A 57,671-nucleotide genomic window follows, 5' to 3' on the forward strand; every position below is an offset into this window, starting at 1 on the left:
GAACTAGGAGGTTGTTAGGGTTTGCAGGCATTCAATGCCGAATTATAGGCACCTTCTATTTTGAAGAAGATCAGAGAAATTCCGAAGCACCTTTGAGTTTAAAATTTGGCAGTGATATTTCTAATTACTATCCTAATCAAGGTTTGAAAGTATACAAGCCAAACAGTAAAGCCCTTGAAGAGATAATTAATTATTGTGATTCATCTACCCTTCGTTCACATATTGAAAAATATAAAAACTCAGAGAGGGTAAGACTAGGACAGGTAAGATATGCTTCAACGAATAGAAAATATCAAAAAATTGATGATGTACCTGTATACATTTATCCTGCTGACTTATTATCTCAAAAATCAGCTCTTTTTGGTATGACTCGTACAGGTAAATCCAATACAACCAAAATCATTGCAAAATCAGTTTTCGAACTAAGGAAAACTAGTAACTCTGAAGATAAACCATTAAGGATTGGGCAAATTATATTTGATCCTAATGGGGAGTATGCTAATGAAAACTCACAGGATTCTGATGGTAACGATAATCCAAATGCCCTGAAAAATATTTGGGAACAATTACCTAATTCAACAAAATCTGATGAAGTAGTAACCTACGGTATCACACCTCATCCAAATGATCCTGATAGAAATTTAATGCTCTTGAACTTCTTTACTGATGATAATCTACAAACAGGGAAGTCCATAATTGGTAGCGTTCTCAGTGATGATTCTGCAACTTATATCAAAAATTTTTTACAGGTCATTTTTGAAAAACCTGATGTAAATGATAGAAGAGCTCTGACTCGTTATAATAGGCGAGTTCTTGCCTATCGTTCAGTCCTTGCTAGGGCAGGTTTCGCAATCCCTCAAAATATTAGACCAAATACTACCCGTCTTTTTAATGCAAATCTGATTGCTGCTTTGCAAAATTACCAAGGAGATAATGCCGCTGAATACCAATCTGCGGCTCAAACATTTGGAAATACTAGTCCAACCTGGGGGCAACTCGCTAATGCATTTGAGGCATTAGATAAATTCATGAGGGAACGTAATTCAGGGTATAATGATTTTGAAACAACTTATGTAAATCGCCCAAATGGTTCTGGTGAAAGATGGGCTGATGATAACTTTAAAAAGATAATTGGTGTGTTTCAGTATCCCAATGGAACAAGAAAAATAGGAAAGGCGGCAGAGCAACATAGTGCAGATACCAGACTTGATTATTCAGAAGAAATATATAAACACTTGGTCAAAGGTAAACTAGTCATCATTGACCAGTCAAGTGGAGAACCCGATTTAAACAAATCCTCTGCCGAACGTATAATGTGGTACATTTTTAGAGAAAATCAAAAAGCTTTCAGAAATGGTGATAACCCACCTGAGATTTTAGTATATGTAGAAGAAGCACATAATATTTTGCCAGCAGGAAGTGATTTAGATACTTCTGATGTTTGGGTAAGAACGGCGAAGGAAGGAGCGAAATATAAAATAGGGATGGTGTATGCGACTCAAGAGGTAAGTAGTATTCAAAAAAATATTTTAAAAAATACAGCTAACTGGTTTATAAGTCACCTCAATAATACCGATGAAACGAAAGAACTCTGTAAGTATTATGACTTTGCTGATTTTGAACCATCAATTAGAAGAGCACAAGACAAAGGTTTTTTAAGAGTGAAAACCTTGAGTAATCTATTCGTAATACCCGTTCAAGTAAAATTGTTTCAAGTAAATCAAAGAAAGTCATGAGTTTTGAGGGAGAATTTGCTAGTTACGAACCTTTACGTAGAATACTTGAATCAAATAAAGTAAAAGAATTACAAGAACGATTTAAGATAAGAGAAAAAGTAGAGGAAGATGATGATTTCAATGAGAAAATAATACATATAAATGAGGTAAGAAAGAATAATCTCAAGCCAGATTTAGTAATTGCCTTCGATGGCAGCAATTTAACTGCCAAAGCAATGAATGGTTATCCAGGAGCTGAGTTTGGGTATATCACTGTGGCATCTGTAATAATTTTCTTAAGTAAAATAGCCAAACTAGAAAAAGAAAAGTTCATTGACCCGAAAAAATTCAGAGAAACCGAAGAAGCAGCTACTATTGATACTGTCTTCCCTGGTTGTAATGTTATTCTGGATAATGAAAAAAGTGCCAAAGCATCATTGAGAAAGGCTTTATTTGAATCATTGGCAAATACTGGTTTTGATGGAGGAGAATCTTTACTAGAAACATACGAATATTTATTCAGTATTAAAAGAGCTAATTTTAGTACTACAAAATTACCCAAGTCCCCAATAGAGGATTATGCTGATCAAGACATGACTTATGGTATGGGAGAATATACTTGCCCACATTCAGGTGAATCTTTGTACTCAACTGATGCTTTGAGACTCCATGAGTTGATGAACCCAGGTGGGAGTAATGGAGAAATGTTTGGTCAAATTATGGCTACCATTGAAAAATTAGTATTTGTCAATTTTTTAAGGACTTTTGAAAAAGTAGACGGTTGGTTATCTACACTTCGACGAGTAGCATTTATTCTGGATGGCCCTCTTGCTGTATTCAGTACATCTTCCTGGCTTGCCAAGGTTATTTCTTATGAAATAAAAAGGATCAATCATTTACAGAAAAAAATAAATGATACTGATCTGTTAATCGTAGGCATTGAAAAATCTGGAAACTTTTTTAATCACTTTCTAGAAATAGATACTACAAAGGATGGAATTACGGATAAATTTCCAGAGCAATCTGTATTACTATTGGATGATGATTATATTAAGAATAATATCATTTTCTCTGAAAGCAAAAAGCCTTATGGTTTAGATACCTATTTTGGTAGAAAGTTCTTTTATAAAACTGCATCTGGACAAAAGATCGTTCCAGTCATAGCCAGTTACAATGATTATGAACATGATCTCAGAACTGCTAACCCAAATCAGTTTGCTAGGCTTGGTGATGTAATGGAATTATTAGATAAACTGGTTTCGAATCAATACCCAAACTCGATATCACCATTAATTTCCGCACACGCGGAGGCTGCCCTGCCTTTAAACTTAGGTAAAAGAATTTTTGAAGACATTGCCAGAGAAATAAGAGAAACAACAAATGGTTAAAACCAAAATTAAAAATATCATCAAAGGTTTTAAAACCCCAGAAGCAAGGTGGGCGAGGTTTGGCCCTTATTATGCCATGTTTCCAGTGGATTTTGCTTTTGATGTAATCAATAAGTATTCAAAACGAGGTGATCACATACTCGATCCTTTTGCTGGTAGAAGCACTAGTATTTATGCCGGAGGAGCTTTGGGAAGACATGGGTTAGGAATAGAAATTAATCCAGTGGGTTGGCTTTATGGTAAGGTAAAATTAAACCCAGCTCCAAAACAGGATGTTGTAGATCGCCTATATGAAATATATGATAAGAGAAATTACTATAATAGGGCAATTAAAAAACTTCCAGAATTTTATAGAATATGCTATTGTGATGATGTTTTGAAGTTCCTTCTCTTTGCACGAAAAAATCTTGATTGGAAAAATGATGATGTAGATTCCACACTAATGTCTATCATTTTGGTATTTTTACACGCAAAGCTTGGGGAAGGTTTATCAAACCAAATGAGAATGACCAAGTCTATGGGTATGAACTATTCGGTAGAATGGTGGAAAGCTAATAATATGAGTAGTCCTCCTGATGTTAACCCTCTGAAACTGATGCTAAAAAAAATAAATTGGCGTTATGAGAAGGGAATGCCCAAAATAGCTGATAGCTCAGTACTTTATGGAGATAGTACTATTGAACTAGAAAATATTAATGCTGAGAAAAAGTTTTCTTTACTTTTTACTTCTCCTCCCTATTATTCTATTACAGATTATCATGCTGATCAGTGGCTTAGATTATGGATGCTAGGCGAAGAGGATAAGCCAAAGATTAGTAGTGTAAAACATAAAGGTAGGTTTTTTAATAAAAAAAACTATTATGATTTGTTAGATAATGTCTTTGGTAGTAGCTCGAAACTTATGAAACAAGATAGTGTCATTTACATTAGAACCGATAAGAGAGAGTTTACCTTAAATACTACACGTGAGATACTAAAAAAACACTTTCCTCATCATAAAGAAAGAATTTTATATAAGCCAATAACGAAGTCTACCAAAACTCAAACAAAGCTTTTTGGAGATAAATCTTTAAAACCTGGGGAAGTAGATATTATATTAAAAAGGTGAACTCTCTTTATAATGATTTTAGAGTTTATAGAGTAGTAGCAAGGTTGTGTAACTTCTTCGAGAGCGTTCATTAAACTGTACTTTTTCAAAAAATGATCATTGATTATCAGTACTTTATATTTTTTTGACACAGTTATCTGAATGGACTCACTTCTTCTTGAGTATCAAAAAAAACTTGCAATACCTCAAAAAATCTCTACAATCAAATCACGTTCATGAGGAGGGTCCGATCGTTCAGGTGTTAGTGCCTGTTCATGCGCCTCCATTTTTTTATTTTCTGAATAATCTGCTTTGTGCAGTTGATAAGTCAAATCTTTCACTTTTGTTAGTGATATTTTTCAGAAGCTTTGAGGTAGTACGACTGTCAGGCACGATTAGCCTCCCAAACACTCCTTTCTCCTTCCAAAACTTCACCAGCACATCAAAATCTCCATCACTACTTACCAAGATAAAGTGTTTGTGATCTTGCTCATAGTAATGCTGGGCAGCACTGAGAACTAGGTGGGTATCTACGTTTCACTTGATGGAATGCTTATTTCTAGTAATGGTTTTGAAGTATAGGGTATAGCCTAATGCTTTTAATCTATTGTAAAATCACTCGTATTCTGACAAGTAGCCCAAAAACATACACACTTTATCGGCTTTGAACTTATCTTTCAACAAGGTCATAAACTTTGCCCAATCCAGCAACCAACCACAAGATTGAATACCAAGGTGTACATTTTGGGTGTCTATAAAAACAACTGTGTGGAATGGGCTCATCTAGGTACTCGGTCATAAGTAAAATTTGAACTAGAAGTTCGCTAAGTTATGTAAATCACTTACTTGTAGGTTTGCGGTATTTTGAGTGGCTTTTTGTGGTATGTATAAATTAGTGATAGATCAAGCAAGGTTCTGCCAGTTGTTACCAAATTCAATTGGATTGCTCATTACTTTATCCAATGTTTTGAATAGGAAATAGCTTTTAACATGTGTAAATATGGTATCATCTTGTATCCTCTTAACCGTAGCTTTCATCAACGACTCTTTTTCAAAAACGCACAGTACTTGATGTCCATAAGATACACCATAAGCATCACTAATGCTTCATAGTTCGATAGCTTCTACGTGTTTTTTTAGTTGCTCCAAGGTTCTAAGCGTGTTCTTACCATTGTACATTTCAAGTGTATATAGACTCGCTTTCTTTCCTGTTGTATCAATTGTCTGGAATACCATATCAGGCACTAAAAAAGCTTTGTTTTTGATAGCAAATTTATTTCTGGAGCGAAGATTTTTATCACGGCGATTGTTTCATAGTGTATCAAAATAACGACTACAATAATGAACTTCTAGGTTGTTTTGTGCTGCCCGTAGGTTCATCGCTATTTCACAGTTTACGGTGTTTTTGCGATGGAAATAGTCTTGGTAAAACAGCGTAGCTGTTCATGCTGGTAGTTTAACTTCGTTAGGTAGTAACCCCAGGTGATGAATCAACGCTTGTTTACCGTATTTGGTCAAGTAATGAATATTTTCAAGCTTACCTAGTTGAGGAATCGCCCCAAACGTTTGATGTGCTACCAGTGGCTGGTTTTTTTTCAATCCTTGCCTCAACTCACGCAATGCTTCGTTGATGTTTTTGGTTTTACTCATAATTCCTAAATCTACCATTTGCGAGGCGGTCAGGAATTTGTATTTGGCAAGCGCCGACAAAATATTAGATTGGGCAAAAGTAACGGTGCGAAAGGCGGGCGTTTTGGCTGTAGGCATATTTGTTTGATAATGTAAATGATTATGCATTACTATCAATGCCATATTTAGGTTTAGGGGCTGCGTTTTGTTGCCTTAGCTCTTCATAATCTTGTGGTGGTTTTTTAGCGATATAAGAGCCAGCCTCTCAAGTAAGATGTTTTTTGAGGTCTTTTTTATCAGCCGCTTTTAGATGATATTTTTTCTTTTGGCGAAGCAAAAAGGCTGGTGGTTTAAACATACGTGGGGCAGCCCCTCCTGCACGTAAGAAGAACCCGTGTTTTTTTAAGTTGTCAAACTCCTTGGTTTTGATCCCTAGTTCTTTTGCCATGTGCTGTAAGGTGGTAGGAGAGTTAGCCCCTACAAACTTTACACTGGTATTAGAAAGAATCGTTTCTTTGAGTTTTTTACTGGTGATCTGGGCGAGATTTTGGTTTGCTAATATCAAGTGTAATCCATATTTTCTGGATTCAGCAAGAATACGCTCAATGCTGGTGGCTGATAAATAGTTTTGGCATTCATCGATAAATAAAAAGGTTGGTTTCCTTTTGGCTTTGCTCTGATACACCCTCCTTAATGCAATACTTTGCAACAATGAAATAATAAGCCTACCAAAGAGTTGAGATGTTTCGGTACCCATTTTTCATTGTGCCAGGTTAAATATGATCACTTTCCCCGAATCCACGGCTTCTTCCAAGTTAATTGTGCTTTTACCTTCAGTTAGATGATAAAAGGTTTGGGAGTTGAGTAGACTTTGTAATTTGGTATAGATAGATTGCTTCGTGATACGGTAAGTAGAATTAGTCGTAAAGGCTGATTTAAAAAACTCCTGATGCCTTGGGTGAGGGCTTTGCTGTCAAAGTTGTACTAAATCAGTGTTTAACTCATCATCCATAAAACGCTGAAGCTCACTGAGACTACTGTTTCACTTTCTGAGTAGTACTGCAATACAAGGCACAAGCAATGCTTCCATTTGCAAAGACAGCGTGCTACCTACAATCATTTCTTGAAAGATGCCAGCCAGCTCTTGGCTAAGTAAGTCAATCATCGCATCTCTTTCTTCAGGGTTTTTGATATTATTTGGTAACTCCAATGGGTTAATCACTGGGGTATACCCTGACTCCATATAAGGGTCAATGTAAAGAACTCTTTCTCTACCGCCTTCTTTCTGACCATTGAGCTGGAAACTAAACATTTCTTCTGCCAAGTCTCCGTGTGGGTCTAGTAAGAGTAAGCTATATTGATGGTTTTTATGGCTCTGCTTTTGGAGTGTGTAGAAAAGCACCTTCATTAACTCACTTTTTCCGCTACCACTTCTTCCAGTGATATACGTATGTTTTTTAAGCGCCGTTAACGGAATACCTAATGCTTTGGGGGTAGAAGGGATTCCTACTATTTTTTTTAACCAGGCAATTATTAGAAAGAATGGCATCGTATAGGTGGAGGTAATGAAACAGCAAAAGCCAGATATTTACAGCAGGTATATAAGTTGTTTTACTCTGGACTGTTTCATCAGGTATTAGACAAGGGGAGCTTAGAGTCCACCAAGTGGTATTTATCTGTTTTTTTGTTAGGCGGTCATTGTCTAAGCAAAAGTGAGGTTTCACCTATAATATCTCCTTACTTCGTTATTCAACAATCATAGCCCCTAGCTATTTTTACTTGTAAACGGCAAGTCACTCTGTAGAATACTTTTGTATTTAGGTACCAATGGTTTACGTACTTGTACCCTTATTGTTGCTTACTGCCGTCAGTTTACGTAATAGCTGATTTCTGTAAGAGTGTGGGTTGGTTATTTCCAGAGAAGGCAAAGTAGCGTGCTTTGTCTTTTTTGATTCCTTAACATCAACAGATATGCTTTGTTTAGGGCGAACTTTACGAAGCACTATTTTTTTGTAATCGTCTTTGATTCGCTTCTCCAGTATTTGCTCCACACTATCGCCATAAAAGCAATTGATGTGGGTAAGGAACTCTCCAAGATCAAAGGACACAAGGGTTGGATTGGTTAAATAACGAGTAAGCTGATGTTTTTCGCAGAGCTGTTTTACCTGCTGGTAAATTTCTACTCTTAATCTAAATTTATCTAAAGAAACCGCCCTTATCAAGTCGAATAACCCTTGTTTGACATTCTTTTGCATTCGGTCATCTCTGCCAGTGATTTGGTTCCGAATCTGAACAAATTGTTGTCCCTGAGTTTCTACCTGTTGCATTCTTTCGCTGTATGAACTTCCCCCTTTCAGACTATCCCCCTTATTAAAATGTGTAGGGGGAACACCTTCTTCTTTCTTTACTCTTGTTTCTGTTATTCTATTATCTTTTTTCTGGTATCTTATTACTGTGGTCGCTTGGTTGTCGTGTGATGTTTGGTTGCTTCTTGCTTGCTCCCTGTTAGCAGGTCATTTGATGCCTGTTTCCTGTCCGTTTGGTAGTCACTCGTACAAATAAGGAGCAATGATTTCGTTGGTTTGCAGGCGGTAAACATTGATTCATTTCATTCCCGCCTGTTTGTCGGATTTGATCAGCATACCATACTTGATTAGTCCTTGAATGGCTCTGCTGAGTTTCTTTTTTTCTGCTTCAGGCAGTCCAAAAACAGGGTAATCATTATGCGATAATTTGAATTCCCCTTGTACCAAACCCTCAGGACTTGGCTGAGGGAGTTGCCAGGTTCTTTGGGCACCTAGTAGCAGAATTGCCAACCATAATGGTTTCTCTAAAAGTAACCTAAACACAGGATGGTGATCCTGATGAATAACTTTGATAAAGTGGTGCATTATTAGGTTTGTTATCAAGTAAAGTAGGTGGTGATGTATTTATTTTATTTACTCATATATCACTATACAGTGAGGCAACATTGCTTCAATACGGGCTATTTCTTCCTTTGAGATAGGGTTCATAAAAAGATTCAAAATTTTGAGTTCAGTGAGTGCCTCTATCTCTGATGGTAGTTGTGTAAATTCGTTATTACCAAGATCAAGGTACCTAAGTTGAGAGAGCTTGCTTATCTCAGGCGGAATGCTGTCCATAAGGTTCTCAAATAAATCAAGGGCTTGTAATCTTTTAAGTTGTAAAATCTCCATAGGGAACGATTTGAACTGATTGTATCAAATACCAAGGGTATGTAGTTTGGTAAGTTGTGTTATTTCGGATGGTAAACTGCTTATATTATTACCAAATAGTTCCAGACTTTGAATTTGGGTAAGCTGAGCTACTTCACTGGGTAAGCTTGTCAGATTTTTAAGTGACAGGTCTATCTCTGGTGAGTTGAATTGGGCAATGTGCCTGACGGTAACTTCTTCAATACTAACCTCAGTATCTTGCAAGCTTGATAATAAGGAAGCTACTACCTCTTTTTTTGAGTTTACTAACTTTTGGTTGAGTCATTCTGTTATTGTCAGAGCTTCTGCTACTTTTACTGGATTGGTGCTATCCAAGAGTTGTTGGATATTTGACGGCAATTCTTCATCATCTACTATGGGTATTTCTATCATAGGTCAGTTGGTTAAGCAATTAAAAAGTTATCCATCCTTTAAAATGAGGAGTTGATCAAGTTCTTCATTCAATCAAATGAGAGGCGTTTTTGTTCTTGTTTTCACCCGAAAGAGTAGAGAGTACCTGGGGTTATTGCAAGACTTTTTTGGCGGTTCGAAGTTTTTTTTCAGTTTCGCAAAGTTTGATTAAAAAAAGAATAATAGCAGGTAAATCCTGCTATTATTCTGGTTCGAACACCTTTCTATTGTTTCTTTAAACATCAGGTGAAGCCTTTAAATAAGCTTCTCGCTTTTTGCCAAACTCTTCAAGAGCAAGTAAATGGTTTTCAATAGATTTAGTAGTAGGTAACTCAGGTTTGGTTAAGTTGAGTAGTTCACAAAGCGGTTCGGGAGACTTGTGTAGTTTGCGGATACTAAGGAAACTGTTGCCAAAAACAACTGAAACATCAGTAGTGAATTGCTCAAAAGCGGTTCGGTCAAGCTTCTTTTTTTTGTTTTTGACTATTCTAAAAAAGAGGGGTTGTGTGGGGTGTTAAACATTAGGTCATATAAGGCGTTTCAGGCGGTTCGGAAAGATTGTTGGGGAGTATAAAATATTTGTCCTCAAAAAAACACTTGAACAAACATTTTTTTGATTTCGGGATTTGATAGGTGCCAGATATTTTTGACTGAAGTGAATATTTTTTTGGTAATTGTAAGCAACCCAATCAAACTTTTGGCAGAATGAGTTCACACATTGGTAATTTCTTGTTGGTATTTTAATTTTTTCTGATTGAGCTCTTCCCGTTCTTTTTCCAGTTTTTCTATCAAATGAAAACTAGACGAATTGACTAATATTTGTTGTATTCTATCCATCTTGCATTTGATGCTATTGATTTGTTTTTCTTTATCTTTGATCCAATCAGCCTGAATTTGACCTTTTTGTTCTCGAAATGTTTGTAAAATAATTGAAAATATTTCTCGGACTTGTTCTGGTACTGTAATTCTTTCAAGGAACTCTTGAAACTCAGCAGTAAGTTTTTTACGACCTCTTTGGAATCTGTCTTTATCTTTCTTGTTTGGGCATCCATAGTAAGGGTATTTAGCATTACGCCCCTTTGACCAGTAACCTGTAAATTGCCTTTTACAATAACCACAATGCAAATAGTTTCTTAAGGGGAAATCTGGGTTAAACTTGATATGAGATTTCCCTATTAGAGTAGATTGATTAATTCTGTCAAGTATTTTTTGAGCAGTTTCCAATGAAATAATTGGTTGGTGTTTGGCACGAAATGGTTCTTTAAATCATCGTGATGGTCTATAAAAATACCCTGCATAAAAGTAGATTGTTCTGGGTTTAAATAATATACTAACTATTGTATAGTGAATACGCCCTGTTGTGTTACGTGGGCTATTTGATGTTATGTTTTTCTCTTTAAGGTACCTGTATACATCACTATGGTTACTTAATATCCCATTTGCATACATTTCCAATGCTTCTTTAATATAAGTTGCTCTAGGTTCTGTTGGGATCAAAATCGTGCTTTTGCCTTCTTTCTGTTTTTTATAGCCTTTCGGTACGCCAGCAAAAATCCAATATCCCTCTTTAAACCTTGTGCGTTTACCATTCATAAATTTGAGTCTAAGGTTTCTTTTTTCAAAAGCAGTAAAGGTGTATAAAATGTTTTCTTGTAGCATTCCAGCACTGGTATTGGGGTCTACTGGATACATTACATAAACAATCTCGACACCAGATTCTCTGATTTTTTGTGTAACAATGAGTGATTCAGCTAAATTATCGTTTCTGGATAGTCTGGAATTATCTACGCACACAAAATGAGTAATCCACGGGGTATCTCATATTTTTTTTGGAATTGGTTCAACGTTTTTGCGCCTAGCATTTTTCTTTAAGAATTTTTGTTGTTTTTTTAGTATATCCATTGCTTCATCCAAGCCTTCACGGTCAAATGTCCCCCCTGATACTCATTTATCTTTAATGATTTTAAAAATAGATACATTGTTTCTTTCGCATCGTTCTACACACATTTTTTCCTGGCTCTCCAGTCCAAAGTTTTCTGTTGCTTGGCGCATGGTACTTACACGACAGTAAATTAAAGCTGCCTGGTGTTTAGGATGGTTGTTTTTTAATTGATTCATCTTATAGATGAGTTATCAAAATAAATGAAGAACGGGCAATGATGCTTTACTAGTGCTTGAAAGATAGTTTACATAAACTATCTCAACACCTTCCTGCTTGATTTGCTAGATTAGACTCACTTGTGTTAGCAAATCATTTCTGGATAATCTAGCTGCATCTACGCAAACCAAATGAGTAATCCAAGGCTAACCATTCAAAGTTAGTAGCATATTTTGTTGGGTATTTCTTTGTAAAGACTGCTGCTGTTGGTTGAGCATCTTGAGTACTTGTCCAAGTCATTTACGATGGAGAGTGGCTCAGGCAATACCTATGTCTTTAATGACTTTGGCTACGGGAATTTGTCGCTGATGACACCAGTCTAAACACTTGTTTTCCTGCCACTCCGTACCATACAGTTGATCTGGTTTGCCACGACAATATACCAAGGCAGCCTGATTTTTTTTAGCTTGAATCATTAGAGTGTTATAATAGAATAAATTCATATGGGATGCTTTAAAGGGTGTTTAAAAGTTCCCTTAAAGCTTGTCACGGAGTCTATCAAATCATAGGTCTCAACTCAAGTATTTTTCGATCACCGTTTGAGCTAGGTACTCCAATAAGGTACGTAAATGAAGTATCTCTTCTTTGGTGAGATGCGAAAACCTGGCTCATAATAGCTCCTTGATTTCAGCTAAAGAAATCACTTGACTTTCTTGTGTTTTCATCATATAAATCTATTTACTTACAAAATAATTATTTGGCGCACGATTGACTCTTGTAAGATTATGGGTTTTAGGGTCAAGCCAACTTGTAAAAAATGTGTGGTGGAAGCTAGGGGTATGCGAAAAATTAGCACAGTCTGAAAAGTAGACGATAAATAATATAGAGGGAATAGGTGAAAATTTATATAACTCGCTCCCAAGCCAGACTTTTCAGCAAAGCATCATAATGTTTCGTAAATGCCGTATAACTTACTTTTTTCATTTCCAGCGCAATATCCTGAATGGTGCGGTACTCTCCAGTATAAAAATATTCCTGCATCAGATAATAATAAGCACGAATGGGTTGGTCGGTCAAGATCATTGTTTGGTTGTAAATTTGGGTTTGTAAATGCTGAAAATCTTGTTTATGCTTGTAAAACCTGTGTTGAATTAAATCCCGCAGGACATCAGAAGAAGCCTTGGTATAAAAACTTAAGCCCATTTGCTGGGCATAGGGCATAAATCTATGGGTGACATTGAGGTCATAATCCGATTTTTCAATGTAGCGTACATACTCAAACCAGGTTTCTCTGAAAAAATCCAAAACCAGTTGATTGAGAATACGGGCTGAGGTGCTCTGAACAGCTTCCTGATGGGCAAAAAACAGTTTAAGCAGACGAGGCGCTTTGGATAAGGCTGGAAAAGAAGGGCGCTGAGGCATATACTCCTTACAATGTGTAGGCTGTAGGTTGGCAAAAGCAGTCAGTGAAGTGGGAGTAGTCTTTGCATCAAATTTTTCCTGCAACCATTGTTGGGCTTGTTGTACAGGCAGATTGTTACTATCAGCGTGAATAATCACCAGAGTTTTTTGAGATTGAATGATTTGCTTGTGACACCTCAGTATACTTTTTAAGTTAATACCACTTGTTTTTTTTGTATCAATGGAATCTTTCAAATAGTACTTTTCAATCCCTTGAATATCAAAACCGTAAGCTTCTTTTTGAAAGATTTCTTCCTGTTGAAAAATGTAGAGTTCCTGACTTCGCTCTTCAGGGGTAATCACCAAGGGGGTATGCAAAGCTTCCCACAATACTTGTAATATTGTAAGGGCGTGTGGTTTATGAACCTCAATATTAAAACTGATAAAAGCTCCCCCCGTAAATCCGTTTAACTCCCCAATCCCAGCCAATGCCTCTTTGATGGTTTTTCCCATTTGAGGTAGCCTTCTGTCAGGGTTTAACAGCAGGTGCTCCAAAAGATGCACCTGATGAAATTGAAAATTGGTATTGTAATAAAAGATGATATGTGCATAAAAAGTCTCTATTGATTTGTCAATAGTAATGATGTCTCATTTTGGAAAAGTGTATAACATTTTGATGAATCTATACGCATTAAAATAATCTGGTTTACATATTGGTATCTTACTCATCGCTTTTTAAATTTCAAACACCCCTTGAAATGAAAACTCCGCTCAACCTTTGAACTAATTTGGAAACAAAACTTCAAACTGATCATCCCCAACTGGCTCATTTACTAAGGAAAATTCAAGCCACTCACTTTCAGCTATTAAGTAGCCTTCAACCTACTACTACTCAACAAATTGTGGAACTCATCAGCCAATACTCTTACCTGGATCAAAAAAGTAATGATGATATTTTACGCATTGATGAGGAGGGTAAAAAAGCAGGGTTAGCCCTTCCTCAATTAAGTGTAAGGTATAAACAACAGGTGGTCGGTTATGCGACTTTGAAAGCCATTGCTTTGCCCTTGAAAGCGCCAAGCTCTATTCCTGCCTATATTTTTGAGAAAACCACGGTGACAGACACTCTTTCCCCCATCGGACAAACTGCCAGAGGTTTGTTTAAGGAGACAACTGGGTATTCCTTAGGCACATTCCTCTCAGAAAATATCATCAAGCTCAATGAAATACTCACTAATACAACCTTGCCTACCATTGCCTGGGTAACCACCCAATTAGATAAAAAACATCTTTCCCCAGTGCTTACTTATTCGTTGAATCAACAAAATAAAATTATTTCGGTGCAACAATTTGCCATCCAGTACCCTAATTTGTTGGATGTATTATATCCTCAGTATGGAGGTGAGATAGCTACCCAAAACACTCCCCAAAGAGAACACTGGATGGTATACAATGAAGCTACCGTGAAACTATTGGCAAATTTTCAGACCAACCCTTAGTTGTCAAAACGAGGGAAGGTATTTTTACTTACACAACATCCACTTAGAGTTTCCTCTGTAGGTGACCTGTGGGGTAATCCAGATGAGGTTGCCCTTATATATTTCTTCACCATCTATGGTTCCATTGTACTGGCTTTCTAATATTTTGACTTTGATTCGGCTTCTATCTGCATTAAAAAACTCGATCACCGCTCTTATTGGCTGCTTTTGGTTAACTACTCCAAACCCAAAAACAGAGCCTATCACTCTGAGACATACTCGGTCTCCTTGCCTCCAATTTTTTGGGTCAGCATTATGGGCATCTATTTTGGCTTGTTCTGCCGCCCTTTTTCTCTTTTTTTCTGCTTCTATAGCCTTTATTCTTTTTCTTCTTGCTACGTCTTTTTTTAGTGGTCTTACATCCACTGCAAGCCCTGGATTAAAATACTGTCTATATTGTACCTTTTTTCGCTCCAAGACGGCATAGGATATTTTGTCTATTTTGATGAAATCTGTTGTGTGGTTACTTATGGGGATGCTCACACTACCGTTTTTCATCCTGTAACTTTTTTTATTGATGTATATCCACTCTGGGCTACCTGATTTGTGCCATTTGTGTTTTTGGGACGACTTCTGAGATATTTCAATGTGGAGGTTTCCACTGGAAGGGTAGTAGCCAAAACGAAGATAAATATCTTTTCCATCATATTTATCCCATTTGTAATCTGACCCTGGAAAGGAACCAAGCTTGTGTTTGGGCATCGCAGCATCATTGATATTTGTGGTGTATGTTTTATAAAACTCCTGCAAATCACCTTCGCCATAGGTAGTTATTTTTTTACACCTTTTTATGCGGTCATTGTATTTTGCAGGTATGGGGCCTTTAGTGAATAACGAAAGCATACCAGAACGGATTTTTAGACCTACTTTTTTTTCTAAATAAGCTTTGCTCAATCCTTTATCAATAATACGTGCGATATTTACTTTTGAGCCATTTTTTGCATAAAGTGAGGCATTAAGTTTTCCAGCACCTGAATAAAAATAAGCTATTTCTGCCGCTGATTCTACAATTATTGTAACATAACCCTCAATACCTGAAATATCAAATTTCCCTGCCCATAACCTTATATAGGTAGGGTTGTCTTTTGTACCCTTCGGTACCATTCTTTGATCTATTTTTCCGTCCCCTTTGACTACTCCCCAAGCTAAAGCAGAGGGAATTCTCACCCAACGCACAACCTAATGGTTCACGTTAACGGATGGAGGCAAAAGCCCTTGCCTCAATATTTTTTGCAGCATTGACATCTGCGTTTAGTTTTGTGCCACAAGATGTACACACAAATTTAGCTTGTGTTTTCCTGCTTTCTTTGTCTTTGTGCCCACACTCAGAGCATACCTGGGAAGTATGCTTTGGGTTTACCTTGACAAAAGTTCGCCCGTGCCATTTCGATTTGTACTCCAACTTATCCAAAAACATAGAAGGCGCAGCATCCAGAATGGAGCGATTAAGACCTGATTTGGCTTTGACGTTCTTTCCAGGTGCTTCGGTGGTTCCTTTGGCTCTACCAGTCATATTGCGAACTTGGAGGTTTTCAACCGCAATAGAGCCGTATTTGAGAATTAAGCCTGTGCTGACTTTGTGTTGAAAATCGTTGCGAATACGGGCAATTTTAGCCTGAAGTTTGGCAAGTTTTCGGGCTTGCTTCTTGAAGTTGCTCCCGCCTTTCTTTTTGCGGGAAAGGCTTCGTTGTTCAATCCTGAGTTTGTTTTGGTAGTGCTGAAAAAGACGCGGATTGGCAATGTGTTCGCCACCTGAAGTGGTTATAAAATGTTCTATCCCCCAATCCAGTCCCACAGTTTGGTTATTGCTGGGAAGTGGTTGGGTGGTCGTTGAAAACATAATAGAAATATAGAAACCATCCGATTCTTTGATGATGGTTGCTCGCTTAAGTTTGGCTTTCTTAGGGATTTCTCGTGAGTAGAAGGTTTTGACCTCACCCAACTTTGGAAGAACAAAACGACCAGCCTCACAGTTGTCACGGGTGACTGACTTTAGAGTGATGGAGTTGTATTTGCCTTTTTTCGCCCATTTGGGAAAGCCACCACCTTTAAAGAAAGATTGATAGGCTTTCTCAAGCCTTTGAAGCACATCCTGGAGGCTTTGAGAAGGGACATCTTTGATCCATTCAACATCCTTGAGGGTTTTGAGCTCCTTATCCAAATCAAAGCGAGACAAGTTAACCCCATAAGCTTTGTAGGCGTATTGTTTGGTCTCCAAAGCAAGGTTGTACACAAACCGACAAGCACCTACCCAACTACTCAGTTGCCTGGTTTGGGTAGCTGATAAATTTCGGAGCTTGTATTTGTATGTCTTAACTACTTGGAGCATAATGCAATATACAAAGAAAATATTATTTATCTGACAAATAAATACTATATTTAAGCTATGGAAAAACGCTGGAAAAGCTCTAAAAATAGTGTCTACAACCTTGGCTATCATATCATTTGGTGTCCAAAATACCGCAGGAAAGTCCTGACTCAGGAAATACAAAAAAGGCTCAAAGAGCTTTTGCTTTCAAAGGCTAAAGATTTGGGCATTGAAATAGAAACAATGGAGGTTATGAAAGACCATGTACATCTTTTCATCAAAGCGAAGCCAATAGATGCTCCTCATTTCATTATTGGGCAACTTAAGGGCTACACTAGTCGCCATTTGAGGCAAGAATTTCCCCAACTAAAAAGTAGACTTCCAACACTTTGGACTAGATCATATTATGTGGAATCGGTAGGGCATATTTCAGAAAAAAACATCAAAAAATATATTGAAAACCAAAAAATGGTTTGACACCAAATCTGCCCCTTTCACGGGCAATTATTTTTCATCCCACTACTAAAGACAGTGGGCTTTCAAATAATAGTTATCGTAAAATTTTTAACCGACTTTGGTACGTAAATTCTTTTTGTTTGCTGGGGTGAGTTGGTCGTTTTGGTGGCTACTTGCGCATTTATCAAACCACAAAAGGACGATAAAATAATGGATACAGTTGCTAGTACAATTTTCATTTTTTAGAAGTTTTTGTTGTCTGTGTATTTATGTTCTACAGTGGCTGAAAGCATCAGCCCATACCGTAAAGTTTTCATAGTCTTTGGGTTTTGCGGTTGAATTGTTTTATTTACAATTCAATCATAAAGGGCACTGGCAAATCGTGAAGAAAAGATGGCTACACTCAACTTGTAAGTGCCCAGATGATAGTGTAAATTCAGAACAAGTATAACTCATTGTAAGACAATACCTTACCTGTATGCTTGGTATTTTATCAGTCCGACTTGTAAATTACAGTTGATGAAAATTGGAGAAAAAGTAAAGAAGTTAAGAGAGCTCAGAAACTATACTCAAGAGTATATGGCGGAGCAATTGGAGATGTCTCAGCAAAATTATAGTTTGATAGAGAATGATGAGGACGAAGACATTAGCCTCAAACGACTAAAGAAAATAGCGGAAACTCTGGAAATTAGCTTGAATGATTTACTCAACTTTGAAGACAAGCAAATTTTTAATAATTACGGTAATTATTCTTGCGCTGAGAATAACCAGAATACAATCAACAACCATTATGATGCTGAGAAAAAGTTGCTGGAACAACAAATCGAAAGCCAAAGATCGGAAATTGAATATCTAAGAAAGATGCTGGAAAGAGCATTAGGAACTACTCCAAACGAGTCTAATGATAAATAATGAAAGCCTTTATTGAGCTTTTCCACGCACATATTCATTTTATCAACAAAATAGACTGATGGTAAATCTTAAACAGACAAGGTTAAGCATTCAAGGCAGGAAGCTGTTCTATTTGGCTCATCATTGCTTCTAACTCTATATTTTCCTGTTTTCTATCTTCTTTCTCGTAACGTTCTCTAAAATTTCTTTGGGTCATTGCCTCGGTTTTAGCCCAAGGTGAACCAAAAAAAGAGGCTTGATCGGGACTTTTAACTCGTTGTGAAAAATGTTGGATGGCCAGGGGATTAAACCTTGCCTGGGGCGTTTGAAAAGTGGCATCGGTAAGAAAAGACCCAAAAGTAGCGATGATTGGCGATTCTTGGTGAGGCGTTAGAGAGGAAGAGGGTTGTAAAATATTTTTGAGTAGTGGATCATTGATATGATTTACCAAATGTGGTTGCTGATGATAAGTGAGTAATGCCTGATGTAAAGTATCAATGGACTTGTTCAAAATTTTGATCTCTTCTACGGAACTATACATCAAGGTATAGTGAAAATGCTTCATTAAGGTATGTAAAGCTGGATGTTCCTGAGGGGTAATTTCTCTCCCTGCGCCAAAAAATAATTGCTGGTAGTGGCTGGTATCTTGCAAACTCTGCCCACCTGAATCTTGTAAAGCCTGCATCGTTGCCATCAGTTTACTTTGGGTCATTTGCCCCTGAAAACGTACTAAAGCTTGTTGTAACTCGGTTTGTAATGGCAATGGATCAGGTAAACTCTGGGCGATATGTTGTTGTCCTGTTTGAGTTTCATAAGCTTTCAATTGTTCTCGTGGACGTTGGTTGCTTTTAAAAGAAGTCTTACGAAAAAAAGCTTTTCTATTGATATGACTTGTTTGTTTCATTAATTGAGGCAAGGTGGGCAGTTTGGCGGACTTAAGATAGTTTACTGCTTTTTGATAACCGACAATGACCTCTCCTTGCAAACCTCCCTGTGTATGATTGGTCAGCGAAGGTCCACGAACTTCTCCCGTATATAAATTGATGCGTACTGGATCGTATACCTGTCCAGTGGAATCTTGAAAAGCAATACAAAGTTCTTCTCCTTCTACTTTGGTGCGATTCAATTGAAACTCAAAATCCTGACTGACTTTACCCAAAACCTCCTTTGTAAGATAAGTCATATACATTTGCTTGGCGGTTTCCAGCGTTGTTTCTTTGCTGCTTTCATATAACTGTTGGTTGAGCAGTCCAGCGATTTTTTGTTGGACTGCACGTTGTTTTGCAAACTGAGGAGCCACACGTTGTAACAGTTTACTCTGACCATTTTTACGTCGGGTTTGTTCTAACTGAAAGGCATACAAAGATGTTCTGAAAGCCTCCAAAATGGTCGTATCTTTAATATTGCCAAACCAATGTTTTTGTATTTGCTCCCAAACCTCCCTATTTAACTGAGGCTTTGAGGGGTCATTAGATTCAAAGAAAATAATAGAAGGAAACATCGCCAGATAATCCATTGGTTGCTCTACATTCATCTGTTGGTATTCTTGGGCTGAACCCAAACTGATATTTGCCAGTTGATCATCGTGGGCATTGATTCCTGGGATGGACTTCCATACCTGAGGGCTACTAAGTTGAGCTAATGTTACCGAGGTTTCCCCAGAAAACTCCTGCATAGTAGCTTGGTGTATTTCTAATGAAGGGCGGGTAAGCCCTAGTTGTTTTTCGTAGTGTTGGAATCATTCGGTAACCCTCAGCAAATCATTTTGTAGTTGCACTGGCAAACCTGTTAAAACATCTACTTGATTACTTTCTTGAAGGCTTATTACAAAAGAAAGTTTTGCGTAAGCTTCTACGCTCATCCCTTGGGTCGTCAGCTTGCTTTCAATACTTGGGTTTTGTTGGATCATAGCTGCACGATACTGTTGGAATCTTTCGTCGAACACCTGGGGATAGGTTTCGGGCGAAAGTTGTTGTGCTAAACGATGAAACTCTTTTGTCATTTGCTGATCTTGTGTCTGTTCTATATTTTTCATTTGTTGCATTTGTTCGGAGTTGCCTTGGCTTGTTTCGATCTGAGGAATAATTTGAGCAGTTTTTCACTTCAATATCTGTTTGTTTTGGTCTTGTAGTTGTTGCTTTTGGGAGCGTTTTAAGGAGATTTTTACTTTATCTAAAAACTCACCAGGAGACACATATTTATTCTCAGGGTTTTGAAAAAAATCATCTATAAGCTGAGGCAGTAGGGCAAGGCTACTGCCAGGCAACGCTTTATTTTTAGCAAGCTTACTAAGCAAGTTTGTTAAAAACTCTTTACTAAGGATTCCGTTATCTTTCCGATGCTCTTTCGCCAACAATATCCCTTGCCTAATACTTGTTTGCAAATGCTGAACTTCTTGGGTACTCATTTTTTTGCTTTGTACAAAGTGCAACAACTGTTTTCATAAACCTTTGTCCAGGGTGTGGTCGATTCAATAGTTTGTAGAGTCTTGGTGTTGCTTCAATAATACATCCTTTCCTTGTTCGTTGGTATCCTTTACAGAGGAAGAATGAAACATCTCTCCTTGATTCATCAGAAAGTCTTAAAAAAAGATAAACATCGTGGCTCAACTATATTTTATACCATTAGAAGATTTTATACAAAATGAAAAATGGTGGCAATTATTATTGCCACCATTTTGTACAAAAATGTTTCTGGTAAATACACAAGGCACTACTATTTTTTCTTATTCAAAGACTCATAATAATTCCGAAGCTTTGTAGTTACAAATCCTTTTTTGAGAAGTGACTTGTAAAGGGTTTTAACCTGAGTACTCCACCCGTTCCATCCACCGCCATTTATTCGGGCAGCTTTCATTTCTTGGGTCATCAACTGCTTGATCTCAATCAAATGTACTAATTTATCCATTTGTTTCAGCTCAGCTGCTTCCTTATCTAGCTTTTCGTTCTCGATTTTTTGTTTAAACTTACCTACTTTAACCACCCACTTCCTAATCAAGCGACCCTCTGGTAACACTCGTCGTTCTTTGAGCGTGAGCTTTTTGTATTTTTTATCCACTAGCCCTACCAGTTTTAGAATTTTTTGATCTACTTGTTTAATATTACCTTTATTGATTTGAAGGGCTGGATTTTGCAAGAACCGAATCAAGTCCTTAAGAGTTTGTTGCTCAGTGTAAGTAATACCTTGATAACCTGTTTTAAGGTTTTGGTTTTGCTGGGCAACACTATTAGAGGTTACGCCTAACAAAAGGCTACTAATTACTACTAAATAATGGATAATTCTCATAATGTTTAAGTTTTGTTGTTATTGAATTATTTATTTATGAAAGAATCATAATGAAAAATTGAAGGATGTAAAGCCCAATTACACCACATAACTCATACAGATTGCGTATTTTTGGTACATCTTCTCCCAGTTTGTAAATACACAAGAGAAGACATAGATTTAGTGCAAGTATAAGTAATTGTTTTATAGGTGGTTACTCATCAAATTTGTGCATTACCACCCCAACCTGTAAATTACCATCAATGAAAATTGGAGAGAAAGTTCGGAAGCTGAGAGAGCTCAGAGATTTTAGCCAGGAATATATGGCGGAGCAATTGGGGATGTCTCAGCAAAATTATAGTGCCATAGAAAATAATCAGGATGAAGATATAAGCCTTAAACGATTGAAAAGGATAGCCCAAATCCTGGAAATACAAATGAATGACTTACTGAGTTTTGATGAAAAAAATATCTTCAACAATTACTCTCAAGCCGAACAATTTGGTATTATTAACAACCAGTACTTTGAAGCAGAACGTAAATTATTTCAACAACAAATTGAGCAATATAAGACAGAGGTTGCTTATTTACGCAAAATGTTAGATAAGGCTTTAGGGAACTCAAATAATAAGTAATAGCCTACCTCTTTTTTTCTTCATACTTCTACTCATGAACTTACCAAACAAAGCCCTTCCGAAAATAACGGAAAGGCTTTTTTACTTTTTAGATACTTTTTTTAAATAAGGCGTAGAAGCAGTTTTGAGCGGTACAGGTGAGATTAACTCGCCTGTTTTTTCGTCTAACCATTCCTTGCCTTCATCTACTGCTTTTTTGAGCAGGGTTTTACGGGCTTTCAATGCTGCATCGTGTATCTGGTACTCACTGTCCTGGGCATAATCCCATTTTTCAGGTGAGTTACCTCGTTCTAGTCCAAAGCCTTCCTGAAGTTCCTCAGATGTATATTGTTGCGCCTGAGTAAGGGCTAACAATTGTACTTTGGGCGTGACGCTTTCCAGTATTGATTGCATTGCTTTAAGCATCGTAAACACTTCCAATGGACATTCAAAACCTTCTTCGATAGCAGATAACACTGCGGGAAGATAATCTTTCATTCGCCTAGTAAGTACTTGCAAGCTTTTGACTTCTATGGGTATTTCCTGATGGATAATCTTATAACCAACAACAGGTTTAGAAGACAAAAGAGGGGAAACGGGGACGTTTTCGTCCACCGTTGCCAGTTTTTTACCCCGTGTTCGCAGGGCGTTTTTTTGTGCCATAGATTTACTTCGTGTCTTGTGCTTCTACCAGATAAATCTCATATATCTTGGTAGACCCTTCAGAGTGCTTGTTAGGTTCTTCACGGGCAAACTCTATTTCAATCTCCGTGTTTCGGGGTAGGTTCAAACTTTCAAGCGTACGGATAAGCTGGGCACCATATTGCAGGTATAAACCGTCGGCATTGCTCAACAACACCGCCTTACGGCTATCAGTTTGAGTAATTCCCTGAAAGAAGAAACGCTCCCAAGTCATTTGAAGGTTGGCATTACACAAATCATTGACTTTCTTTTTCTCGTCTTTGGTTTTGGCTTTCTTCAACATATCTTCACGTTGCTCTTCTACCATTGCCACCGACATTTTGAACTCGTAATATTTGGGTACAATAGACACCGACCGTTTACGGTTTTTGAGTTCAGCTCCTTTGGCAAGCAGTTCCTGATATTCGTCAGGGTTAAACTCTACTGGAGTAGGTGCTAAACTGGTTTCTTCACCCAGTTGGTTGGTTACTACGATTTCTTCAGTAGCAGTACTGTTTTCTACGTGTTCGTTCATTTTTGATAATATTTAGAGGTTTGATAATAAGGGGAAACTACCAAGCCGTTTCCCCATCAGGCTACAATTCGTAAGGTGTTTTGGGAATAAAGGTATAGGTGTCCAATTCAGAGAGTGACATTTCCTGTTCGGGGAAGTCTATTTCTGGCAGTTCTTCACGAGGAATATCTACCGATGCTTCTTCGACATAAATGTCAGTGATAAGTTCTGTAGTGGATGAGCTCGGAATAGTGAGCCTACGTGGTTCAAAAAAATCAGAAGGTGGGTTGGGTAACAAAAACAATAATGCCCATTCAAGGGGTATTCCCTGAGCGAGTAGTTCAGCTAGGCTTCGCATCGTGCTGAAACTAATAAGCGCAAGTAAGTGGTTACTTGCCAAGTGGCAGAAGCTACAAACGATGATTGTACTTCTAATTCACGCAGTTGCGTTATTTGCTGTCTATGAAGACGACAAACGTTGAGGAACATCACAAATGAAAGTGCGTTGAATGGTTTCTGTATCATAAGAACAAGTGTTTAAGAGTGTTTCAACCGTTCCAATGTTATCCTGAACCTTTTCGACTGTTTTTCCAAGCTGTATATCTACCTATAAAATCCCCTTACAATGATGATATGGGTAGATACACAAAAGTGATTGTAGCAGTAATGCAGGCGATTTCAAGCCTAAAAGAGCCCTTGTACTCTTATGCTAAATGTCTACACTTTGGGCTATGGGAATAAAGGATAGTTGGTTTTAGTCATCTTTTGGGTATGTCAATGATTGCAACCACCACTCCTTTGAAAGCTTTGATGAAACCTCCACTTACCTATTATGGAGGTAAGCAACACATGATTAAACATATTTTGCCGCTTATGCCAGCCCACCAACTCTATTGTGAACCATTTGTAGGTGGTTGAGCTGTATTTTGGGCAAAGCCTCCTTCTTCGGTAGAGGTATTGAATGACTTGAATGGAGAAGTGATTAACTTTTATCAAACCGCAAAAACTCAGTTTGAGGCATTACAAGCACGTATAAAAGCAAGTTTGCATAGTAAAAAGCTCTACGACGATGCCTTGGTGATCTATAAACATCCTCATTTGTTTAGTGAGGTAGATAGGGCTTGGGCTTTTTGGCTTACAACAAATCAATCATTTACCTCTAATATTGGGGCTGGTTGGTCTTATTCCAAAAAAAGGAATCAATCAGCTAAAACCAGTTTTTACAAGAGAGAAAGGTTTGCTCATTGTTATACTGAGAGGCTTGAGTTTGTGTCTTTAGATTGCAGAAATGCTTTGGAGGTCATTCAAAAACGTGATACTAAAGAGAGTTTTTTCTATGTTGATCCGCCTTATTTTAATGCCAATCAATGACATTACAAAGGCTATACTGAAGCTGATTTTCAAGAGCTATTAGAGGTGCTTTCGGATATAAAAGGAAATTTCCTTTTATCAAGTTACCCTAGCAATATATTGAGTCAATATCAACAAAGGTATGGTTGGGAGCAAAAGAGCCTTGACACTACTATTCGTATCAAGCAACACACTAAACCCAAAACGGAAGTCCTCACGGCAAACTATCCTTTGGAGTAGCTCTTTTACGGGCTACTTTTTTTATTTCTAAATATTCACCAAAACATAAATTTAAATGCCTTATGAGCAATCCAGAAGCAAAAACCAAGAAGTTTAGAAAAAGCCTGAAACTGGTCGTAGATACCAGCGGTGAAGTAACTTTGTATGGGCTCAATATTACTGATCTTCTGACAGAGCATAACTATCCGATGTGGTTCAGAATGTATGCGGATACTTTGGCAGAATATGCCAGAGATGAGGAGGAAGAAGATGTTGAAAATAAAGACGAAGGCACCATCGCATCAGATGATAATGAGACCAATTTCTATAAGGTATTTGGTGTAAAGCCAAGTGATTTTTTCTAAGCATAACCAAAGTATGTCAGTTTTTACTGATGTGCTTTTTTGATTTGAATTGCTTATACTATACGCCTTTTATTCTCCCTTATAAAATCAATCACCTCATCTAAGTTTTTAATACTTTTCTTTTGTCTGGAAAGTGCTGCATAGACGCTACTGGGCTTGAGGTTAAAAAGTCTGCTGAGTATTTCCATTGCGGTTTTTTCTGGTGGGGTAGCTCCGTGAATTCTGTGTTGGTTTTCCAAAATATAGGTAACTACATCGTCCAGATTGGAAAGCTTCTTTTGTTGCTTGTAGAAAATCATTTTCAGGCTTTGAGGGCTTGATCAAGTGATTTTGTGGAGCAGGGCTTTGCATACGCTGGCAGTTATTCAAGGTTTGCTGGCTTTCATAGGTGTGATGTTATTTGCTAAAATTTTACTGTCTCTCTTTCCATTATCTTTATACAAATTCACTTACTCATTGCAAGTCAAAGTTATATTAAATAATGAAAAAAAGTATAACATCGACTTGCAATCGACTATGCTAAAGCTATTAATTTACTGTTGTCATAGAGAAAGATGGCAACAGAACTGATCATTAACAATTTAGCTTTTATTCTTTGCACAAGACACTTGATGAAAGAAAAGTTTTTGGATATGCTACAAAACGATTTTTTAGAAGGTTTTATAGGCTTGGTAAAAGGCGAAATACTGCACCGTTATATCATAATGTGCACAGCTAATTACCCGTTGCTATACGAATACCTTGAACCAGAATTTGGATTTGGACACTTTTACAAAAAAATCCCGTTTGAGAATATTGCAATGGGTGGGTTGAAAGATTTCCAAACAGGATACATTTATTTTTGGTTTGGTACAAGCACCAAATCCTTGGCTAAGGCTACGGAAGTAGCCACAAAATACAAGCAAATTGCTATACGGGACAACGTAGAAAAAAAGGAGATCAGGCTCAAGTAGCCCCTCCTTTTTTGTTATTTACTCGTTATAACTTTTCGTCTATGCCCTTTGATTTTTTTGAATTGACGGAAAGTGTATGTTTTTCCGTTGGTGAGTGATAGGAACATATAGTTCATTTTTATTATATCAAAGATTAAATCTACCTTGACGATAAGTTAACCTTTGCCACTTACAAGTTATTTTTCGATGCCCCATAATGCTTCACACTCCTGAATAAGCTGATCCAATTTATCTCTTTTATCACGAAGCATTGCGATAATTTTTTTCTGGCTTTTGGCTTGTCTGGGTGCTTTGATACCTATATCTCGCTCCCTTACTTGCTCAGGGCTACTAATGTCCATTTCTTTAGCAAGCGTTGCATAACTGTTGAGCAAAGGTGCAAAGTATATCCTTTCCATCTTGTTTCTTATGATTGAATAAATAGGGTGAAAGCAAGAAGGGACAATCAACGCTCAATTGTTTTTGTCCTTTCTTGCTTAGAGTTTAGTGGAGGATTTGCTTAATTGCTCAGATTTGCTCGTCTGCCTCCCTGAGCTTTCTTTTTTTGAACTCTTCATAAGTTTCCACGGTAAGGTTGAACGCCTTGAAAGCACTTTTCAAAAACTCGTATCTTCCCTTGAGTGATTTGGTAACCATCATCATCTTGATGTTATACAAATGCACACTAAATTGTTTTTTCTCAGAGAGTGGCATTTGCTCAAAGTGTTTTTGCTCTTTTGGTGTGGCTTTACGAAAAGTGACTTCAATTTTTTCTTTATGATCTATGGTAATGATACGCACCCGTGAAGGAATTGTAGACAATGTTTGCTTTGTCATTGGTTATCTTGTCAAAGAATAAATATTTATCGTTGCTTTTTGTCTACCGAATGATTACAAGGGAGAGTGGAAAGAGCAACATTGTTGCTCCTTCCAGAGGTTACACTATCTGAGAAGTTGCTTAATTTCTGAGATGTGTGCCTTTGCCCTTTGTAAAGTATCTTTCTTAAATACCTTGTAGCTTTCAGTATTGACTCCCATCTGCTGATAGCTTTTTTTCTTTTGTTTGTATAAGCGAGCTAATCTGCAACCATTCATTTGTCTGAGTTGGTGGAGATAATAGTTTATTTTTTGTTTCTCCTGCTTATCCAGTTTTTCGTAGAAGGTTTTTTTCTCTTTTTTGGAAGCAAAGCAATAATTAATCGTAAGTCTTTTACTCCGAAACCCCACAATGCTTGCCTTACGTGGGATTGTGCTAAACTTTTTAAAACGCATTGGTCTAAACCAGTAATAAATAAAGCAATTTATCCATAGAAGAAGTCAGCCATTTTTCTTCTCCCTTGGATAACTTTATAATACAGGTACAACCTTTAGTCTCAAGCCTAAGTAGGTTGTTTATTAAGGCAGATTGCAAAAAGATGATATAATATTTTTAGCTAGTTTTCCTTCCTGAAAATCAAAATTAAAAACGAAGAAAAGTTATATATTTTACCAAAGTTTTTACCTCAAAAATACTTATCTTATTGCAACACTTCCCTGGTACCCAACGAGATAAAAAAAGAAAGGAAAAATAAATTATATGAAGTAATAAGAACGAATGAGCGAAATGTAACGAAGTGAAATGTAGTAAATGAGTAAGTATTACTTCATATAATTATTGAATAAAGAAAAGAGTTGTAACTCTCTGATAATCATAGACTATGTAAGGGCACTAAGGGATAGTCAAAAACATAGGGTAAAGAGTAGTCAAAACATCATTAAAACATATTCAAAAACATACAGACTTATGAATACTAATAAAGTAAATACAGATGCTCCTGAGCACATCTTTTTTCAGCAAATACTTTCACAGCGATGGGAATGGATGCTTTCTTTAGATACTACTATTCGGTTAGGGTATACCAAAGCCGAATTTCTGAGCAATTTTATCTTCGAATGGATGGAAAAATGGGTGAGTTATATTGAGGCACAACGTGATCAAGTAGAGCGTTATTCTACTGAGTATGCTGTGTGGATGGAAAAGCGAGGCTTTACCTTCAAGGAGTATTTGAGTTTGTTCAGTGCTCGCATCGCCGCTGATGCCCACGACTGGTATCCTATTTTTGAAGTGTTGATGATCGATCAAGAGGAACATCGTAAAGCTCTTACACAAGGTTTTGATCCTACGGAAAAAGATTACCTGTTGCTGTTGTCACAACTAAATAATTGCCCACCTACTCATTTTTTTAACCGAGAGTTTCCCGCAGAAATTCCCCTAAATGAACTAGCAAAACATGCATATGTAGTAGGAAATACTGGTAGCGGAAAAAGTGAACTGATGAAATCACTCTTCTATCATTTGCAAAAACAAACCTACACTACGGGAAACAAAGCCAGTTTGATTTTGATGGAACCACATGGAGAGTTGGCTCAAGATATGCGCGATTTTTACCTCAACAAAGAGCAACGCCATCGTTTGATTTATATTGATCCATTTTATGAAGAAGGCTTTACCCCTGTGCTCAATCCTTTTGATATACCCAATGAGGAACGGCAAAATGAACCACTCATCGATTTGTATAGTCAGAATATTGCCAAGGCATTTTCGGAACTGATTGAAGGCAGTAGCCTGTCTCCCCAAATGGAAGCGGTACTCATTCCTTGTATTGCCACCTTATTGCGTAAAGAAGGGAGCAGCCTTGCGGAGTTGCAACGGTTTATGAACGATGAAGAAAACGATGATTTGATCAAACTTGGCTTGCAAAGCCCTAATCCTATACACAAAAATTTATTCAAATCAGCTTTCAGAAAAGGATCGGGCTATCAAACTACCAAACAGTCTATTTATACAAAGCTGTTGAAGCTATTAGGCACTACCACATTTTTTGAGTTTACCTGTGGGCGAAGTACTTTGGACCTAGCAAAAGCGACTGACGAGGGGAAAATTATCTTGTTCAATCTGTCGCAGGGTAAAATTGGGGAAGATAGCTCACAAGCTATTGGACGATTACTGATTGCCATGATTAAAAACGTAGCTCTACGAAGAGAGTATCAAGCCAAAAACGAACGAATCCCTACCTTTGTTTTTATCGACGAGTGCCAAAATTATCTCTCCCCTAGTATTGAAAAAATACTGACCGAAGCCCGAAAGTATAAGGTGTTCTTGTTGATGGCCAATCAGAACTTAGCCCAAATTGAAGATAGCCGTTTAAAAGATGCTATTTTTTCTAATACCAAAGTAAAAATAGCAGGAAGTAACTCTCCTAAAACCTTAAAAGTGATGGCGCAAGAAATGCAAACCTCCTTAGACATATTACAAGACATGCGTAAATATCATTTCTGTGCTAAGGTGGATGACTCTCCTGCATTTGTGTTTCGTTCACCCAGTTTTTTGGCTACCAATGAAGCCAAATTTTCATTGTCACACGCTGATCAAATGGGCTTGAAACAATACTTGCTTGACCAAGGGTATTATCGTACCAAGGTATTATTGAAAAAAGAGGATGCGACAACAGAAGCTGCAAATAGTTCTGAAACCCCTACAAATAGCCAAGAACAACCTCCTCTACCCAAGTATTCGTTAAGAAAGAAAACAACAAATGGTGAAGGCAATGATCCTAATCCAGCCCCTAAATACTCATTCCGAAAATCAAAAAACTAACAGCAATGAACAACATCAAAATAAAGAAGACGAAAAGTAATTACTACAAGGCTCTGACAGTATCGCAAACCAAGATTTTGGAATCACTGGCGATTTACAAGTTTCTGACCAGTTCGCAAATGGTGACCCTGGAGGTGATGACTCACGAAAAAAACATTAATACCCAAATTCGGTTTTTGCGGGGCTTGCCCAAACCACTAATGGACAGCGAAAATTTTGGCTCGATCCCCAAAATTGGGAGGTTAGAAAGCATTCATTTTTTGACCAAAAAAGGCAAACAGTTGTTGATTGAAGAGTTGGGTTACTCCCCAGAAGATATACGACTACCTACTAACAACAATTCGTTGTTTTATCAAGACTACTTCCACCGAAAATATACCATCGACTGCCATATCAGGGCAAGTAATTGGGCAAAGGAAAGTGGGATAGAAGTACTGTTTTTTGATCGCTATTTTGATAAGGTAGGCAACAACCGAATAGATAAAAATATGCGTGCTAAAACCAAGATCAACCTTAAAAACAAACAATACCTCATTGCCGATGGGGTATTAATGATTTTACTACCTGATGGTGCACAAGAGCTGTATTGCTTAGAAATGTATGACGGTAAAGATACGCTCCGCACCCTGAAACAACTCAAAAAACACGTAGAAGCCATTGAGATTGGAAGCGTGAGTGAGCAGTATGGGTTGCCCTATGCCCATCGGGTGCTCTGTGTTTTTGAGCATGAAGGTTTGCAAAAAGCAGTGATCAAACGAGCCAATCAGGAAAGCGAGTTTACTAACGTCAAAGAGTTCTTTTTGACCAAAACACTGCAAAGTGTATTGGAGCAGCCTTTTGACAAGGGATGGGTGAATTTGTTGGGGGAGGAAGTGGGGGTGTATTGAGAGGGGAGATTTTCTATTCTTTCAGGTAGGAAAGATTGACTTTTGATAGTTAAGTTTGGAGAGTAAGTTCAAGCTGTACTCTCCAAAATATTCAAACAATATCATTTAGCAGATAAGTTTTAAAATCACCTCAGATGTCAATGTTTAAGATTATGTTAATCTATTAATTTCAACTTGTAAACCTGCTAATAAGTTATCTAAAACGCACTGTTGTAATACAAAGTGTAAATCTTTTACTTGGCTTGGCTTCTGACTTTCCAGATCGGCCTTTAAATAATCTACTAATTTATCTTTGGTTATGGGCATAGATAATTTTAGATGATGGTAATTATGCCTGTAAACCCTAATTCTTTCAAGTGCATGCACTAGACTTGGATATTGTGGAGTTATTGTATCCCTGTAGTATTTTTTATCAGGTTTTCCATAAACTTCAATACTTTCAACAAAGCATTGAAAACAAGTGTTTATAAAGTTCTCAAACTTTAATTCAGTATCACAAACTTCAACCCTCGAGAATTTGCTACTTTCAGGAAATGAGAATTTCCCAAATAGAGAAGGTTGTCCTGCATTATCTATTAAATCTACCAGCAACTGAAAATCTTTAATTATATAATCTATTCGTTTAGGTAGCCATAGCTCACGCTGATCAGGTGTTATTACACGCAAAATCGTTTTTCGGCCTTCTTTTTTTGCTAACTCTAGGCCTATATGTTTTTCAACCACTGGGATTGTTATCTTAGGCATATTGTGAGAGTCATATTTCAAAAGACCATAACCCATTAAGTGCTTGGTAAATTCTGGTTCTGTTGAAAATTCTATAAAATCTCTAATTTCTCCACTAGAAAGCATTTCTAACATAGTGTATTCATCTGGGTAAAAATCTGAAAGTTCCGCAACAACATGACCACTGTAATAAGATAGGTCTAAATCTCTTCGTTCTTGACTCTTTATTAAATCGTTGTCAGATATTGTAATGGGCTTATGGATAGCTTGATCTGTATAATCTTTATTAATCCAACTACATGATTTTCTTGTGAGGTGAGGATGTCCACCATATTGAGTATATAAATAATTTAAGGCTGTATCTGTAAAATCCAATCCTATCTTTTTGCCTAATGATGAAACCATGAGTTTCATTTCTGATTTTGTAAAACCTGTCAGATAATCAGGCGATACTATCCCAAATAATGGGTTTTGGACTCCTTTAACTCTATTTGTGTCTAATACATTTGGGTTTAGGCCCGCTATAAAAAAAACTAAGTTTCTGTGCTCACTTTGACAAGACCATATCGTTTGCCAGAAATCGATGTAATCATCAATCCAATGCTCTTCTTTTTCATTCAGAAAAGATATATACTCTATTTCATCGAAGATTAGCGCTACCCTGTTGTTATCTTCTAATTCGGCAACTTTTTTTATAAGGTTGCTAAATGTAGTTGCAATTTTCTTTTCTGTGTATTTCTTAGATTTAGCAGCGATTTTTATTCCAGTTCTGTCAGATATAGTGTTACAAATCTCGCCTAAAAATTCGTTCCACCTTAATTTTTTTATTGAGGGGTTTTTGCAATCGAAAAATAAAATCACTCCCTTTTTCTCAAATTCAACAGTCCTTTTAAGTTTATACAAGAAGGAAGTCTTACCTGTTTTTCTTAAACCAAATAACCCTCTGTTTTCGGACTTTTTAACCGCATCATAATAGGTTGTAAGTAATCTTTCCCGTCCAAAAAAATAGGCATCTTCTTTTAGGGGGAGGGAAAAGTCGAATAAGTCTCTCTGGTAAAATTGTTCACTTATTTTGTTATTTATATAATTAGAAATTCTAGCGTTTTGTCTTAGTTCACTAGCTGAAAAAGCAATTATTATTCTTGGCTCACGTGATCTTTGGCTTGAGCTGTAATTTTTAAGCCACTTGTGTACATCTGTACTCTCTGAAATTAATATGTATACAAGTGTCTCAACCCTTCCTTTGGCAGGGTATCCTTCATAAACTTCCTCCACAGCCTGAATAGTTCTAGCTGCCATTTCATTATGTGGTGAATAGATTAGGAGTAATTCTAAATTAAACCCAAACTTTTCTTTTGTATTTTCTTCAGGACTTAAAAAAAACTCAAATAATTCTGTTTTGGATTGCTTTCGAAAAAATTGTCTCTTAGCACCTCTTGTTACAAAAAAACTTTTCAAAAATGGTGTTAGTAACTCTTCATGTTGTGGAAAATCTTTTAAATGCTTATTTCTTACTTCTGGTCGAATGATTCCCATAAATGATGAAATTATTGTTATAATTGCAATTAATATACTTAATATAATTTACATTATAACTAAACATTCAAGGATTTATGGGAGTTTATAATAATATGTTTAAATATTAGCAAGATATTTAAACATTCATTAGCGACTTAACTACCCCCCAACCCAGGAAACCTCACATACAACCTCTTAATCAAGGCTTTATCTCCCACATAAATTTTTCCCGTAGGTTGAGGGTCATGCGTTTTGTAGCGTTTAAATTGCCAGTAGTATAGCCCTAGTTGGGTAGTGAGCCAGGTACATTGCCATTGTTGAGGGGCTACTTTTTTTAGGGGAATGAGTTTTACTGGTTCTCGTTCATAGTTTTCTATCTGGATGAACATTTGGGCGGTGTCAGGCAGCAGAGTAGCTGCTTTGACCGTAAACTGAACAGGCTCTTTTACAGGATGCCAGCTAACCATACTAGGCGCTTGTATGGTAACAGGTATAATCCTTTTTTTACTGTTAGCACTCTTGCTTCTTACTGCCTTACCATTGTATTGCAAACGTACCCCAATATCCTCAAACCTAGATTTCATGGCAATGTATTTATCAAATATGGCTGATTGTTCTTTTTGGCTCTTGGACACAATCTCCTTTTGAGCTACATGAGGGTTTGAGGGCATAAGCTTTGCCGAATCAGTATGGTATTTTTCTTTTTGCTCATTGGTTATCAATGGCTTTTTCAAAGTATCTGTTTGTGTAGAATCTACTTTTTTATGAGTAATGGTGTTTTGTGGAGATTTGTTGCTAGTGCCCTTGAAATATAACTGCCACAAAAAGAATAACCCAACAGCAAAAAGAACTACTGCGGCTATTCGGGCATACGTAGGTATTTGCAGGGTAGTACTTTGAGGATTGCCCAGTGCTTGGGTGCAGGCAATTACTCTTTCAAATTCAGCAGGGTTGTCTTTAAGGTATTGCAGTAGTGGTTTGGGCAGGTGGTGTTCTTTTTGGTATACAAAGCATTCTGCCAAAAAACGGATAGTTATATCAGATGCACCTTCTTCAGGAATACTTTCATAGAGTTGTTTGCCCAAGACGTGAATTTCTGCTTGGTTAAGGTCTTTGATTAGTTTTTGTGAAGAACGAAGGTTATATAGATTGTTTTTCATATAAATTTTAAGTTACGTAGTTGATCGTTTTACATAGTCACGGCTATCTTGAGTAAAGCCAGTCTTTAATTTTTTTGTACCAAGTATTCCTGTGCTTCTCAAATTTGTCCTTGCGATACCAATTATTAATGTCATCTTTTCTTAAGCCAAATAAGCCATTGATAGCTTTAATAAATTGCCCACCCCGTATATCATCCTCAGGAGTATTTTGAATGAGCATCCGCAAGCTTGCTATTGTATCTTTATTCACAGGTCTTTTACTTACCTCAGCTAATAATTCGGGGTATTTGAGTAACCTCATTGGATTTACTCTTACCAAATGAGCAAAAACAGCTTGTTTATCTATTGCCATGCTGCTTTGAAGAAATTGTTCCATGAGTATTTCTTTGTCTAAGTTATATTCAATGTCTATATCGGCTCTTTCCTGTGCCACGTCAAGTGAGTTATACATTTCCTTATAGTAATACACCTTAAACTTTTTTCTCAGGTTAGCTGCTCTTTTCTTCGCAAAATCTTTGAGCAAAATAATGAGTTGTTCCACTGTCTTGGCTTTATCTGCTATAGTCGTGATACCTGGTGTACGAGGTTTACCATTTTTCTTAGGTGGTGGACAACGGTATTCCCCCTTCCAATCCCCATAATAATTATCTGCCTGCAATATTGGATAGCATTTATATATTTTTTCAATCTCTAGAGCTTTTTTACGCATCATTATGTCTAATTTCTGCTCTTGCTCCAACACAGAAAAGTAGACTTTACAGTTCATGCATTGAGGTTGATTACACTCGGCTACAAATGCAACTAAAGCGTCCCATCCTTGTGTCCAAGTGGAGGCCATAAGCAGATCGTTATCGACTACATCAGTCGTGAGCCAAAATATTTCCTTAGGGTTTTGTGGCATAGAATCGGTTAGTTCAGTTCAAGCTTGTACTATCTCCTTATCAAAGCAACCTGGCTGTTTTTGTAAGTTTTGCCCTACTTTTTTTACATTTGACTAAAATTTCCTGATTCACTATACTATTTTATCTTATAAGCTATGAAGAAACTCCTACTTCTGTGTTATCTATGCGTAGTATTTTCTTTCACTACCTATGGTCAGTACCATTACCAAGATGCAAGACTCACCAGCAACTTTTCTTTTAGGGAAGCGCAACAGCTAGTCACAAAAGGCTTGTTTATCCAAGCCATTCCGCATTACCAACAAGCTTTCAAAAACTTCGAGCAAAATAAGCAACCTTTTTCCAAACTCTTTTGCCAAGTGGAAAAAACCTTTTGTTGGATAAAAAGTAGTCAATACAGAAAAGCCCGTGAATTACTCCAAGAACTTGAAAGTAGTACAGTAGCCTACCCGTTGCTTTTGGGTAGAGTACTGGAGTATCAGGCATTACTTTATCAAAGACAAACCAGAAGACGTCTAGACAAAGCATTATGGTGTGCCAATCGTTCATTGGCTTTACGACAAAAGCATTTCAGCACAACTAAACCCAAAGAAGTAATTCGGGCATATTTGCGGGTAGCCTATATATTTTCTAAAAAGCAACGGTACATAGAAGCACTGGAACGTATCAAAAAAGCGGCACAACTGCTTCAGAATCACTATTCTATCTATTTAGATGCATTGATGCACCATATCCAGGGACTTTGTTATGCTAATATGGCCCGGCTGCTTACTAAGGGGGATCAAAAAAAGCATAAATTCAGCCGTACAAAAGGGATCAAAATCTATAAAAGAGCCTTAGAGTTATATAAGAAAGCATTGACACCTACTCACCCTAAAGTTGGCATCATGTGGGGAAATATTGGAAGTGGTTGGCAAATGCGTCATGCAGAGGTACATGACTCGCTTCGTAAAGTATCTGCTTTTGGGGGTAATCTTTCGTTAATCAACAAAGCTTGCAACCCACTTATTGATAGTGCTTTTCAGTCTATCCTGAAAGGAGTGAATATTTTGGAAACAAATGCGGTGAATAGCAGGTTTCCATTGGCATATTTTAGTTGGTATGCAGGACTTGTGCAGGGGCGTACAATTCGCCCAAACTTTGCTCATGGTATCAGCTTGTACCAAAAGGCATTAGTACATGTTATGCCTGGAGTTTATTCTACAGATATTTTTGCACCACCCAACCTCGTTAAACTGGCATTACAGGAAAATGTGGATGATCTTATTCTCTCTATTTTATGCAGCAAAGCAGATTATTTAGTAAAGCACTATGCAAAGTCACCACAAACTCGTCGAAAATACTTGGATTTGGCCTGGCAAAGCCTTGAAATGCTTGAAAAATTATTGGAAAAAATCTCTGTAAACACTGTACTTGAAAGGGATCAATTGCTTTTAAGCCAAAACATATCTTCCTACCTTAACATAAGAACTCGTGCTTTTCAGCAATATCAACAGATTTTACCTAAAGACACGCTACAACAAATGGGTGAGCGTGTGCTGAGAGTCATTGAAAAACGTAAAAAAGAAGCACTTTGGAAAAATATCTATAGTAAAGTGCTCAGAAGGAAAGCGCTTCTACCCGTTGAGAATCAAAAAAAAGCAGTGTTTTTACAGCAACAAGCTGTCTTTCAGGCACGCCAAGTAGCTCTATCCACACCAGGCACGTTGGAAAGATTACAGGCAATGGATAGTGTCAGTAAATATCGCACCTTACTTGCTGACCATGAAGAATACCTTAGGCAAAACTATCCCGCATATCGTCGGTTAATTAGCCAAACGACTCATCTATCACTTACTAAAATTCAACAACAGTTGCTCCCTCATCAGGCACTGGTTTCGTATACCTCAAACCTTCATTTAGTATTTGTGACTACTAAAAACACCTTAACCTTCAAAAACCTCACGCCTGGGTTTGAATACATAAGGGAGCACGACAAAGAGCTAAGAAAAAAATTTAATGCATTCAACAACAGCCTCACAAATACCCAAAAAGGACGAGAGCGAATGACGAGAAATTGGGCAAAAACGAGTCATCAACTTTACCAATTGATTTTTAAGCCAGTAGCAAAAATGCTTCCCCAAAATATTACGTCACTCATAATCTTACCCTCACAAAGTCAGTATGAGGCGATTCCTTTTGAAGCGTTATTACAGGCTTATGATACCACTCAAAAAGCACAAGCCAACATCAAGCAATATTCTTTGATCAATCGTTACACCATTGCATACGCACCTTCTTTATCCTATCTTCAGCCTCAACAAAACAAGACATCTCAAAGGCAAAAGAGTGACTTGGTTGCTCAGTTTCTGGCACCCATACACTTTGGCAAGTCACAAAAAGCGGCATCCAATCGAGGGCAGATGCAAAAGATTCGTAAACTACGCCACTTTAGCAAAGTAGCAAGTCTGGATAGCCTGCCTCACACCGAACGAGAAATACAAAAGTGCCAGGAAGTATTAGCGAGAAAATATGGGGCAAAAAGAATAAAAACCTGGAAAGGGGCACGTGCTACCGAAAGCAGATTGAAAACCAGCCTCCACCAACCAACACGAATTGTTCACTTGGCTACCCATGCGGTTTCTTCTACGTTAAGTTTTGAGTTGAGTAAGTTATTCTTGTACCCAGAATCTTCCAAAATAGATTCTTTGGATGGTATTTCCTACTATGGCGATATTGCGGGAATGCGAAAGGCTACTGCTAATCTGGTAGTGTTGAGTGCTTGCGAAACAGGAGTAGGGCTAGATATTGGAGTTGAAGGCATGTTGTCTTTGCATAGGGCATTTCTTCAAATGGGAGTACCCAAAGTGGTTCATACCCAATGGGCAGTTCACGACGAAGCCACCGCCGAACTGATGATCAAGTTTTATGAATACCTGTCCCAAGGCCACAAGGAAGCCGAAGCACTTAGTCTTGCCAAGCGGTATTTGCTACACAATAAAATCAAATCCAAAGGACAAACGTATGCCACCTATCCGCCTTACTACTGGGCTGCTTTTAGGCTTACGCAGCAAGTTTTTGATTGAGTATAGGTTTACTCTTGCGATCTAATGATTATCAGGCAAGCTATTGTGTATCAATGGTTTGCCTGTTTTTTTTATTTACTACACTAATTTTTTTGACTTTTTTGTCAAAAATTTACAAAAATGGAAGCTTGGTTTTGATAGGTACATGAAAACAATGGTGAGACTTCATAACTCAACCTGTACCTATGGTAAAAAACGAAACCTAAATGTATGTTTGGATAACACACTGATTAGATGAGTGTGGCATCTCCAGAAGGAAAACTGTAGGAGAAACCAATCATGAAATCATCTATTTTAACTACAAAATATCTTAACAAATGAAATTATTTTTGAAAATGGGGTTATTGGCTGTTGTTCTACTCACTTTAGAGAGTTGTTCTAATACTGAAGTAGTAAAGCCAACCAAATCAAACCTACAAAACATCAACCATCAGTTAAAAAGTAGTGTACTTGATGCACAAACCTCTAACAATATACCGAGTAAATTTTATCGGGTAAACCCTGTTTATAAAGATGCTTATGTACATCTACGGCAGGGATATAATGAATGCTCTTGGGCCTCGTATGTCTTAACAACTGGAGCCATTGCAAGAGCCAAAGGCAGGGATTATGAAGTAACTCAAAATAAAATATCAAGAGTAAAAGATAAATGTAAAGAAAAATGCCATTCTTCACCGGACCCTTTTTGTGGTGCTTATATTACAGACTTGGAGTGGTTTGCCCAAACTTGGGATTACACAAACGTATCTAAGAACCGTGTCTCGTGCTCTAATAATGAAAGTGGTCGCTTTTCTATGGTAAAAAACATGCTTAATCATATAGAAACGAAACAAACACCATTTATTGCAATTGGGTCTACATTTCAAAGTAATGGAAAGCGAATTGGGCATTATTATATTATATGGTCTATTGATTGGAAACGTGGAGGTAGAGGCTCTACTATATACTATACCGACCCTCTTGATGATGTAAAGCCTCATTTTAACAATCAGATTAAAGCAGAAAGTTTTTCTACATTCTTAGATAAAATGGCAGGTCACTACCCTTCACCAAAAGTTTATAATGTACTGTTTTTGTGGTAATTAGCCTTTACAATACATTATGAATAGGCATATATATTATGCCTATTCCTTTTTATTATTTAAATTTCATCTATGAAGAAAGTATGATTAATTATCGTGATGATAATAAGTTTATTCATGTGATATTTTATTGTGAAACTATTGAATGAGAAAGAACCAATTGAAGTAATTAAAACAGAAACAATGTTTATGGCACAACCTCTTACTGATGAACAATTTGAACAAGGCATATCAGAAAACGCTCACTTTGAATACACGACATACGCAGTACCTAAGCGATGATTAGAGTTTTCACTACATCAACCAGTGAAAGTTGTTTGAAGAGAACAAAACAAACATTCAGTCATCTATGATAATGATAAAAAAGTGATCAAAATTTTTTCTTCGTGGTTGAGAGACCGTGAACCATTAGTGACCATTCAAAAATTAGACTCAACAAACAATGATTTCTTACCTTGTGACAACAATTATCATTCCTTACACCTCAATGAGTTTATTAATCAAGATACTGGAATAAAAAGTATTGAAAGTAATTGTGATAAAAATGAATACCATATCATGACTATTCGATGAGATAGCTTTCTTTATAAAGATGAAGCTTGGGGAGATGGTGCCCCTTTTGATATATGAGCAAACTCGTTCATTGATAGTAGCAGCATTAAGTTTTACGAAATAACTGAGTAAATTATTTAACGAAAACCACAGGAGGTACACAAACATCAGTGAAACGTTGATTGTGTACTTTTTTTTCAAAAAAAAGCGCAAAAATCTACAAAAACAAGAGCCAATAATTGACTAGGGTATAAATGCTCTCATTCAATCAAATAGTTCTTGTTTATGAAAAATATTACACTACCCACATTTTTAGCTTTATTCTTTTTGCTATCGCTCCAATCTCTGGTTTGGGGGCAAAGCTTTGAAATTAAGAATAGCCCTACAAGTATTAATTACTCAGATGGGGTATACATCTATTCGCAAACTGTGCCCACCACAGGTACTCGTTGGTGGAGGGCACAAATGGAAAATGTTGGCAGCGATGTGAAGGTAACCCTTGCCCCTTCATCTGGCATGGGGAATAGGTGCAAGATTAAGGTTGTTTTGCTCAGAAAGGACGTAGTACCCTCTCAACAAATAGCTAATCTTAGCTACAACTGTAGATTTTCCAACATCTCATTTGATATTCCAGCAAATCATTTACCTGCTACAGGCAATACTATCAATTATGCATTGGTTATTGAGCCAGTAGGTTATGCTTGTGATAATGGTGAACGTTGTGTAGGAGCAGACGGTGTAAACTCTGCAAACAGTGCTTTCAATCGCCATATAATTGCAGATTTCGAGGTTACGAAAATACCTAAGCCCCCTGTTCCCACAAATATTCAAGCAAGTGATGGTAATCATTGTGATAAAGTAAGAATAACCTGGGATGCTGCCAGTGGAGCTGAAGAATACTTGGTTTATCGTGGAAGTGTTTATCTAGGCAAGACTACTGCCACTAGCTATGATGATTACGGGGCTTCAACATCGGTTGCAACATTCAGAGTAAGGGCTCGCAATGGGTCAGGTACCAGTAACTTTGGTAGCGATAGTGGGTATAAAGCAAGTATTCCAAGTGCACCTGCCAGTGTTATAGCATCTGATGGTACCTATAACAACCTCATTAAAATTACTTGGAGTAAATCATTTGGAGCAACTCGATATATTGTATTGCGTAACGGTAATTTGATTGGTGATGTAGGAGAAAATGTAACAGAAATTAATGATTATACTCCACAGGCATCAGCCAATACTTTGTATGGTTATGAAGTGTTTGCTGTGAATGATTGTGGCATATCCAGTGCTCGTATTGATGGTGGCTACCGTTGCTCTAACTATTCCTTTGAAGTTGGCTTGCAAACCAATACCCCCCTGATTAAAGCCCATCGAAAAAACATCCATGCTACCATTAAGAATAATGGTACAGAAGATTTTTCTGGAACTTTATATCTTTCCTGGCATCAGGGAAATGGCGTTTTTATAGATGACTTGGATAGAAAAACCATTACTTTAAAGCCAGGAGAAGAAGTAACGCTACAATCAGACAACAAGCCTATTATTTCCAACGCAGGTGATTACAACGTGTTGGTAAAATATCGAGACCCTGATGCGTATGGAGCATGTGCCAATTTAACAACCATCACCAACCAAGATGTACGGGTGAAAGGTAAAGTATATACTACCAGTTTGCCTACTGATGTTAATGGTGATCCAATCAATATGCTGACCGGGGAGTTTCTTTGGGGACATAACGATTTTTTGATAAATACCATAGAAGGTGCAATCCCTTTTCAACGCACCTATAAATCAAGGGCTGATTATAAGAGCGGATTTGGGCATAAATGGACTCACAGCTTCAATATTTATCTTGAGATTGAAAGTGATCTTTGGACACTGCATGAAAGTGATGGAAACGAAATGTATTTTGTTCCTGATGGTAGTGGAGGTTCACAAGCCAGACCATTATTCAGTACAGATACACTCTATGTTCAAAGTTTTGTCTATTACCTGAAAAAGAAAGATGGAACTACCTATAAGTTTAATCACCTCGGCGATTTATTGGAGATCAAGTTTCCTTCAGGCAATGCCTTTTACTTTGGCTATGGCACAGCAAGTAATGGAACTAATCGGCTTGAAAATATCATCTTTCCACAAGGGCGAAATTTAACCTTGGTGTATGACGTACTTGATAGAATCATTCAGGTAAAAGACAATGCTGGACGAAGCACTTTTTACCAATACAATAGCAGTGATTATTTGACACAAGCTACCAATGTACGTGGAGGTCATGTACGCTACTACTATGATACCAATGCACAATTGGTGACTATCAAGGATGCCAGAGGGAACACCGCAGTATTTAATACATACAATAGTGATGGTCAGGTAGTAGCACAATTAGATGCGTATAATAAAACGTCTACTATCGCTTACGATAACCCTGTGGAGAATGCAACTACTTTTACCAATCCTTTGGGGTACAAAACTATCTACTATCACGATGCTTATTATCGTCTAACGAGGATAGAGAACCACTTGGGTAAAAGTAGAGCAATTGCCTACGATGGCTTCTCGTACCGTCCTAAAATAATCAGTGATGAAAATAACGATAGTACCCAGTTTGCTTATGATGCAAAGGGTAATATCACCCAGGTGATAAATGCTTTGGGCAGCTCTACAAGCATTGCGTATAATAGTGCCAATTATCCCGTCTCCGTCACCAATTCTTTGAGTCACTCGGTAAACATTACTTACAATAGTAACAATAAACCAACCCAAATTGACTTCCCTAACAATAGTAATATTAAGATAGGCTACTTTGGGAATGGCTTACCTTCTTTCATTACCAACCAAAATCATCAAACCTATTCTTTTCTCTACAATAGCTATGGCGACATGCAAGAACTAGACACCCCTACGGGAAGTTATGTGATGCAGTACGATAATGCAGGTAAAATCATTTCTGTGCGGGATAGAAATGGTAAAACTACCCTTATAGAAACAGATAACTATGATAATGTAACTAAAATTACAGACCCTCTCAACCAAACAATTCAGCGGGTATTTAATGAGAATGGTTATTTAACTGAGCAAAAGGATAAGAACAGGAACGCTACTTTTTTTGAATATGATAAAAGAAACTTGTTGACGAAAATTATTGATGCCAATGCTAATGAAACCTTGTTTAGTTATGATAATTTGGGGCGTTTAACAAAAATTACTGATGCAGAGGGCCATCATATTACCTATGGATACGATGAGTTGAACCGCTTAATTGGTATCACTAATCATCTGGGAGTAGTGGTTCAAACCTTTGGTTATGATGGTGTTGGAAACAGGACCTGGGCAAAAGATACACGGGGAAAAGGGAACGCTTTCACGTATAATAAGCTACGGCAGTTACTTACTGTTACCAATGAATTTGGGCATACCGATTCTTTGAGCTATAATACATTAGGACAAGTAACTGCTGTCAAAAATGCGAAAGGGCAAACAACCACTTTTACCTATGATGTAATGGGTTGGCTTGCTACAGTAACTGACCCTATGAACGGTATGGTGACTTATACCAGAAATAACTTGGGAAACATCACCAATATCAATGATGCCAACGGTAAGAATACCCAAATTACTTATAATACCCAGAACCTGCCCCAACTGATAACATATCCAGGAAGTATTCCTTACAAGCGATCATTTGTCTATGATAAAGAAGGTTTTCTTTCTTCTTATACTGATGAAGATGGCATTACAGCTACAATTACCCGAAATGATAATTACCAGGCTACCAATGTTGTTTATTCTAATGGCAAGAATGAGAGCTTTGTCTGGGATGCTAATGGATGGCTCACCAGTGCCACTAATAGTCAAGGCACCACCAGTTTCACCTATGATCAGGTAGGCAATGTCACCCAAATAAATGACGTATTTGGTCAAGACATTGAGTACACCTACGACAAGGTCTATAACCGAACATCAATAACTTATCCTGGCGGATCACTTGCCTTGCCCCATACAGTAACTACCATTTACAATGAACTCAACCTTTCCACCCAAACCGCCGACTGGTTGGGTAATTATGCCAAAAGGTTTTACAATGACAATTACCAGTTAGACTCTGTTTATAACTCCAATGGCTCATCTATAAAAATTACTTATGACGATCTACAACGCATTACAAGTTATGCGAATCGGGAGGCAAACGGAGCTATTATTAACCAACATCTACTAATCTATGACAAGAACAATCGCATTGTCAAAGACCAATCAATCCTTCCTGAACAACTAACATTGAGTCCTACAATAGAGGCTTATACTAGAGGCGATGATGGGAGGCTCAATCAGGCAGGAAGCAAAACATACACACACAATAAACGGGGAGCAAGAACTGCTACTGCTAGTGCAACCACCGAAAGTTTCACTTGGGGAGAAACAGATTTGCTTACCAACTACACGAAGGATGGCATAACAACCAACAATTATTTTGATGCCTTTGGCAACAGGATAAAAAAAGAGAAAACAGGTAATCAAACCCGTTATTTGCTTGACTTGAACAGTGGTTTGCCGCAAGTACTGCAAGAACAAGACAATGCTGGAAATACCAAAGCCAATTACATCTACACCCCAAACGCTCTGGGTTGGAGACTGGACGAAAACAACAAGGCATCTTTTTATGCTTACTCGTTCAATGGACACACCTTGGGGTTGACAAATGAGGCAGGATTACTAACAGATAAATATGCCTATGATCTGTTTGGAGACCATGCAAAACACGTAGGTTCAAGCCCTCAACCTTTTACCTATTTGGGTAAGTTTGGGGTGATGGAAGAATCTAAAGGGTTCTATCATATCCGTGCTCGATTCTATGATGCCAGCAGTGGGGCATTCATTAGCAAAGATTCTTATCCTGCCAGTATTACCAATACCCAGTCGCTGAATCGCTATCATTATGGATTTAATGATCCTTTGACTTTTGTGGATGTGGATGGGTTAAAAGCGAAAAAGATAGCAAGAGGCAAAAATAGCTTATCACGAAAATCTGCCAAAGCCCAAAGCAAAAATAACACCCAAAAAGCGCAGGATATTATATCCCACTATAATCTGAAAGGTTCATTACCTGACTTTCCAGATGAATTACAAGGAGAGCTGGTTTATTTACCAGTGGTTGATGGTGTTGGAGCAATAGTGATAGGAGCCAAGGTCATTGCAGTTGTAGGAGCTAATTATGCGATAGTTGGAGCAAAAGCAGTATTAAGGAAATTTGGAAGAAATACACTTAATGCGGTTAGGAATTATTTTAGAAGAAGGAGTGCAAAGATCTTAGAGCAGGCGGCAAAAGGGAGGGGTAATTTTGATCTAGGAACAAGTAATTCTGATGAAGCTATTAGATTGGGAAAGGAATGGGTAGGAAAAGGTTACACTACAAAAGTTGGTGATAAGGGTGGAACAATTTTAATAAGTAAGAATAAGTTAAGGCAATTTAGATATCCTCAACAAAAACGTTTAGGTAATTATCAAGCAAACTTTGAACGGAGAGATATTCCCCGTAAGAAATGGACCCACAATGGTCATTTAGAAATAATATTTGATTAAAATGAAGGCTAAAATTATAGATTATCATAGTCCCGATATAGATTTAACAACTTATAAACCAAGTATTGAGAATGAGTTTTGTTTTGCGTTACAAGTTTTTGTCGGTGAACAGGGTTCTGATACTGGTTTTGAAAGTTTTTGCATGACAGTATGTACACCTCGTTGGCTTGAAAAAACACAAAATACTGGCGATATTATATTTGGAGAACACTACTTAATAGTATTTGAGTATAATTTAGACAAAATAATAAACACAATAACCGAATACATAGACAGCATTGAAGAAGATAGTTGGGATGAAATAGGTAAAAAAATAGATAGAATTGGCCTTTGGGAATTTAGAGATTATGTAGAACACAAGTAATAAATCATACATGAAAATAAAACTTAAAGTAATCATAATTCTATTAGCAATTTTATGCAACACCGTTTTTGCACAAGATGTAACGCGAGATGCCAACAACCGTATCACAGCAGAGAAATATGCCAATCATACCATCATCTATGAGTATGGTAGCAATGGAGAACGTACCAAACGCATCATTTCAGAAAATACGGTTAATCCGTTGCCTGTAAACTTATTAGAGTTTACTGCTGAAAAAAGCAAAGTAAACCTTAGACAAGCCTTACTTCGTTGGACAACCATTAGTGAGCAAAACAGCAAACACTTTGAGGTAGAGCATTCTACAGATGTTACCCATTTTACACTACTGGGCAAAAGGAAAGCAGCCCAAAACTCTGATCAAAAGGTGTTGTATGAATACCTGCATGCTGCTCCTGTGGCAGGTACCAATTACTACCGCTTGAAACTGGTAGATTTGGATGGAAGTAGTACCTATTCACCCACCAGGGCAGTCCTGTTTGATTATGTAAATAATGTAACCATTTTCCTGTACCCTAACCCTGCCAATACTTCTACCAAATTGAGGATAGAGGGAATAGGTGCCAGTGACCAACTTTCACTCGCTATACACTCGCTGGGAGGTGAAAAAATAGAGGCAAGAGCGTTAAAAGCCTTGCCTCCTTTTGAATATCACATAAACATTACCAAGCTGGCAGTGGGGATATATATAGTAGAGGTTTTAGTGAATGGTAAACGCTACCCCATACGTTTGGTAATTTCACGCTAATCTGCTAACCAACTTAGTTTTGTAGTTTGATACTTTTCGAAATCAGGTAGTGAAACAAGAACGTTTGGTCTGCCATCATTTGACTTACCAAACGTTCTAAACTTTGCTCATCCATCCACTGCAAACGGTACAACACATAATAAATCAACGATTTAAGCTCTCGAAGAACATCACTTTTTCTACTTTTGAATCGAGCAAAATAGTTGTCGTTAAACAAGATCAAATTGTCTGTGAAGTAAGACAATGCTGGGATTCGTTGAATACTAGGCAGTGCTTCATAAAGTCGGGCTTGAGTGTCATTTGTAATGATAAAATTGTAAGGGTCACTACTCAATACATCCAGGGCTTTTTCATAACTGGAATGTTGTGGCTGAATGGTAGCATTAATTTGTTGGTGTTGTTTATAATGATTGAAAAGTAAGTCTGCCCCACTGTTGGGGTACGACAGATTATAGTATACATCACCATACAATGCTTGTTGTTCGTTCTTTGTATTTGTCCCTGATGTGTTTTTCAATACCGTAATCTCATTCTGCCATAAATAGCCTAGTACCTGATATATTCGTTGTTTGGGAATATTGAATAAACCTAATGCCAATGAATCAGCTAGAATGACCAGATGTGGGATTATTTTTTCGTTTGCCATGGACCGTTGGAGATAAACTGAATGAGTAATATCATATTGTAACATCCAGTTAAGCCTGAATAAAGAATTGAGTGTAAGAACAACGGCAGCAGTAGCTGTGTGTCCAGTAGGAAATGCTACTCGTAAGTTTTGTAGGGCATTTCTGTGTTGAATAGTTGTTTGTTTACCCAGTAAGGAACGAAAATGAGGTATTTGAAAACCTAGCGGTGCAGTGAGTTGTGGTTGTACTTTTCTTACAAGTTTTTTTTCGTGCTGAAAGCGGGTAAGTAGTTGAGCTGTATGGCGTTGTTCTTCTTTGGGGTGTGGTGACGGTAACCTCTCTAAGGATAGCCGAATTTCTTCTATCATAAATTGCTTAATTTCTGCTATTGTCAGGTAAATCCAGTCTGCCTGATCGGTTATGTGAATGTTTTGGGGCTCAAACTGGTGCAAAACTTTTTGTGCAATGCCCAAAGCATCTTCTAAATAGTCACTCCATCTTTTAGTAAAATCAATTGTACCATCTAGTATTTTGTTATGCAAATTTCGTGGTGCTGTATGTTTGCTTTTCCCTTGTAACTGCCATAGTTGCTGCGAAAAGATTGTGGCAGCTCGTCTATGTTTTAGTAACCTTTGGATAATGTCTTTAAGTTGTGTGTATTGCGATTGGTAAGCCATAGTTCAAGTAATAAGTGAATCAACAAAATTCGTCCTATTACCTTTATCAAAAAGAGTGATGACTATTTGTAATAATAGCATCACTTTTTTGTTTTGATTGTCTTTTAATTTTCTACAGGAACATTCAAAGGCATTTTTCATTAAATGTTCCCCTGTCTGTTTCTACCACTTATCAACATCGTTGAGTGTGTTAATAGTCAATCACAACATTAAACTCTAAGATGTATGAAACGAGCCTTTAAAAACTTCATTTATTACCTGGCGAACACCGATCCTCAGGTAGTCAAACATTTTGCCCCACAAGACCGATTCATTCCAGATTTAATCGGTATGTCAGTATTGCTTGCTGCCCTTGTATCTACTTGCTCAGTAGGATATTTTTTGATGAGCGTATTTGGAGGGAGCACCAAGCAATACATTATTGTGCCCATAGGTTGTATTCTCTATTTCTTCATTATTGTGATGCTCGACAAGGGTTTGTTTCTTGCCCAATCTAGCAAGGCATTAATGATACGTGGAGCTATAGTCATGTGCTTGGTGAGTGTAACGTCCGTTCCCTTCAAGTTGGCATTACAGGACTCTAAAATTGAGACAGTTATGAATAATATGCATAAGCAAAAACAGGCACAAGCATATACTGGTGTGGCAAAACTTAAAGCCGATTACCGAACACAACAACAAGTACTTAATAACCAGCTTCATGAGCTTCAGAGTGAGAAAAATAGAATGGAACGTATGCGGGATGCTGAAAATAGTGGCTTGAAGCTCAACGGACGAAGTACAGGAGTTGAAGGCAAGGGCAAAAGGTGGAAGCAATACAACAACCAGGTAAAAATTCTTCAATCTCGTATTCAAGCATTAAAGAAAACTATTAATAAGCACCAGTTAGACAATACTCACCAGACAACAGTAGCCGAAGAGCAGTTTAAAATCATAAAACCAGAACAAGATCAATCATTTATTTCACGATATATTGCCTTTAAACAAGTGCTTAGTACGAGTGACGAACAGGAGAGGATTGCCATAAAGGAATTTAACGTAGGGATGTATATGCTTTTTGTGCTGATTGAGTTAAGCCCCGTTTTTTTGAAGCTTTTGCTCGGAAGAGCCAATCACATTGCTATCCAAACGGCACAAGATTCTGCGTTTGAGAAAGAAGGTTTACGGTTACGGAAGGCATATATGGTAGAAGCGTTAAGGTTGGCAGCTCCTTCTGCCATAGACCCCAACCAAATTACAGAGGGAGATATAGAGGACAGTATTCGGCAAACCAACCAAGTACTCAAGAATAACCGAGATAGCTATAAATCAATTTCAGGACAATATTAAAAAGGAGGTATATATGAGCGCTTATGAGTTTGTACTTACGTGGTTTACTAACCCTGTTGTAATGATTGTGTTGATAGTGATACTCTTATCATTCCTTTCCAAAGCAGTAGACCGAGAAATAACCCAAGAAATAGAGTTACCTACACTTGATTATACACAACTATCGCCAGAAAATCAGTTATCCCAAGAAATGGATGATGAAGAACTAATGCTAGATGAAAATACTGACCATAGTAATGACAATGAACAACCAAATGCCCCAAACCAACAAGAAGATAATGAGCAGGATATAGATTTGGATTCTCAGTCGTTAAGAGATCGTTTGATGTACGTCAGCCATAAGAAAAAGCAACAAGAGATGGACGATAAGAAAGAGAAATGGCGGAACGAGAAGAGGCTTTTGACATTAAAAACAAAAAAGTGATATAGAACGGGAGAAGGAAAAAGTTGATTTGGAGAGACGAAAGCAGTCGGTCTTTAATGAAAGCCAAGATGCTGCAATGGCTCGCCAAAGTGCTGAACAAAAGCTCAAGGAAGCTGCCTTCCGTGATAGAGAAGCGGCTGCCAAAGAGAGAGAAGCCAAACGTAAAATGGATGATTATAAGAATGGCAGGTATTGGTAGAAGTATGTAGAGGTAAGTATGAGAGCAGTTTATCTATTGGTAGACTGCTTTCTTTATTTTTAGCCAAGCAGCCATTTTTAGCAATTATTTTTGTATAATACACTTGATAACCAACTCATTACCACCTTGAACAACGCCGAACACATCAAAGCATTTCTCAAATCACACGAACTGATTAGTGTGCGAGGGCTCGAAAAGAAAACAGGGGTTCCTGATGACACCATTAAAAAGTTTATGCAAGGCAGTCGCCCCCTTCCTATCAAGCATATTCCAGCCATAGAAAAAGTGCTACAAGCGTATGGTTATACCTATTCGGAAAGGGAAAAATAAGATTGCCCCTATTTTGGGGCTTTAAGGCTTTTTTTGTATATTGTATTATCAATTAATGGTTTAATAAGAAGCCCCCGAAGGTGTTGGAGCACCATAATTTCGGAGGCGTGAACTAACAATAATTCAAATGCAAAATAATCAAAAATTGTCCACAAACCCAACCCCTGAGTTTGTGATGAGGCTTTGTATGCCCCACCATCTTGCAGGACACGTTTCGTGTAGTATTTTCTACGAGCCCAAAGCTGATCCCTACGCTCGACTTTATAAGTTGGTAGTAGACGATGAGCTAATCAATCATTTTTATGATGTAGACTGGCAGGTTGATCCACAGTCTTATGCTCAAGAGCTGCTACAAGACAAAGCAATGCAGCAAAAATTTGTTGCTCGTTACCATGTAGAAGGTTTTGACGGTAACTTATTACCTGCAAATGCATTGGAGCGACTCAAGGTGCAGCTTCCTCATTACTCATCTGATATGAAGTTACAGATTCAAGTTACTGACCCATCTATTCCGTGGGAAAGCGAGCAAGGCAAGGGCTTTCGTGTTACGGCAAGTGTTTGGAACAAGGGAGCTAGTGGCTATGGTATTACTATCCATGAGGTGTTGTTTCACCAAGATGATGTGAGTGCAGTATTTACTGGGGGTATTGGTATACATCTTTTCGGAGATGCCTTGGCTGATGCATACAGAGAGCAAATTGATACCATCTTGACCAAACAGGATATGGATTTGTACCAATTGGCTTTACTTGAGTCGTTAGACACATCTATTGAACAAACGACTACTTTCTAAGTAGAGTAGTTTCAGCACCTGAGCAGTTTTCAGGTGCTGATTTACCTCTCAAAATATTACTCATCTTTTTTACACATTTCATTGATGGACTTCCCAAACAACCATTTACAGGAAAAACTGAAACAGATACAATCACACCAAACAGGTGATCATACGTCGGTTGGCTATACTGAACACCAAAGCTTGAATGATTTTCGTGAAATATACAGCAATGCAAGCAGTCGTTTACAAGATCGCCCCTATGCTTTGCAAAAACGTGTGATATACAAAGTAGCTACAGTATGGAATATTATGTATCATCCATTCTCATTTTTGTTGGGCGTAGGAAGCGTATTACTTTTCGCTACTACGTTTTCGGGGCAACGTTCTTTGGGTGATGTATGGTCGGCTACTACGACTACTTTAGTCAATATAGCATTGGTGGCACTTGGGTTATTATTACTACTCATAAGCATAGAAGTCATCAAAGCTTCACAAGCCAATACCGTGTTTCGTGCTCGTGCCAAAAAACAACACGTATCGATAGCAAATAAGGCAGTACTCGGAGTCGTAATGATGAGTAGTATACTTATTTCAGGTATTGGTGGCATGTACGTCTCTTACGAGTTGGGAGATAAGTCACGTGATGTAGAAACAAGTCTACAGAGAGCGCAGGACAGTATTCGTTTGGTCTATGCCCAAAAAATCAAACAAAATGATCAAGTAATTCAAGGTTTGCAACGTCTCCAAATCAACCCTGAGCTTCGGAGGTGGGGTTTGACCAAACAAGAGTCAGCGCAGCTACGCCTTGCCCAAGCAGAAAAGAAACGACTCGCACTAGCGCAAGAAAAGAGTTTAGCAAACATCCGTAACAAATATGGGCAAATCATCAAGCAAAATGTGTCGTATACGTCAGCGACTATGTTTGTTGTAATGATCATTGTAACCTTGATGGAGCTACTCAATGTGTGGTCGTATTACTTCGTTTGGGTATACCGTAAACGGGTACAAGATGAAGGCGTACAGTTTGGTATTTTACCAGTAGTAGAAGAAGAAAAAACACCTCCTGTGATTGTAAAGGATTCAACAACTACGTCTTCTACGCCTGTCGTATACGACAAAAAACGTAGTTACGACTTTGCTACGGATGCCTTGCCCGTAGGCGACGAAATTGAGTGTAACAATGAAACGTGTAAAAAACGATTTCGGAAGCGTAGTTATAATCATCGGTTTTGTTCTGATCAGTGCCGTTTAGATTTTCATGGGTTTGATGTGAGGCGGCATAGGAGGAGAAGATAACACTACTTAAATAGCTTTTTTATATTGAAAAGGCATGTTTTGTATTGTGAGGTAAATTCCATAATTTAGGGCTTACCAATGTAAGGTATTGCTTTTGAAAATCCTTTAATCACAAATACAATATTATGAGTCGGCTACAGGCAATCCAAAGTGCTCTTTCTGCAATTAACCCAAGCATTTTCCAAGAACTATGTGACAGTTTTCTTGCCTTAAATAATAGTAATTATTCTGCACTATCCCGCACAGGGAGTCAATATGGAAAACAAAAAACAACGCCAGGTACACCAGACTCTTTTATTTTACTTCCAAACAGCAACTTTCTATTTGTAGAACATTCAACAAACATAACAGATGGAGTAAGTAAATTAGAGGATGACATTGCAAAATGCATAAATGTTTCGAAAACAGGGGTTCCCCTGAATCAAATAGAAGAAATAATTCTATGTATAAATTTTGATTTAAAAGCAGAAGATGTACAACGTTTAAAACAACTACTTGCCAGTACGAACATCAATTTAAACCTTCACACACGTGATTCGTTGAGTCTTGATTTACACCTGAATCATCGAAATTTAGTGCATCAGTATTTAGGACTACCTTTAGATACTGGACAAATTGTTTCCATTCAAAAGTTTATTTCTGAGTATAATAGAGTTTCCAAGGGCATAGCAACACCATTGGATAACCAGTTTTTGCACAGAAAAACGGAAATGCAAGAACTAAAACAAGCTATTATTGATAATGATTTCGTTATTCTCACGGGTGCTGCTGGTGTTGGCAAAACAAAACTAGTACTTGAAGGGGCTAAAGATTTTTTATTAGAACATAAATCCTTTGAAGCTTATTGTATTTCATATAAAAGCCATGTATTACTAGATGATCTTTATCAATACCTCAACTCTGAAAAAGATTACATTCTTTTTGTGGATGATGCCAATCGAATAGATGCTTTTGGTCAAATTGCGGGGTTTTATAAAGCTGACAGAAAAGGGCAATTAAAAATTTTAATTACAGTACGAGACTATGCATATGAAAAAATGAAGCGAGCTTGTCAGGATTTCTCACCTAGAACAATTTACTTAGAGAAGTTTACAGATGAGCAAATCGCGGATATTGTAAAGGCTCCCCCTTTTAAAATACTCAACGTTGATTATCACAAGCCAATACAGACAATTGCTGATGGTAATCCAAGAATAGCCATCATGGCAGCTTTGTTGGCTAAACAAAGACAGAATATGTTGGCTTTAAATGATGTCGCAGAGCTTTTTGAAAACTACTTTTCAACATTTATTAAAGATGAGGAAGGTTTTTCAAGCGATTTTAATATCAAATGCCTTGGGTTGATCGCATTTTTTTATACCCTGCCATTCAAAGATCGTGAAACAATGTTACCAATCTTGAACAACTTTGGTATTGATTACCCGCTGTTTATAGATGCCATTGAACAACTTGATAGATTGGAATTGCTTGAAATCTCATACGATTATGTCAAAATTCCTGAACAAAACCTTGCAATATATTTTTTTTACAGAGCTTTCATTAAAGACGAATTACTCTCGTTTCAAATACTTCTAAAGGGTTATTTTGATAATAATCAGAAACGTTTTAGTGATTGCGTAATCCCTGCGAACAATATGTTTGGAGCTAGTAAGGTTTCAAGTAAATTGAAACCAGAACTAAAAATATATTTGCAGTCAATTACGGGTAATGAGCAAAAAAAACTCGAATTTCTATCCTATTTTTGGTATTACCTCCAAACAGAAACTTTAACCTTTCTTTTCAATTCAATAAATATTTTATCTATACCTAGTGCCACAGTTTATAAAGTGGACTATGAGTTAAATGAATTTGCCCACAATACAAATGAGGTAATAGATTTGATAGGAAAGTTTTTTGGACATTCAGGAAATCTAAAGGATGTTATACAACTAGCTTTTGAGTATGTTAGAAAACAGCCAAATCTTTTGCCAGAGCTCATCCACAAAATAAGGAAGAAACTAGTTTTCAATCGTGAAGATCAATATTACGGTTTTGTCAGACAAAAAAAGCTTTTCGAAATATTGTTTGATGGATTAAAAAAAGGGGATTTATTATTTGTATTCTCTTTCTTCGAACTTGCCAAAACGTTTCTTTCTTATAGGTTTGAAATGGTTGAGGGCAGAAAAAATAGTATAGCTATTTACCATTACCCAATACCTGACACACCTTTTATTCGTGAGTTCAGGCAAAAAATATGGCAAGCTGTTGATACACAATTTACATCTTACCCTGAGGCTTCATTTGGGGTATTGAAGAACTACAGTGGACCTACACCCGACTCGATTAAGAAAATAATGAAGTTTGATGTTCAGTATGTTATACAAATTATTCGGAAACACCTTAGCAATAAATTATTTGAACACTGTAAATATGTACAGGAGCAAATAAGATGGTTTGAAAGAAATGAAGTATATCATAAGGCTTTTTCTGATTTGAGGCAGCAGTTTATTAATGATATTTATGAGGTTTTTGTAAAGATTGATTGGAATAGATTCAGAGATAAGGCAGACTATGAGTTTGATGATTATAAAGAATATGAGAAGCTAAAAGAGAAGGATATTAGAGGAGCATTTGTTTTTCAGAACCCAGAGGAAGTAGAAACCTTCCTTGAAAAATATGAGCATTTATGTAAATCAGAAAAGGAATACCATGAATATGCTCGGTCTTTTGCAATAATCATAGACGAAAACTGCACAAAGAACTTTGATTTGGGCTGTATGATGATAGAAAAAGCGATACAAAAGGGGGTTAGGATTGATCATTACTTTAATGCTGTATTTAAAAGTCATTTGAATACGGAAGAGAACGCTCAAAAACTTTGGAATATCATCGAGCAATCTGATTTGCTAAATAAAGACCAATGGAGATTAGCTTTTTTTGATTATTTGGATGATAAATTAGTAAATAAGACTTGGCTTGCTTTGTTGCTAAATACAATAGAAAACATCAAGCCATCAACTTATCTAGCTTTAACTAATATAGGTAAATACCTCTCTTTTAAACCCGATTTGCTTCAAGTTATTTTAGAAAAGATTGTATCAAAAAGTAAGAATGATGGAGCAAAAATTCAGGTATTTTGTGATTTATTTAAAAAACATTTTACTGATTTAGGTAATGATTTTGACTTGATAAAACAGGTGTATCTTCTGCAAAAAGATCACTTTGATTACGATGGGAGATTGATGTTACAAATACTAAAAAAAGATGCTTCTTTTTTATTAGATTTGGTGAAGCACTTATTTTCAATATCTAAACTTCGGAGCGATTCTAGTAAATGGAGTCGTGTTTGGGAAGTATCAGGTATTGAAGCAGTTCTAAATCAGGTATTTGATTTTATTGAGTGTCAAGGTAGTTATTTTGGTATAGAGCATTTTTGTAATTCTTTTTTCAAAAGGGTTGATAGTAATGGTAGAGTTAAAGCCAAAAAGTTTCTTATGGATTATTGTCAGCGTAACTACAATAATACGGGTAAAATAGATATGGTGGTTGATATTGTCCGAAACTCAATGAAAGAACTTTATGGAGATGTTATGCTACTATTTTTGTCTTTAAATCAAGAGGTGGAAGCGTTCACGCAAATTAATTGGCTAGACACAGGAGGCACATATCCTGGTGGAACCATCTTTGGCGATGTTCAAGCTGCAGAATGGAGAAACTTGCTCAGCATAGTAGAAAAATCAAATGTAGGTATTAGTCTTATACCTATTAAAAACTATATAAACTCAAGAATTGATAATTATTTGAGTAGTGCTGAAGTGGATAGAAAAATAAATTTTTTAGGAGGACATTAATATGAGAGACGTTATTTCTGAGCTACAGCTCAAAATTGATGATGCTGACATATCAGGATTCTTCAAGCAACTAGATGACTATTTGAATAGATTAGAAATCGAGATTAAAGCTGGTTATAAAAACCAGTTATCAGAACTTAAGAGGGAATACATTTCAGGAAAGTTTGATCATCATTATCCAGGTCGCCTAAAGACATTCATTAAGGATGGATTTGTTGTAAACAAAGTTGATCATTTACTGAGTGTAGATTCTGAAAATAATAATTCGAGTGGAATAACCTATAAACTTGAGGAGATACAAGATGAAATGCCCTTATTTAGTAAACCTGACTCTCCATCTTTGAAAATTAAAGTTTCTGCGCCTCATTTTCTTCATAAAAACAATAACATAACCAAAACTATTAATGATTTTTTAATCGATGAGGTTTTGAGTTGTAATTCTCTGATTAGTGGAGAAACGAAGGTGTCCTTAAATTCCAGTTATGCACTCATTGATAATATGCACAAGTTTAAGCAGCATATTTATGATTCATCCTACCTTTCTCAGCAGAAGGTTTATGATAAAGATAGTCCCTTAAAACCAGATTGGGAGTATGAATTGCATATCAGTATATTATTTAATAATTCAAAAATACTAAGTATTTTAGCCTATGAATGGTTTTTCTCCCACATGGGCGCACACCCAATATCTTCTCGTAGAGTGTACTCCTTTGACTTAGAAAATGGTGGTGAAAGAATTACTTTGAAAAATATTGTTCATGGGGCTAAGTTGCGTGGTTTATCACGTATGATTACTCAAAACTTTTATGATCAGTTAGACCCAACACCTTTATATTCGGATGAAGAAGATATAGATATGCAAAGTTTTTATCTTGAAGATGCCCCTGTATTTTTCTTGAAAAACAATGGGCTTTATTTTGTATTTAGCCCCTATGCCATCACTGCCTATGTTTTTGGTGCTCAAACGATTTATGTAACATTTCAACAAATTGCCCCTTATTTGAGTGAGTTTTTGCCTCCATCATTAGAGAATATATTTAATGTATGAGGTATTTTAATAGCTCAGCATCCATGCCTTCTTACATAGTCAGTGCATTACCATTTTAGCGAAACCCAAATAAACTATTGTAAGTTAAATAATTCAGGAAAGCTCAATATATGAGCTTTTTTTGCTTTTTAAATTAACAAATATTTTAAATAAAATGATGAAGGTGTTTTTTTGCTAATATAAATAGCATTTATATCGGTAAAGCATTATCTTAGAGCGACTACCTTGCAAAAATCAAGTTGATGCAAATTTTATTTGTATAATTACCAGATTTTTATCAGACGTCATCATAAAGTTTTTGTGAAGTTAAAGTTAGGCTAACCCAAACAAATTTATATTACAATCTTTCCAAATTTTAAAATTTATGACCAGCAAACCATCCATTAACCTAAATGTCTATCCTGCTCTTGGGGGAGATAGCATGCTTTTACAAATCCACTATACTAATATTTTGATAGATGGAGGATATGTAAACACTTATCAAAGCTTCATAAAAGATGAATTGAAAGCTTTAGCAAAAGAAGGCAAAACATTATCTCATGTTGTAGTAACTCACATCGACCAAGATCATATCTCTGGCATTGTCAAACTATTGGAGGAGAATAATAAGCATGAAATAATACCCATTACCAATATTTGGCATAACTCTTACCGACATCTTCAACCCACTATAGCTCCTGAAAATATCAATCATCATTTTGAAGACAAAGCATTAGAAGCAATCAAAGGTGGGTCTTATCTCAAGGAAGTCACAAAAGGAGAAAAAAACGTAAGTGCCAAGCAAGGGTCTTCACTGGCAGGCTTTATTGCTGATGGTAATTATTTCTGGAA

At 37.1% G+C, this 57,671-nt stretch carries 54 protein-coding genes and 3 pseudogenes (2 of these 57 only partly in view); 27 read left to right on the forward strand and 30 right to left on the reverse strand.

The genetic code is table 11. From position 1 onward, the window contains the following. The 3 genes in view from M23134_RS12290 to M23134_RS12300 are tightly spaced (each overlapping or abutting the next) and all read left to right on the forward strand, a layout consistent with a single transcriptional unit that may run on beyond the window. Positions 1 to 1,736, forward strand: partial view of an ATP-binding protein gene (locus M23134_RS12290; RefSeq protein WP_002696455.1) — the 3' portion only. Its footprint begins 391 nt before the window's first position; 1,736 of the gene's 2,127 nt are visible here — the last part of the coding sequence; its start codon lies beyond the left edge, outside the window; the stop codon is at positions 1,734 to 1,736. After that, the gene (locus tag M23134_RS12295; protein ID WP_002696457.1) at positions 1,733 to 3,103 is read left to right on the forward strand and encodes a DNA double-strand break repair nuclease NurA; all 1,371 of its coding nucleotides are present in this window, start codon (positions 1,733 to 1,735) and stop codon (positions 3,101 to 3,103) included. The genes M23134_RS12290 and M23134_RS12295 overlap by 4 nt, the downstream gene beginning before the upstream one ends. Next, positions 3,096 to 4,211 carry a DNA methyltransferase gene (locus M23134_RS12300; protein ID WP_002696459.1) on the forward strand — a complete coding sequence of 372 codons (1,116 nt, stop codon included), beginning with the start codon at positions 3,096 to 3,098 and terminating at the stop codon, positions 4,209 to 4,211. Before M23134_RS12295 ends, M23134_RS12300 begins: the two co-directional genes overlap by 8 nt. 270 nt (positions 4,212 to 4,481) lie before the next feature. Here the strand turns inward: M23134_RS12300 and M23134_RS42710 are convergent. The 13 genes and pseudogenes from M23134_RS42710 to M23134_RS12345 form a co-directional block, all read right to left on the reverse strand. Beyond that, positions 4,482 to 4,715 (reverse strand): annotated as a pseudogene (locus M23134_RS42710) (NYN domain-containing protein); the annotation flags it as partial. A 90-nt stretch (positions 4,716 to 4,805) separates the two neighbouring features. Beyond that, positions 4,806 to 4,973 carry a PIN domain-containing protein gene (locus M23134_RS41095; RefSeq protein WP_002696462.1) on the reverse strand — a complete coding sequence of 56 codons (168 nt, stop codon included), beginning with the start codon at positions 4,971 to 4,973 and terminating at the stop codon, positions 4,806 to 4,808. Between the two features lie 660 nt (positions 4,974 to 5,633). Then, positions 5,634 to 6,002 carry a hypothetical protein gene (locus M23134_RS12305; RefSeq protein ID WP_002696464.1) on the reverse strand — a complete coding sequence of 123 codons (369 nt, stop codon included), beginning with the start codon at positions 6,000 to 6,002 and terminating at the stop codon, positions 5,634 to 5,636. Between the two features lie 82 nt (positions 6,003 to 6,084). After that, positions 6,085 to 6,576 carry a TraM recognition domain-containing protein gene (locus M23134_RS12310; RefSeq protein ID WP_002696465.1) on the reverse strand — a complete coding sequence of 164 codons (492 nt, stop codon included), beginning with the start codon at positions 6,574 to 6,576 and terminating at the stop codon, positions 6,085 to 6,087. Between the two features lie 285 nt (positions 6,577 to 6,861). After that, positions 6,862 to 7,368 (reverse strand): helicase HerA domain-containing protein, encoded by a 507-nt coding sequence (locus tag M23134_RS12315; protein WP_002696466.1) that lies wholly within the window; start codon positions 7,366 to 7,368, stop codon positions 6,862 to 6,864. Positions 7,369 to 7,651: 283 nt separating this feature from the next. Next, complete coding sequence (locus tag M23134_RS12320) at positions 7,652 to 8,146, reverse strand: hypothetical protein (protein WP_002696468.1); 495 nt, start codon at positions 8,144 to 8,146, stop codon at positions 7,652 to 7,654. 276 nt (positions 8,147 to 8,422) lie between these two features. Beyond that, complete coding sequence (locus M23134_RS12325; RefSeq protein ID WP_002696469.1) at positions 8,423 to 8,710, reverse strand: hypothetical protein; 288 nt, start codon at positions 8,708 to 8,710, stop codon at positions 8,423 to 8,425. 48 nt (positions 8,711 to 8,758) lie between these two features. Continuing rightward, positions 8,759 to 9,025, reverse strand: a pseudogene (locus tag M23134_RS38000) (leucine-rich repeat domain-containing protein); the annotation flags it as partial. Between the two features lie 1,131 nt (positions 9,026 to 10,156). Further along, a complete protein-coding gene (locus tag M23134_RS12335) occupies positions 10,157 to 10,669 on the reverse strand; it encodes a zinc ribbon domain-containing protein (protein WP_002696473.1) in 513 nt (170 codons plus the stop codon). Positions 10,670 to 10,711: 42 nt separating this feature from the next. Further along, positions 10,712 to 11,239, reverse strand: coding sequence for a recombinase family protein (locus M23134_RS12340; protein ID WP_002696474.1), 528 nt, complete (start codon positions 11,237 to 11,239; stop codon positions 10,712 to 10,714). A gap of 150 nt (positions 11,240 to 11,389) precedes the next feature. Further along, positions 11,390 to 11,563 carry a recombinase family protein gene (locus M23134_RS41100; RefSeq protein WP_002696475.1) on the reverse strand — a complete coding sequence of 58 codons (174 nt, stop codon included), beginning with the start codon at positions 11,561 to 11,563 and terminating at the stop codon, positions 11,390 to 11,392. A 297-nt stretch (positions 11,564 to 11,860) separates the two neighbouring features. After that, positions 11,861 to 12,019, reverse strand: a complete 159-nt coding sequence (locus M23134_RS41105; protein WP_002696477.1) for a hypothetical protein — start codon at positions 12,017 to 12,019, stop codon at positions 11,861 to 11,863. 427 nt (positions 12,020 to 12,446) lie between these two features. Continuing rightward, positions 12,447 to 13,457 carry a hypothetical protein gene (locus tag M23134_RS12345; protein WP_002696479.1) on the reverse strand — a complete coding sequence of 337 codons (1,011 nt, stop codon included), beginning with the start codon at positions 13,455 to 13,457 and terminating at the stop codon, positions 12,447 to 12,449. 275 nt (positions 13,458 to 13,732) lie between these two features. On the opposite strand from M23134_RS12345, the gene M23134_RS12350 reads away from it, so the two are divergent. Beyond that, positions 13,733 to 14,443, forward strand: coding sequence for a hypothetical protein (locus M23134_RS12350; RefSeq protein ID WP_002696481.1), 711 nt, complete (start codon positions 13,733 to 13,735; stop codon positions 14,441 to 14,443). A 24-nt stretch (positions 14,444 to 14,467) separates the two neighbouring features. Here M23134_RS12350 and M23134_RS12355 read toward each other — a convergent pair whose 3' ends face one another. Together M23134_RS12355 and M23134_RS38010 are read right to left on the reverse strand one after the other, a co-directional pair. Continuing rightward, complete coding sequence (locus M23134_RS12355) at positions 14,468 to 15,658, reverse strand: hypothetical protein (RefSeq protein WP_002696483.1); 1,191 nt, start codon at positions 15,656 to 15,658, stop codon at positions 14,468 to 14,470. Positions 15,659 to 15,674: 16 nt separating this feature from the next. Beyond that, entirely contained in the window at positions 15,675 to 16,811 is a 1,137-nt protein-coding gene (locus tag M23134_RS38010; RefSeq protein WP_002696484.1) for an RNA-guided endonuclease InsQ/TnpB family protein, read from the reverse strand. A 57-nt stretch (positions 16,812 to 16,868) separates the two neighbouring features. Between M23134_RS38010 and tnpA the strand changes: the two genes are divergently transcribed. Beyond that, a complete protein-coding gene (gene tnpA / locus M23134_RS12365; RefSeq protein ID WP_002696485.1) occupies positions 16,869 to 17,267 on the forward strand; it encodes an IS200/IS605 family transposase in 399 nt (132 codons plus the stop codon). A gap of 498 nt (positions 17,268 to 17,765) precedes the next feature. Continuing rightward, the gene (locus tag M23134_RS38015; protein WP_002696487.1) at positions 17,766 to 18,158 is read left to right on the forward strand and encodes a helix-turn-helix domain-containing protein; all 393 of its coding nucleotides are present in this window, start codon (positions 17,766 to 17,768) and stop codon (positions 18,156 to 18,158) included. Positions 18,159 to 18,240: 82 nt separating this feature from the next. Here M23134_RS38015 and M23134_RS12375 read toward each other — a convergent pair whose 3' ends face one another. From M23134_RS12375 to M23134_RS12390, 4 genes are all read right to left on the reverse strand, one after another. After that, a complete protein-coding gene (locus tag M23134_RS12375; protein WP_002696492.1) occupies positions 18,241 to 19,812 on the reverse strand; it encodes a hypothetical protein in 1,572 nt (523 codons plus the stop codon). A gap of 63 nt (positions 19,813 to 19,875) precedes the next feature. Next, a complete protein-coding gene (locus M23134_RS12380; protein WP_157558459.1) occupies positions 19,876 to 20,172 on the reverse strand; it encodes a hypothetical protein in 297 nt (98 codons plus the stop codon). A gap of 63 nt (positions 20,173 to 20,235) precedes the next feature. After that, on the reverse strand, positions 20,236 to 20,544 hold the full coding sequence (locus tag M23134_RS12385; protein WP_157558460.1) for a hypothetical protein: 309 nt from the start codon (positions 20,542 to 20,544) through the stop codon (positions 20,236 to 20,238). 308 nt (positions 20,545 to 20,852) lie between these two features. After that, positions 20,853 to 21,422, reverse strand: coding sequence for a hypothetical protein (locus tag M23134_RS12390; RefSeq protein WP_002696499.1), 570 nt, complete (start codon positions 21,420 to 21,422; stop codon positions 20,853 to 20,855). A gap of 242 nt (positions 21,423 to 21,664) precedes the next feature. On the opposite strand from M23134_RS12390, the gene M23134_RS12395 reads away from it, so the two are divergent. Continuing rightward, entirely contained in the window at positions 21,665 to 22,036 is a 372-nt protein-coding gene (locus M23134_RS12395) for a helix-turn-helix domain-containing protein (protein ID WP_002696501.1), read from the forward strand. Positions 22,037 to 22,117: 81 nt separating this feature from the next. Here the strand turns inward: M23134_RS12395 and M23134_RS12400 are convergent, their stop codons facing one another. From M23134_RS12400 to M23134_RS12410, 3 genes are all read right to left on the reverse strand, one after another. After that, positions 22,118 to 22,678, reverse strand: coding sequence for a hypothetical protein (locus M23134_RS12400; RefSeq protein ID WP_002696502.1), 561 nt, complete (start codon positions 22,676 to 22,678; stop codon positions 22,118 to 22,120). A 4-nt stretch (positions 22,679 to 22,682) separates the two neighbouring features. Beyond that, entirely contained in the window at positions 22,683 to 23,231 is a 549-nt protein-coding gene (locus M23134_RS12405) for a hypothetical protein (RefSeq protein WP_002696503.1), read from the reverse strand. A 61-nt stretch (positions 23,232 to 23,292) separates the two neighbouring features. After that, the gene (locus tag M23134_RS12410) at positions 23,293 to 23,568 is read right to left on the reverse strand and encodes a hypothetical protein (protein WP_002696504.1); all 276 of its coding nucleotides are present in this window, start codon (positions 23,566 to 23,568) and stop codon (positions 23,293 to 23,295) included. A gap of 419 nt (positions 23,569 to 23,987) precedes the next feature. On the opposite strand from M23134_RS12410, the gene M23134_RS41110 reads away from it, so the two are divergent. From M23134_RS41110 to M23134_RS12420, 3 genes and pseudogenes are all read left to right on the forward strand, one after another. Continuing rightward, positions 23,988 to 24,128, forward strand: a complete 141-nt coding sequence (locus M23134_RS41110) for a DNA adenine methylase (protein ID WP_157558461.1) — start codon at positions 23,988 to 23,990, stop codon at positions 24,126 to 24,128. 21 nt (positions 24,129 to 24,149) lie between these two features. After that, positions 24,150 to 24,581 (forward strand): annotated as a pseudogene (locus M23134_RS40515) (DNA adenine methylase); the annotation flags it as partial. A gap of 281 nt (positions 24,582 to 24,862) precedes the next feature. Beyond that, positions 24,863 to 25,144: a hypothetical protein gene (locus M23134_RS12420; RefSeq protein ID WP_002696508.1), complete on the forward strand. Its 282-nt coding sequence runs from the start codon at positions 24,863 to 24,865 to the stop codon at positions 25,142 to 25,144. Between the two features lie 53 nt (positions 25,145 to 25,197). On the opposite strand, the gene M23134_RS12425 is transcribed toward M23134_RS12420, so the two are convergent. Further along, positions 25,198 to 25,443 (reverse strand): hypothetical protein, encoded by a 246-nt coding sequence (locus tag M23134_RS12425; RefSeq protein ID WP_002696509.1) that lies wholly within the window; start codon positions 25,441 to 25,443, stop codon positions 25,198 to 25,200. 255 nt (positions 25,444 to 25,698) lie between these two features. Here M23134_RS12425 and M23134_RS12430 point away from each other — a divergent pair, with 255 nt between their 5' ends. Further along, positions 25,699 to 26,097, forward strand: a complete 399-nt coding sequence (locus M23134_RS12430) for a hypothetical protein (RefSeq protein ID WP_157558462.1) — start codon at positions 25,699 to 25,701, stop codon at positions 26,095 to 26,097. A gap of 176 nt (positions 26,098 to 26,273) precedes the next feature. Here M23134_RS12430 and M23134_RS12435 read toward each other — a convergent pair whose 3' ends face one another. The 3 genes from M23134_RS12435 to M23134_RS12445 form a co-directional block, all read right to left on the reverse strand. Then, positions 26,274 to 26,495: a hypothetical protein gene (locus M23134_RS12435; protein ID WP_002696513.1), complete on the reverse strand. Its 222-nt coding sequence runs from the start codon at positions 26,493 to 26,495 to the stop codon at positions 26,274 to 26,276. Between the two features lie 109 nt (positions 26,496 to 26,604). Next, the gene (locus M23134_RS12440; protein WP_002696515.1) at positions 26,605 to 26,913 is read right to left on the reverse strand and encodes a hypothetical protein; all 309 of its coding nucleotides are present in this window, start codon (positions 26,911 to 26,913) and stop codon (positions 26,605 to 26,607) included. A gap of 105 nt (positions 26,914 to 27,018) precedes the next feature. Further along, entirely contained in the window at positions 27,019 to 27,348 is a 330-nt protein-coding gene (locus M23134_RS12445) for a hypothetical protein (RefSeq protein ID WP_002696517.1), read from the reverse strand. Positions 27,349 to 27,859: 511 nt separating this feature from the next. Between M23134_RS12445 and M23134_RS12450 the strand changes: the two genes are divergently transcribed. Both M23134_RS12450 and M23134_RS12455 read left to right on the forward strand, forming a co-directional pair. Further along, on the forward strand, positions 27,860 to 29,713 hold the full coding sequence (locus M23134_RS12450; protein ID WP_002696519.1) for a type IV secretory system conjugative DNA transfer family protein: 1,854 nt from the start codon (positions 27,860 to 27,862) through the stop codon (positions 29,711 to 29,713). Positions 29,714 to 29,718: 5 nt separating this feature from the next. Continuing rightward, on the forward strand, positions 29,719 to 30,600 hold the full coding sequence (locus tag M23134_RS12455; RefSeq protein WP_045113463.1) for a hypothetical protein: 882 nt from the start codon (positions 29,719 to 29,721) through the stop codon (positions 30,598 to 30,600). 150 nt (positions 30,601 to 30,750) lie between these two features. Here M23134_RS12455 and M23134_RS12460 read toward each other — a convergent pair whose 3' ends face one another. From M23134_RS12460 to M23134_RS12470, 3 genes are all read right to left on the reverse strand, one after another. After that, a complete protein-coding gene (locus tag M23134_RS12460) occupies positions 30,751 to 32,859 on the reverse strand; it encodes an ATP-binding protein (RefSeq protein WP_002696523.1) in 2,109 nt (702 codons plus the stop codon). 137 nt (positions 32,860 to 32,996) lie between these two features. Next, positions 32,997 to 34,001: a hypothetical protein gene (locus M23134_RS12465; protein ID WP_002696524.1), complete on the reverse strand. Its 1,005-nt coding sequence runs from the start codon at positions 33,999 to 34,001 to the stop codon at positions 32,997 to 32,999. Positions 34,002 to 34,044: 43 nt separating this feature from the next. Then, entirely contained in the window at positions 34,045 to 34,902 is an 858-nt protein-coding gene (locus M23134_RS12470; RefSeq protein ID WP_045113464.1) for a hypothetical protein, read from the reverse strand. A gap of 135 nt (positions 34,903 to 35,037) precedes the next feature. Here M23134_RS12470 and M23134_RS12475 point away from each other — a divergent pair, with 135 nt between their 5' ends. The 5 genes from M23134_RS12475 (at position 35,038) to M23134_RS38025 (ending at position 46,306) form a co-directional block, all read left to right on the forward strand. Continuing rightward, a complete protein-coding gene (locus M23134_RS12475; RefSeq protein WP_045113465.1) occupies positions 35,038 to 37,965 on the forward strand; it encodes a CHAT domain-containing tetratricopeptide repeat protein in 2,928 nt (975 codons plus the stop codon). A gap of 317 nt (positions 37,966 to 38,282) precedes the next feature. Continuing rightward, complete coding sequence (locus M23134_RS12480) at positions 38,283 to 39,047, forward strand: hypothetical protein (RefSeq protein ID WP_002696533.1); 765 nt, start codon at positions 38,283 to 38,285, stop codon at positions 39,045 to 39,047. Positions 39,048 to 39,884: 837 nt separating this feature from the next. Next, positions 39,885 to 45,176, forward strand: a complete 5,292-nt coding sequence (locus M23134_RS12485) for a DUF6531 domain-containing protein (protein ID WP_002696536.1) — start codon at positions 39,885 to 39,887, stop codon at positions 45,174 to 45,176. A gap of 1 nt (position 45,177) precedes the next feature. After that, positions 45,178 to 45,540 carry an Imm8 family immunity protein gene (locus M23134_RS12490; RefSeq protein WP_002696538.1) on the forward strand — a complete coding sequence of 121 codons (363 nt, stop codon included), beginning with the start codon at positions 45,178 to 45,180 and terminating at the stop codon, positions 45,538 to 45,540. 10 nt (positions 45,541 to 45,550) lie between these two features. Beyond that, positions 45,551 to 46,306 (forward strand): T9SS type A sorting domain-containing protein, encoded by a 756-nt coding sequence (locus M23134_RS38025; RefSeq protein WP_002696540.1) that lies wholly within the window; start codon positions 45,551 to 45,553, stop codon positions 46,304 to 46,306. 13 nt (positions 46,307 to 46,319) lie between these two features. Here the strand turns inward: M23134_RS38025 and M23134_RS12500 are convergent, their stop codons facing one another. Continuing rightward, complete coding sequence (locus tag M23134_RS12500) at positions 46,320 to 47,609, reverse strand: hypothetical protein (protein WP_002696543.1); 1,290 nt, start codon at positions 47,607 to 47,609, stop codon at positions 46,320 to 46,322. A 225-nt stretch (positions 47,610 to 47,834) separates the two neighbouring features. Between M23134_RS12500 and M23134_RS12505 the strand changes: the two genes are divergently transcribed. The 9 genes from M23134_RS12505 to avs1a all read left to right on the forward strand — a co-directional run. After that, positions 47,835 to 48,938, forward strand: coding sequence for a DUF4407 domain-containing protein (locus tag M23134_RS12505; protein ID WP_002696545.1), 1,104 nt, complete (start codon positions 47,835 to 47,837; stop codon positions 48,936 to 48,938). A gap of 13 nt (positions 48,939 to 48,951) precedes the next feature. After that, positions 48,952 to 49,362 (forward strand): hypothetical protein, encoded by a 411-nt coding sequence (locus M23134_RS12510; protein ID WP_002696547.1) that lies wholly within the window; start codon positions 48,952 to 48,954, stop codon positions 49,360 to 49,362. A 28-nt stretch (positions 49,363 to 49,390) separates the two neighbouring features. Then, positions 49,391 to 49,561 (forward strand): hypothetical protein, encoded by a 171-nt coding sequence (locus tag M23134_RS41115; RefSeq protein WP_157558463.1) that lies wholly within the window; start codon positions 49,391 to 49,393, stop codon positions 49,559 to 49,561. Between the two features lie 90 nt (positions 49,562 to 49,651). Beyond that, positions 49,652 to 49,891, forward strand: coding sequence for a hypothetical protein (locus tag M23134_RS12515; RefSeq protein ID WP_002696552.1), 240 nt, complete (start codon positions 49,652 to 49,654; stop codon positions 49,889 to 49,891). A 127-nt stretch (positions 49,892 to 50,018) separates the two neighbouring features. After that, on the forward strand, positions 50,019 to 50,684 hold the full coding sequence (locus M23134_RS12520) for a hypothetical protein (RefSeq protein ID WP_045113466.1): 666 nt from the start codon (positions 50,019 to 50,021) through the stop codon (positions 50,682 to 50,684). Positions 50,685 to 50,768: 84 nt separating this feature from the next. Beyond that, positions 50,769 to 51,962 carry a hypothetical protein gene (locus M23134_RS12525; RefSeq protein WP_002696555.1) on the forward strand — a complete coding sequence of 398 codons (1,194 nt, stop codon included), beginning with the start codon at positions 50,769 to 50,771 and terminating at the stop codon, positions 51,960 to 51,962. A gap of 125 nt (positions 51,963 to 52,087) precedes the next feature. Next, the gene (locus tag M23134_RS12530; RefSeq protein ID WP_002696557.1) at positions 52,088 to 55,792 is read left to right on the forward strand and encodes an nSTAND3 domain-containing NTPase; all 3,705 of its coding nucleotides are present in this window, start codon (positions 52,088 to 52,090) and stop codon (positions 55,790 to 55,792) included. A 1-nt stretch (position 55,793) separates the two neighbouring features. Next, positions 55,794 to 56,840, forward strand: a complete 1,047-nt coding sequence (locus tag M23134_RS12535; RefSeq protein WP_002696559.1) for an RsiV family protein — start codon at positions 55,794 to 55,796, stop codon at positions 56,838 to 56,840. A gap of 364 nt (positions 56,841 to 57,204) precedes the next feature. After that, positions 57,205 to 57,671, forward strand: partial view of an AVAST type 1 anti-phage system MBL fold metallo-hydrolase Avs1a gene (avs1a, locus tag M23134_RS12540; protein WP_002696560.1) — the 5' portion only. It continues 739 nt past the right edge of the window; the window shows 467 of its 1,206 coding nt (coding positions 1-467); it begins with the start codon at positions 57,205 to 57,207; the stop codon falls past the right edge of the window.

The sequence above is a fragment of the Microscilla marina ATCC 23134 genome, from assembly GCF_000169175.1.
Taxonomy (GTDB): Bacteria; Bacteroidota; Bacteroidia; order Cytophagales; family Microscillaceae; genus Microscilla; species Microscilla marina.

Bases quoted from the DNA above. Each gene is read 5' to 3' on its own strand.
- M23134_RS12425 (WP_002696509.1), bottom strand. From the start codon at position 25,443: ATGATTTTCTACAAGCAACAAAAGAAGCTTTCCAATCTGGACGATGTA.
- M23134_RS12435 (WP_002696513.1), bottom strand. From the start codon at position 26,495: ATGGAAAGGATATACTTTGCACCTTTGCTCAACAGTTATGCAACGCTT.
- M23134_RS12325 (WP_002696469.1), bottom strand. From the start codon at position 8,710: ATGCACCACTTTATCAAAGTTATTCATCAGGATCACCATCCTGTGTTT.
- M23134_RS12380 (WP_157558459.1), bottom strand. From the start codon at position 20,172: ATGAAAAATATAGAACAGACACAAGATCAGCAAATGACAAAAGAGTTT.
- M23134_RS12345 (WP_002696479.1), bottom strand. From the start codon at position 13,457: ATGGGAAAAACCATCAAAGAGGCATTGGCTGGGATTGGGGAGTTAAAC.
- M23134_RS12485 (WP_002696536.1), top strand. From the start codon at position 39,885: ATGAAAAATATTACACTACCCACATTTTTAGCTTTATTCTTTTTGCTA.
- M23134_RS12470 (WP_045113464.1), bottom strand. From the start codon at position 34,902: ATGCCACAAAACCCTAAGGAAATATTTTGGCTCACGACTGATGTAGTC.
- M23134_RS12400 (WP_002696502.1), bottom strand. From the start codon at position 22,678: ATGGCACAAAAAAACGCCCTGCGAACACGGGGTAAAAAACTGGCAACG.
- M23134_RS12385 (WP_157558460.1), bottom strand. From the start codon at position 20,544: ATGAGTACCCAAGAAGTTCAGCATTTGCAAACAAGTATTAGGCAAGGG.
- M23134_RS12475 (WP_045113465.1), top strand. From the start codon at position 35,038: ATGAAGAAACTCCTACTTCTGTGTTATCTATGCGTAGTATTTTCTTTC.
- M23134_RS12535 (WP_002696559.1), top strand. From the start codon at position 55,794: ATGAGAGACGTTATTTCTGAGCTACAGCTCAAAATTGATGATGCTGAC.
- M23134_RS12500 (WP_002696543.1), bottom strand. From the start codon at position 47,609: ATGGCTTACCAATCGCAATACACACAACTTAAAGACATTATCCAAAGG.
- M23134_RS41100 (WP_002696475.1), bottom strand. From the start codon at position 11,563: ATGAATCAATTAAAAAACAACCATCCTAAACACCAGGCAGCTTTAATT.
- M23134_RS12445 (WP_002696517.1), bottom strand. From the start codon at position 27,348: ATGCGTTTTAAAAAGTTTAGCACAATCCCACGTAAGGCAAGCATTGTG.
- M23134_RS38010 (WP_002696484.1), bottom strand. From the start codon at position 16,811: ATGCTCCAAGTAGTTAAGACATACAAATACAAGCTCCGAAATTTATCA.
- M23134_RS12305 (WP_002696464.1), bottom strand. From the start codon at position 6,002: ATGGCATTGATAGTAATGCATAATCATTTACATTATCAAACAAATATG.
- M23134_RS12315 (WP_002696466.1), bottom strand. From the start codon at position 7,368: ATGCCATTCTTTCTAATAATTGCCTGGTTAAAAAAAATAGTAGGAATC.
- M23134_RS12375 (WP_002696492.1), bottom strand. From the start codon at position 19,812: ATGCAGGAGTTTTCTGGGGAAACCTCGGTAACATTAGCTCAACTTAGT.
- M23134_RS41105 (WP_002696477.1), bottom strand. From the start codon at position 12,019: ATGATTCAAGCTAAAAAAAATCAGGCTGCCTTGGTATATTGTCGTGGC.
- M23134_RS12455 (WP_045113463.1), top strand. From the start codon at position 29,719: ATGAACAACATCAAAATAAAGAAGACGAAAAGTAATTACTACAAGGCT.
- M23134_RS38015 (WP_002696487.1), top strand. From the start codon at position 17,766: ATGAAAATTGGAGAAAAAGTAAAGAAGTTAAGAGAGCTCAGAAACTAT.
- M23134_RS12430 (WP_157558462.1), top strand. From the start codon at position 25,699: ATGGCAACAGAACTGATCATTAACAATTTAGCTTTTATTCTTTGCACA.
- M23134_RS12300 (WP_002696459.1), top strand. From the start codon at position 3,096: ATGGTTAAAACCAAAATTAAAAATATCATCAAAGGTTTTAAAACCCCA.
- M23134_RS12450 (WP_002696519.1), top strand. From the start codon at position 27,860: ATGAATACTAATAAAGTAAATACAGATGCTCCTGAGCACATCTTTTTT.
- M23134_RS12310 (WP_002696465.1), bottom strand. From the start codon at position 6,576: ATGGGTACCGAAACATCTCAACTCTTTGGTAGGCTTATTATTTCATTG.
- M23134_RS12510 (WP_002696547.1), top strand. From the start codon at position 48,952: ATGAGCGCTTATGAGTTTGTACTTACGTGGTTTACTAACCCTGTTGTA.
- M23134_RS12295 (WP_002696457.1), top strand. From the start codon at position 1,733: ATGAGTTTTGAGGGAGAATTTGCTAGTTACGAACCTTTACGTAGAATA.
- M23134_RS38025 (WP_002696540.1), top strand. From the start codon at position 45,551: ATGAAAATAAAACTTAAAGTAATCATAATTCTATTAGCAATTTTATGC.
- M23134_RS41110 (WP_157558461.1), top strand. From the start codon at position 23,988: ATGATTGCAACCACCACTCCTTTGAAAGCTTTGATGAAACCTCCACTT.
- M23134_RS12505 (WP_002696545.1), top strand. From the start codon at position 47,835: ATGAAACGAGCCTTTAAAAACTTCATTTATTACCTGGCGAACACCGAT.
- M23134_RS12395 (WP_002696501.1), top strand. From the start codon at position 21,665: ATGAAAATTGGAGAGAAAGTTCGGAAGCTGAGAGAGCTCAGAGATTTT.
- M23134_RS12525 (WP_002696555.1), top strand. From the start codon at position 50,769: ATGGACTTCCCAAACAACCATTTACAGGAAAAACTGAAACAGATACAA.
- M23134_RS12410 (WP_002696504.1), bottom strand. From the start codon at position 23,568: ATGCGAAGCCTAGCTGAACTACTCGCTCAGGGAATACCCCTTGAATGG.
- M23134_RS41095 (WP_002696462.1), bottom strand. From the start codon at position 4,973: ATGAGCCCATTCCACACAGTTGTTTTTATAGACACCCAAAATGTACAC.
- M23134_RS12320 (WP_002696468.1), bottom strand. From the start codon at position 8,146: ATGCAACAGGTAGAAACTCAGGGACAACAATTTGTTCAGATTCGGAAC.
- M23134_RS12530 (WP_002696557.1), top strand. From the start codon at position 52,088: ATGAGTCGGCTACAGGCAATCCAAAGTGCTCTTTCTGCAATTAACCCA.
- M23134_RS12390 (WP_002696499.1), bottom strand. From the start codon at position 21,422: ATGAGAATTATCCATTATTTAGTAGTAATTAGTAGCCTTTTGTTAGGC.
- M23134_RS12465 (WP_002696524.1), bottom strand. From the start codon at position 34,001: ATGAAAAACAATCTATATAACCTTCGTTCTTCACAAAAACTAATCAAA.
- M23134_RS12405 (WP_002696503.1), bottom strand. From the start codon at position 23,231: ATGAACGAACACGTAGAAAACAGTACTGCTACTGAAGAAATCGTAGTA.
- M23134_RS12420 (WP_002696508.1), top strand. From the start codon at position 24,863: ATGAGCAATCCAGAAGCAAAAACCAAGAAGTTTAGAAAAAGCCTGAAA.
- M23134_RS12520 (WP_045113466.1), top strand. From the start codon at position 50,019: ATGCAAAATAATCAAAAATTGTCCACAAACCCAACCCCTGAGTTTGTG.
- M23134_RS12440 (WP_002696515.1), bottom strand. From the start codon at position 26,913: ATGACAAAGCAAACATTGTCTACAATTCCTTCACGGGTGCGTATCATT.
- tnpA (WP_002696485.1), top strand. From the start codon at position 16,869: ATGGAAAAACGCTGGAAAAGCTCTAAAAATAGTGTCTACAACCTTGGC.
- M23134_RS12490 (WP_002696538.1), top strand. From the start codon at position 45,178: ATGAAGGCTAAAATTATAGATTATCATAGTCCCGATATAGATTTAACA.
- M23134_RS12480 (WP_002696533.1), top strand. From the start codon at position 38,283: ATGAAATTATTTTTGAAAATGGGGTTATTGGCTGTTGTTCTACTCACT.
- M23134_RS12460 (WP_002696523.1), bottom strand. From the start codon at position 32,859: ATGGGAATCATTCGACCAGAAGTAAGAAATAAGCATTTAAAAGATTTT.